Origin of the sequence: Gottfriedia acidiceleris, from assembly GCF_050457485.1 — a bacterium.
Lineage (GTDB): Bacteria > Bacillota > Bacilli > Bacillales > Bacillaceae_G > Gottfriedia > Gottfriedia acidiceleris_D.
The window spans coordinates 1-57,085 of record NZ_JBCMJM010000020.1 but is presented as its reverse complement, the minus strand read 5'-3'; the positions used below and the strand labels follow the sequence as shown (position 1 = coordinate 57,085).

62 protein-coding genes and 1 pseudogene (1 of these 63 cut by a window edge) are annotated in these 57,085 nt (G+C 32.4%); 51 read left to right on the top strand and 12 right to left on the bottom strand.

Features of this window, described 5'->3' with window-relative positions; all coding sequences use genetic code 11:
* The 3 genes in view from ABEY15_RS20760 to ABEY15_RS20750 are tightly spaced (at most 41 nt apart) and all read left to right on the top strand, a layout consistent with a single transcriptional unit that may run on beyond the window.
* On the top strand, positions 1–159 hold the end of the coding sequence (locus ABEY15_RS20760; protein WP_429891969.1) for a hypothetical protein. 237 nt of this gene lie to the left of the window's left edge; the window shows 159 of its 396 coding nt (coding positions 238–396); the start codon falls outside the window, past its left edge; its stop codon occupies positions 157–159.
* Positions 160–200: 41 nt separating this feature from the next.
* Positions 201–668 carry a flavodoxin gene (locus tag ABEY15_RS20755; RefSeq protein WP_429891968.1) on the top strand — a complete coding sequence of 156 codons (468 nt, stop codon included), beginning with the start codon at positions 201–203 and terminating at the stop codon, positions 666–668.
* On the top strand, positions 665–1,558 hold the full coding sequence (locus ABEY15_RS20750; RefSeq protein ID WP_429891967.1) for a WD40/YVTN/BNR-like repeat-containing protein: 894 nt from the start codon (positions 665–667) through the stop codon (positions 1,556–1,558). Before ABEY15_RS20755 ends, ABEY15_RS20750 begins: the two co-directional genes overlap by 4 nt.
* 208 nt (positions 1,559–1,766) lie before the next feature.
* Here the strand turns inward: ABEY15_RS20750 and ABEY15_RS20745 are convergent, their stop codons facing one another.
* The gene (locus ABEY15_RS20745) at positions 1,767–2,528 is read right to left on the bottom strand and encodes a DeoR/GlpR family DNA-binding transcription regulator (protein WP_429891966.1); all 762 of its coding nucleotides are present in this window, start codon (positions 2,526–2,528) and stop codon (positions 1,767–1,769) included.
* A 219-nt stretch (positions 2,529–2,747) separates the two neighbouring features.
* Here ABEY15_RS20745 and ABEY15_RS20740 point away from each other — a divergent pair, with 219 nt between their 5' ends.
* From ABEY15_RS20740 to pbfA (ABEY15_RS20710), 7 genes are all read left to right on the top strand, one after another.
* Positions 2,748–3,500, top strand: a complete 753-nt coding sequence (locus ABEY15_RS20740; RefSeq protein WP_429891965.1) for an ABC transporter ATP-binding protein — start codon at positions 2,748–2,750, stop codon at positions 3,498–3,500.
* A complete protein-coding gene (locus ABEY15_RS20735) occupies positions 3,493–5,118 on the top strand; it encodes an ABC transporter permease subunit (protein ID WP_429891964.1) in 1,626 nt (541 codons plus the stop codon). The genes ABEY15_RS20740 and ABEY15_RS20735 overlap by 8 nt, the downstream gene beginning before the upstream one ends.
* A gap of 42 nt (positions 5,119–5,160) precedes the next feature.
* The gene (locus ABEY15_RS20730; protein WP_429891963.1) at positions 5,161–6,153 is read left to right on the top strand and encodes an extracellular solute-binding protein; all 993 of its coding nucleotides are present in this window, start codon (positions 5,161–5,163) and stop codon (positions 6,151–6,153) included.
* Positions 6,154–6,174: 21 nt separating this feature from the next.
* Positions 6,175–7,269, top strand: coding sequence for a 2-aminoethylphosphonate--pyruvate transaminase (gene phnW / locus ABEY15_RS20725; protein ID WP_429891962.1), 1,095 nt, complete (start codon positions 6,175–6,177; stop codon positions 7,267–7,269).
* Positions 7,266–8,078 carry a phosphonoacetaldehyde hydrolase gene (gene phnX / locus ABEY15_RS20720; protein ID WP_429891960.1) on the top strand — a complete coding sequence of 271 codons (813 nt, stop codon included), beginning with the start codon at positions 7,266–7,268 and terminating at the stop codon, positions 8,076–8,078. The genes phnW and phnX overlap by 4 nt, the downstream gene beginning before the upstream one ends.
* The gene (pbfA, locus tag ABEY15_RS20715; RefSeq protein WP_429891959.1) at positions 8,072–9,424 is read left to right on the top strand and encodes a (R)-1-hydroxy-2-aminoethylphosphonate ammonia-lyase; all 1,353 of its coding nucleotides are present in this window, start codon (positions 8,072–8,074) and stop codon (positions 9,422–9,424) included. The genes phnX and pbfA (ABEY15_RS20715) overlap by 7 nt, the downstream gene beginning before the upstream one ends.
* Before the next feature lie 69 nt (positions 9,425–9,493).
* Positions 9,494–10,867 (top strand): (R)-1-hydroxy-2-aminoethylphosphonate ammonia-lyase, encoded by a 1,374-nt coding sequence (gene pbfA / locus ABEY15_RS20710; RefSeq protein WP_429891958.1) that lies wholly within the window; start codon positions 9,494–9,496, stop codon positions 10,865–10,867.
* 445 nt (positions 10,868–11,312) lie between these two features.
* Here the strand turns inward: pbfA (ABEY15_RS20710) and ABEY15_RS20705 are convergent, their stop codons facing one another.
* Positions 11,313–11,747, bottom strand: coding sequence for an SRPBCC domain-containing protein (locus ABEY15_RS20705; RefSeq protein WP_429891957.1), 435 nt, complete (start codon positions 11,745–11,747; stop codon positions 11,313–11,315).
* Between the two features lie 221 nt (positions 11,748–11,968).
* Positions 11,969–13,522: pseudogene (locus ABEY15_RS20700) on the bottom strand (catalase); the annotation flags it as partial.
* A 206-nt stretch (positions 13,523–13,728) separates the two neighbouring features.
* On the opposite strand from ABEY15_RS20700, the gene ABEY15_RS20695 reads away from it, so the two are divergent.
* Positions 13,729–14,256, top strand: coding sequence for an SH3 domain-containing protein (locus tag ABEY15_RS20695; protein ID WP_429891956.1), 528 nt, complete (start codon positions 13,729–13,731; stop codon positions 14,254–14,256).
* A 567-nt stretch (positions 14,257–14,823) separates the two neighbouring features.
* On the opposite strand, the gene ABEY15_RS20690 is transcribed toward ABEY15_RS20695, so the two are convergent.
* Positions 14,824–15,345, bottom strand: a complete 522-nt coding sequence (locus tag ABEY15_RS20690; protein WP_429891954.1) for a cupin domain-containing protein — start codon at positions 15,343–15,345, stop codon at positions 14,824–14,826.
* Between the two features lie 218 nt (positions 15,346–15,563).
* Between ABEY15_RS20690 and ABEY15_RS20685 the strand changes: the two genes are divergently transcribed.
* The 6 genes from ABEY15_RS20685 to ABEY15_RS20660 all read left to right on the top strand — a co-directional run bounded on the left by ABEY15_RS20685 (position 15,564) and on the right by ABEY15_RS20660 (position 19,247).
* A complete protein-coding gene (locus tag ABEY15_RS20685; protein ID WP_429891952.1) occupies positions 15,564–16,016 on the top strand; it encodes a hypothetical protein in 453 nt (150 codons plus the stop codon).
* Between the two features lie 178 nt (positions 16,017–16,194).
* Positions 16,195–16,914 (top strand): YebC/PmpR family DNA-binding transcriptional regulator, encoded by a 720-nt coding sequence (locus ABEY15_RS20680; protein ID WP_429891951.1) that lies wholly within the window; start codon positions 16,195–16,197, stop codon positions 16,912–16,914.
* Between the two features lie 164 nt (positions 16,915–17,078).
* Positions 17,079–17,285, top strand: a complete 207-nt coding sequence (locus ABEY15_RS20675; protein ID WP_429891950.1) for a hypothetical protein — start codon at positions 17,079–17,081, stop codon at positions 17,283–17,285.
* Between the two features lie 38 nt (positions 17,286–17,323).
* A complete protein-coding gene (locus tag ABEY15_RS20670) occupies positions 17,324–17,875 on the top strand; it encodes a hypothetical protein (RefSeq protein WP_429891949.1) in 552 nt (183 codons plus the stop codon).
* Between the two features lie 562 nt (positions 17,876–18,437).
* A complete protein-coding gene (locus ABEY15_RS20665; protein ID WP_429891947.1) occupies positions 18,438–18,725 on the top strand; it encodes a hypothetical protein in 288 nt (95 codons plus the stop codon).
* A 60-nt stretch (positions 18,726–18,785) separates the two neighbouring features.
* Positions 18,786–19,247 (top strand): hypothetical protein, encoded by a 462-nt coding sequence (locus ABEY15_RS20660; RefSeq protein WP_429891946.1) that lies wholly within the window; start codon positions 18,786–18,788, stop codon positions 19,245–19,247.
* A gap of 238 nt (positions 19,248–19,485) precedes the next feature.
* Here ABEY15_RS20660 and ABEY15_RS20655 read toward each other — a convergent pair whose 3' ends face one another.
* Positions 19,486–19,983, bottom strand: a complete 498-nt coding sequence (locus ABEY15_RS20655; RefSeq protein WP_429891945.1) for a hypothetical protein — start codon at positions 19,981–19,983, stop codon at positions 19,486–19,488.
* Between the two features lie 452 nt (positions 19,984–20,435).
* Between ABEY15_RS20655 and ABEY15_RS20650 the strand changes: the two genes are divergently transcribed.
* From ABEY15_RS20650 to ABEY15_RS20635, 4 genes are all read left to right on the top strand, one after another.
* Positions 20,436–21,686, top strand: a complete 1,251-nt coding sequence (locus ABEY15_RS20650) for a helix-turn-helix domain-containing protein (protein ID WP_429891944.1) — start codon at positions 20,436–20,438, stop codon at positions 21,684–21,686.
* A 1-nt stretch (position 21,687) separates the two neighbouring features.
* Positions 21,688–21,951 carry a hypothetical protein gene (locus ABEY15_RS20645; RefSeq protein WP_429891943.1) on the top strand — a complete coding sequence of 88 codons (264 nt, stop codon included), beginning with the start codon at positions 21,688–21,690 and terminating at the stop codon, positions 21,949–21,951.
* A 61-nt stretch (positions 21,952–22,012) separates the two neighbouring features.
* Positions 22,013–22,582, top strand: a complete 570-nt coding sequence (locus ABEY15_RS20640; RefSeq protein WP_429891942.1) for a nucleotidyltransferase domain-containing protein — start codon at positions 22,013–22,015, stop codon at positions 22,580–22,582.
* 23 nt (positions 22,583–22,605) lie between these two features.
* Complete coding sequence (locus ABEY15_RS20635) at positions 22,606–23,109, top strand: GNAT family N-acetyltransferase (protein ID WP_429891941.1); 504 nt, start codon at positions 22,606–22,608, stop codon at positions 23,107–23,109.
* A 176-nt stretch (positions 23,110–23,285) separates the two neighbouring features.
* On the opposite strand, the gene ABEY15_RS20630 is transcribed toward ABEY15_RS20635, so the two are convergent.
* Positions 23,286–24,728: a flavin monoamine oxidase family protein gene (locus ABEY15_RS20630; protein ID WP_429891940.1), complete on the bottom strand. Its 1,443-nt coding sequence runs from the start codon at positions 24,726–24,728 to the stop codon at positions 23,286–23,288.
* A gap of 289 nt (positions 24,729–25,017) precedes the next feature.
* Between ABEY15_RS20630 and ABEY15_RS20625 the strand changes: the two genes are divergently transcribed.
* Positions 25,018–25,737 carry a toast rack family protein gene (locus tag ABEY15_RS20625; RefSeq protein ID WP_429891939.1) on the top strand — a complete coding sequence of 240 codons (720 nt, stop codon included), beginning with the start codon at positions 25,018–25,020 and terminating at the stop codon, positions 25,735–25,737.
* 70 nt (positions 25,738–25,807) lie between these two features.
* The gene (locus ABEY15_RS20620) at positions 25,808–26,653 is read left to right on the top strand and encodes a class I SAM-dependent methyltransferase (protein ID WP_429891938.1); all 846 of its coding nucleotides are present in this window, start codon (positions 25,808–25,810) and stop codon (positions 26,651–26,653) included.
* 53 nt (positions 26,654–26,706) lie between these two features.
* Here ABEY15_RS20620 and ABEY15_RS20615 read toward each other — a convergent pair whose 3' ends face one another.
* Positions 26,707–27,039, bottom strand: a complete 333-nt coding sequence (locus ABEY15_RS20615) for a hypothetical protein (RefSeq protein WP_429891937.1) — start codon at positions 27,037–27,039, stop codon at positions 26,707–26,709.
* Positions 27,040–27,701: 662 nt separating this feature from the next.
* Here ABEY15_RS20615 and ABEY15_RS20610 point away from each other — a divergent pair.
* The 6 genes from ABEY15_RS20610 to ABEY15_RS20585 all read left to right on the top strand — a co-directional run bounded on the left by ABEY15_RS20610 (position 27,702) and on the right by ABEY15_RS20585 (position 33,639).
* Positions 27,702–28,391 (top strand): response regulator transcription factor, encoded by a 690-nt coding sequence (locus tag ABEY15_RS20610; RefSeq protein WP_098861482.1) that lies wholly within the window; start codon positions 27,702–27,704, stop codon positions 28,389–28,391.
* On the top strand, positions 28,388–29,845 hold the full coding sequence (locus ABEY15_RS20605; protein ID WP_429891936.1) for an ATP-binding protein: 1,458 nt from the start codon (positions 28,388–28,390) through the stop codon (positions 29,843–29,845). The genes ABEY15_RS20610 and ABEY15_RS20605 overlap by 4 nt, the downstream gene beginning before the upstream one ends.
* Before the next feature lie 88 nt (positions 29,846–29,933).
* The gene (locus tag ABEY15_RS20600) at positions 29,934–30,971 is read left to right on the top strand and encodes a hypothetical protein (protein ID WP_429891935.1); all 1,038 of its coding nucleotides are present in this window, start codon (positions 29,934–29,936) and stop codon (positions 30,969–30,971) included.
* A 337-nt stretch (positions 30,972–31,308) separates the two neighbouring features.
* Positions 31,309–32,502: a CapA family protein gene (locus ABEY15_RS20595; protein ID WP_429891934.1), complete on the top strand. Its 1,194-nt coding sequence runs from the start codon at positions 31,309–31,311 to the stop codon at positions 32,500–32,502.
* Positions 32,503–32,747: 245 nt separating this feature from the next.
* Positions 32,748–33,038: a hypothetical protein gene (locus ABEY15_RS20590; protein WP_429891933.1), complete on the top strand. Its 291-nt coding sequence runs from the start codon at positions 32,748–32,750 to the stop codon at positions 33,036–33,038.
* 127 nt (positions 33,039–33,165) lie between these two features.
* Positions 33,166–33,639 carry a GNAT family N-acetyltransferase gene (locus tag ABEY15_RS20585; protein ID WP_429891932.1) on the top strand — a complete coding sequence of 158 codons (474 nt, stop codon included), beginning with the start codon at positions 33,166–33,168 and terminating at the stop codon, positions 33,637–33,639.
* 40 nt (positions 33,640–33,679) lie between these two features.
* Here ABEY15_RS20585 and ABEY15_RS20580 read toward each other — a convergent pair whose 3' ends face one another.
* A complete protein-coding gene (locus ABEY15_RS20580) occupies positions 33,680–35,779 on the bottom strand; it encodes a TerD family protein (RefSeq protein WP_429891931.1) in 2,100 nt (699 codons plus the stop codon).
* Between the two features lie 414 nt (positions 35,780–36,193).
* On the opposite strand from ABEY15_RS20580, the gene ABEY15_RS20575 reads away from it, so the two are divergent.
* The 5 genes from ABEY15_RS20575 to ABEY15_RS20555 all read left to right on the top strand — a co-directional run bounded on the left by ABEY15_RS20575 (position 36,194) and on the right by ABEY15_RS20555 (position 38,972).
* Positions 36,194–36,619, top strand: a complete 426-nt coding sequence (locus ABEY15_RS20575) for an SRPBCC family protein (protein WP_429891930.1) — start codon at positions 36,194–36,196, stop codon at positions 36,617–36,619.
* A complete protein-coding gene (locus ABEY15_RS20570) occupies positions 36,619–36,990 on the top strand; it encodes an ArsR/SmtB family transcription factor (protein WP_429891929.1) in 372 nt (123 codons plus the stop codon). Before ABEY15_RS20575 ends, ABEY15_RS20570 begins: the two co-directional genes overlap by 1 nt.
* A 126-nt stretch (positions 36,991–37,116) precedes the next feature.
* Positions 37,117–38,280 carry an MFS transporter gene (locus ABEY15_RS20565; protein WP_429891928.1) on the top strand — a complete coding sequence of 388 codons (1,164 nt, stop codon included), beginning with the start codon at positions 37,117–37,119 and terminating at the stop codon, positions 38,278–38,280.
* Between the two features lie 117 nt (positions 38,281–38,397).
* On the top strand, positions 38,398–38,535 hold the full coding sequence (locus tag ABEY15_RS20560; protein ID WP_429891927.1) for a hypothetical protein: 138 nt from the start codon (positions 38,398–38,400) through the stop codon (positions 38,533–38,535).
* 110 nt (positions 38,536–38,645) lie between these two features.
* A complete protein-coding gene (locus ABEY15_RS20555; RefSeq protein ID WP_429891926.1) occupies positions 38,646–38,972 on the top strand; it encodes an antibiotic biosynthesis monooxygenase family protein in 327 nt (108 codons plus the stop codon).
* 148 nt (positions 38,973–39,120) lie between these two features.
* Here the strand turns inward: ABEY15_RS20555 and ABEY15_RS20550 are convergent, their stop codons facing one another.
* A complete protein-coding gene (locus ABEY15_RS20550; RefSeq protein WP_088012223.1) occupies positions 39,121–39,276 on the bottom strand; it encodes a DUF1540 domain-containing protein in 156 nt (51 codons plus the stop codon).
* A gap of 651 nt (positions 39,277–39,927) precedes the next feature.
* On the opposite strand from ABEY15_RS20550, the gene ABEY15_RS20545 reads away from it, so the two are divergent.
* Positions 39,928–41,109 (top strand): hypothetical protein, encoded by a 1,182-nt coding sequence (locus tag ABEY15_RS20545; protein ID WP_429891925.1) that lies wholly within the window; start codon positions 39,928–39,930, stop codon positions 41,107–41,109.
* 88 nt (positions 41,110–41,197) lie between these two features.
* On the opposite strand, the gene ABEY15_RS20540 is transcribed toward ABEY15_RS20545, so the two are convergent.
* Complete coding sequence (locus ABEY15_RS20540; protein ID WP_069033298.1) at positions 41,198–41,533, bottom strand: hypothetical protein; 336 nt, start codon at positions 41,531–41,533, stop codon at positions 41,198–41,200.
* 280 nt (positions 41,534–41,813) lie between these two features.
* Between ABEY15_RS20540 and ABEY15_RS20535 the strand changes: the two genes are divergently transcribed.
* The 7 genes from ABEY15_RS20535 to ABEY15_RS20505 all read left to right on the top strand — a co-directional run bounded on the left by ABEY15_RS20535 (position 41,814) and on the right by ABEY15_RS20505 (position 48,479).
* Complete coding sequence (locus ABEY15_RS20535; RefSeq protein ID WP_429891924.1) at positions 41,814–42,146, top strand: 2Fe-2S iron-sulfur cluster-binding protein; 333 nt, start codon at positions 41,814–41,816, stop codon at positions 42,144–42,146.
* Between the two features lie 112 nt (positions 42,147–42,258).
* Complete coding sequence (locus ABEY15_RS20530) at positions 42,259–43,029, top strand: creatininase family protein (RefSeq protein ID WP_429891923.1); 771 nt, start codon at positions 42,259–42,261, stop codon at positions 43,027–43,029.
* A 27-nt stretch (positions 43,030–43,056) separates the two neighbouring features.
* The gene (locus ABEY15_RS20525; protein ID WP_429891922.1) at positions 43,057–44,511 is read left to right on the top strand and encodes a hypothetical protein; all 1,455 of its coding nucleotides are present in this window, start codon (positions 43,057–43,059) and stop codon (positions 44,509–44,511) included.
* A 220-nt stretch (positions 44,512–44,731) separates the two neighbouring features.
* On the top strand, positions 44,732–45,460 hold the full coding sequence (locus ABEY15_RS20520; RefSeq protein WP_056471818.1) for a TenA family transcriptional regulator: 729 nt from the start codon (positions 44,732–44,734) through the stop codon (positions 45,458–45,460).
* 58 nt (positions 45,461–45,518) lie between these two features.
* Positions 45,519–46,991: an aldehyde dehydrogenase family protein gene (locus tag ABEY15_RS20515; RefSeq protein ID WP_429891921.1), complete on the top strand. Its 1,473-nt coding sequence runs from the start codon at positions 45,519–45,521 to the stop codon at positions 46,989–46,991.
* A gap of 12 nt (positions 46,992–47,003) precedes the next feature.
* Entirely contained in the window at positions 47,004–47,483 is a 480-nt protein-coding gene (locus tag ABEY15_RS20510; protein WP_429891920.1) for a GlcG/HbpS family heme-binding protein, read from the top strand.
* Between the two features lie 327 nt (positions 47,484–47,810).
* Positions 47,811–48,479 carry a GntR family transcriptional regulator gene (locus ABEY15_RS20505; RefSeq protein WP_429891919.1) on the top strand — a complete coding sequence of 223 codons (669 nt, stop codon included), beginning with the start codon at positions 47,811–47,813 and terminating at the stop codon, positions 48,477–48,479.
* Positions 48,480–48,633: 154 nt separating this feature from the next.
* Here the strand turns inward: ABEY15_RS20505 and ABEY15_RS20500 are convergent, their stop codons facing one another.
* Complete coding sequence (locus ABEY15_RS20500) at positions 48,634–49,440, bottom strand: aspartate dehydrogenase (RefSeq protein ID WP_429891918.1); 807 nt, start codon at positions 49,438–49,440, stop codon at positions 48,634–48,636.
* Between the two features lie 185 nt (positions 49,441–49,625).
* Between ABEY15_RS20500 and ABEY15_RS20495 the strand changes: the two genes are divergently transcribed.
* From ABEY15_RS20495 to ABEY15_RS20485, 3 genes are all read left to right on the top strand, one after another.
* Positions 49,626–49,970, top strand: coding sequence for a 2Fe-2S iron-sulfur cluster-binding protein (locus ABEY15_RS20495; protein WP_056471833.1), 345 nt, complete (start codon positions 49,626–49,628; stop codon positions 49,968–49,970).
* Between the two features lie 263 nt (positions 49,971–50,233).
* Positions 50,234–50,803, top strand: coding sequence for a chromate transporter (locus ABEY15_RS20490; RefSeq protein ID WP_429891917.1), 570 nt, complete (start codon positions 50,234–50,236; stop codon positions 50,801–50,803).
* A complete protein-coding gene (locus tag ABEY15_RS20485; protein WP_069033288.1) occupies positions 50,803–51,327 on the top strand; it encodes a chromate transporter in 525 nt (174 codons plus the stop codon). Before ABEY15_RS20490 ends, ABEY15_RS20485 begins: the two co-directional genes overlap by 1 nt.
* Before the next feature lie 212 nt (positions 51,328–51,539).
* On the opposite strand, the gene ABEY15_RS20480 is transcribed toward ABEY15_RS20485, so the two are convergent.
* Positions 51,540–51,782, bottom strand: coding sequence for a YkuS family protein (locus ABEY15_RS20480; RefSeq protein WP_069033287.1), 243 nt, complete (start codon positions 51,780–51,782; stop codon positions 51,540–51,542).
* Positions 51,783–51,885: 103 nt separating this feature from the next.
* Here ABEY15_RS20480 and ABEY15_RS20475 point away from each other — a divergent pair, with 103 nt between their 5' ends.
* From ABEY15_RS20475 to ABEY15_RS20450, 6 genes are all read left to right on the top strand, one after another.
* The gene (locus ABEY15_RS20475; RefSeq protein WP_082459488.1) at positions 51,886–52,020 is read left to right on the top strand and encodes a YuzL family protein; all 135 of its coding nucleotides are present in this window, start codon (positions 51,886–51,888) and stop codon (positions 52,018–52,020) included.
* Between the two features lie 240 nt (positions 52,021–52,260).
* Positions 52,261–53,196, top strand: a complete 936-nt coding sequence (locus ABEY15_RS20470; protein ID WP_429891915.1) for a DUF1835 domain-containing protein — start codon at positions 52,261–52,263, stop codon at positions 53,194–53,196.
* A gap of 332 nt (positions 53,197–53,528) precedes the next feature.
* Complete coding sequence (locus ABEY15_RS20465; protein WP_429891914.1) at positions 53,529–54,503, top strand: DMT family transporter; 975 nt, start codon at positions 53,529–53,531, stop codon at positions 54,501–54,503.
* 75 nt (positions 54,504–54,578) lie between these two features.
* The gene (locus tag ABEY15_RS20460) at positions 54,579–55,517 is read left to right on the top strand and encodes a DNA-3-methyladenine glycosylase family protein (RefSeq protein WP_429891913.1); all 939 of its coding nucleotides are present in this window, start codon (positions 54,579–54,581) and stop codon (positions 55,515–55,517) included.
* Between the two features lie 115 nt (positions 55,518–55,632).
* Positions 55,633–56,274, top strand: coding sequence for a thermonuclease family protein (locus tag ABEY15_RS20455; protein WP_429891912.1), 642 nt, complete (start codon positions 55,633–55,635; stop codon positions 56,272–56,274).
* Between the two features lie 227 nt (positions 56,275–56,501).
* Positions 56,502–56,915, top strand: a complete 414-nt coding sequence (locus ABEY15_RS20450; RefSeq protein WP_429891911.1) for a hypothetical protein — start codon at positions 56,502–56,504, stop codon at positions 56,913–56,915.
* Positions 56,916–57,085: the final 170 nt, after the last annotated feature.

Sequence of the window (57,085 nt, the reverse complement as noted above, 5' to 3'; positions counted from 1 at the left end):
TCCTTCTGGGATATAGATCTTAAAATAAATCATTTAAATTTTAAAATTAACGAAGCACTTGATGTGAATGATCGAGAATCATTTCTTACAATTGCAAATGAATTACGTAGTTTAAAAGAATTAAAAAACAAATTCTTCACAAATAAAGATGCTGTTTAAATAATGTCATAAAGAAAAACATTGAACGAGGAGAGAGAAGAATGGCTAAAATTTTAATCGCTTTTGCAAGTATGTCAGGTAACACAGAGGAAATAGCTGAGTTAATTAAATCTAGTATAGATACTATGGGCCATGATATAGAGATGAAAGAAATTGAAAATATCAATACCCAGAAATTATTAGAATTTGATGGAATCATACTAGGGGCTTATACATGGGGGGACGGAGAGCTTCCATATGAAGTAGAAGATTTTTACGATGACATTGAAAACTTAAATTTAACTGGTAAAAAAGCTGCTGTATTTGGATCGGGTGATCATGCTTATCCTAAGTTTTGCGCCGCAGTAGATCTATTAGAAGAGAGATTAAAAGATTGTGGTGCTGAAATAATAGAGGAAGGATTAAAAGTAGAATTAGCACCGGAAACGGAAGAAGACATTGAGCGTTGTGTTACATTTGCAATTAACTATATTAGCCAATTTGAAGATCAATTTGAGGGAACTGTATGAATAACATGATCAGTTCTACGGCAGTAACAAGAACTGAAAATGGTAGTACGATTATAGCTACCGTAAATAATGGAATTATCATTGATTATGATGGAAAAAGGACTTTCAACTTTCCATCAATAAAAAATCAAATTCGTGATTTGAAGTGTATAGGAAGAATTGTATATGGTGTTGGAGATAACGGGCTATTTATTAAGAGTCTAAATGAAGGTAAAGACTGGACCATCAAGCAGTTTCCTACGAAAGCAAGTGTATGGAGTGTATGCTGTAATTCAAACGGACTTGTCGTAGCACATGGAGATAAAGTAATTTACATATCAACAAACTTTGGTGAAACTTGGAAAATCATTTCTCCATTTAAATCAAGTAAACCACCTTCTATACGCTCTTTATACTTACATGGAAGTATGTTATTTATTGGTACAAAAATTCATCCGACTGATGGTGGAATTTGGATGTTAGATTTACGCACATATAAATTGATAAGAGTGAAAGCGAAGTCTGATCAAATGATTTCATCGATGTTAGTAAATAATGGACTATTCGTTACGGTCAGTGGTTCATGTAGAGGAAGAGATGGGGTTGTAGAATATTTACCAATCAAAAGTCTTAACCAAGAAAATTGTCGTTGGAATCAATGCTATAGTTCAATAAGCAATGGAAGTTATTTAGATATCAGTGCACATAATGGGTTCGTGTTTACAACTTCCAGTCAAAATGATTCAGGCTATAGCACAGTTTCAAGGGTATACCTAGAAAATCAATTAATTGTTCCGTGCGATTACGTAAAAGGTCATGGCTGGAGAATCTGCAATGAAAATGAAAATTACATCGTAGCTGGACAATATGAAACTAGGTTTTTTGAAAAAGATTCTAAGAGAGTCTGTTGATAAGGGGAGAAAAAACATAAAATATGGGGGTTCCATCAGTCACAGAGGCTGACATATGGAAGCCCTTTTTATTTGAAGAGTTTAAGATCTGAACGTTGTTAATATATGTTCCCGTGAAGTATCTTAGCAAATTATCGCTCACTTTATTCAACACTACACATCTCTAAAATGAAGGAGGGTCCCACTAAATGGACCCTCCTGCTTTTATTTATTCTGCAATTACCAGATTTGTATTTGTCTTATTAAATTTAGAAATAAAACTTTTATTAATATGAGAATCCGTAATGATGTAATCAATTTTTTCAAGCGGTGCTATGTGAACAGTGACGTTCTTACCGAATTTTGTGCTGTCAGCCGCTACATAATTAAGGTTGGATAACTCAATTATTTTTTTCCTTGTAATTGCCTCTTCTAAATTATAATCGGAAATTCCTTTTTCAATTGTAATTCCACTTGCGCATATAAACGTCTTTAGAATATTTAATTCGTTAAAATTAAATAAGTAATCGTACGTAACGACCGATTGTTCATTTCTTCTAATTTTACCGCCGATTATGATCAATTCAATCGAACTATTCATTAACTCATTGATGATTGGGATCGAATTCGTAACGACTGTTAAATTCTTTTTATCTTTAATATATTTCGCTATTTGTAGTGTAGTAGAGCCACTATCTAAATAAATACAATCTCCATCTTCAATGTGTTCAGCGCATTTGACAGCAATCTTTTCTTTTTCCTCTAAGTGACTCACCATTCTTTCTTCCATTGATGATTCAAAAAACTTCGATTCAGCTATTTTTGCTCCGCCATATATTTTCTCTATTTTGCCTTGCTTTTCAAGTAAATTTAAATCTCTTCTTAAAGTATCAGTAGATATATTTAGAGCTTCAGTTAGCTCAGTTATTTTTAAAACATTATTTAATTTTAATAAATCGATAATTTTTTGTTGTCTTTCAAGTGGAAACATAACCTCACCCATTCAGTAATTTAATGATATTTGCTTACAGTTTAATTGAAATGAATGCACATTTTCAATAGTAGAAATGCAAATTTTTGATTAAATAAGTGTAAATATGTGCAAAAGTTATGCAAAACTTACGTACAATTTACATATTATTTACTTAAAAAGCTATTTGGATTTACATATGAATTTTATACTAAGGTTGTACCTAAGGAGGTGAACAGTTTGCTGAAACTACAAAACGTTAGCAAACAGTTTGATAAAAAAGTCGTATTAACAGATATAAATCTTGAAATTAAAACCGGAGAAATCGTCTCATTACTAGGTCCAAGTGGAAGTGGAAAAACAACATTACTAAATCTAATCCTAGGTCTAACACAAATGGATCAAGGTCAAATAATATTCAATGATGTAGATATTACAAAAACACCAATGAAAAATAGAGGATTCAATATTGTTTTCCAAGATTATGCACTTTTTCCTAACTTAAATTCTTATGAAAACATTGTTTACGGATTAAGGAATAAGAAAGGTCTTGTTTCGGAAAAAGAATTACAGGAATATATTGATTTCTTAGAATTAAAGCCTCATTTAAATAAGAAAATAGGAGAGCTATCTGGAGGTCAGAAACAAAGAGTTGCCCTTGCTAGAACATTAGTAACGAAGCCAAAAATTTTATTATTAGATGAACCTTTAAGTGCACTAGATGGAGTCATAAAAGAATCAATTAAAGAACGAATTAAATCGATTGCAAGAGAATTTAAACTAACAACTATCATCGTAACTCACGATCCAGAAGAAGCATTAACTTTATCAGATAAAATTTTAATTATTAATGAAGGTAAAATTTCGCAATTTGGTACGCCAAGTGAAATCATAAACGAACCAAATAATCGATTTGTTGAAGAGTTTATACTAAAGCAGCTTCAAATTAAGAGACATAATATTTACAACTTGTTTGGTGAGAAATATGCATAAAGTTAAACCGGAAATGCGAATTATTTATTTAGCAATATTCATATTATTTGTCTCATTTCTATTAGTACCATTAATCACATTATTTTATCGCTCATTTGAAACCGATCATGGTTTTGGAATTAATAATTATATAACTATATTGTCAGATAAAACCCTAATACAAGCAATTGGAAATAGTATAAAGGTATCTACAATTACTGCTTGTATCAGTACAGTCTTAGCTTTTATTCTGGCATATTCAATTAACTGTACGAAATTGATTCAACCCTTAAAAGGATTTATGAAAATCGTTATTCTCATACCAATGTTGCTTCCAACGATCACTTATGGATTTGCGATTATTTATTCCTTTGGTCAACAAGGTTTAATAACAAAACTATTAGGAAAAAACTTATTTGAAATTTATGGGTTTAATGGATTGCTAATTGGATATGTAATTTATACATTACCAGCTGCATTCCTATTAATTAATAATTCTTTTAAATATATTGATAAAAAATTTATGGTTGTTTCTGAACTGATGGGTGATGGTCCATTTAGAAGCTTCAAAAATACAATTATTCGCCCATTACTTGGTACTCTTGGTGGAGCTTTTGTTCTTTCCTTTATTTTAAGCTTTACTGATTACGGTATTCCGGCTTCGGTGGGTGGTACATATTACGTTGTAGCTACCCAGTTATATCAAGTTATGCTTGGATCAATTCCTAATTTTAATAATGGTGCAGTCATTGCAGTTTTAATGCTAGTTCCAGCTGTATTTGGCGTTTTATTACTAAACTATCTCGAAAAATTCAATTTTCATTATGACAAGTTTACAAACGTTGAAATGATTTCCAATAAAGTACGAGATATTTGTTTCGGGATCATCTCTACGATCATTTTAGTTGGAATCCTGTCAGTATTTGCAGTAATGTTCATCATACCATTTTTTATTAGTTATCCATTTAAATTAACTTTTTCGCTACAACATTTCGTAGATGCTTTTCAATCTACAGATTTAATAGGAGTTTATAAAAACTCGTTATATGTTTCAGTTGTAACAGCACTTCTAGGAACTCTTGTTGCATATAGCTCTGCTCTATTAAATGTGAGAACAGCTATAAAAAGTAAATCTAAGCTAGTCATTGATTTAATTTCGATGCTAACAAACACCGTTCCAGGGATGGTTTTAGGCTTATCGTATTTACTATTTTTCAATAATAGTAGTTTAAAAGGAACATTTGCAATTATCATTCTTTGCAACATCGTTCATTTCTTTACTACACCATATTTATTAGCGAAAAACTCATTATCTAAAATGAATCCTGGTTGGGAGACTACTGGAGAATTAATGGGGGATTCATGGTTTAAAACAATTTACAGAGTTGTCTTACCGAACTCTAAGTCAACAGTTTTTGAAATGATTAGTTACTATTTTATCAATTCAATGGTAACGGTAAGTGGGATCATTTTCTTAATAACAGCTGAAACTTCATTGGTTGCAAGCAAAATTAAAGAACTTCAGCACTTCCAAAAATATGATGAAATATTTGTATTATCGCTATTAATCTTTTTTACGAACTTAATCGTTAAATTCATTTGCGACTATTTTCAACGGAAAAGTGTTATTCAGGGATAATCAATAATTTATAAAAAATTAAAATAAGAGAGGTTATTTCAAATGTTTAAGAAATTCAAAGGGATTGTGTTGTCATTATTCGCATTATGTTTAGTTTTTTCATTAACTGCATGTAATAGTTCTAAAACAAATGCCTCAGGAAAAGTTGTTATTTATACGAATGGTGATGAAGAAGCCATTACATCAATGGAAAGTGCATTGAAAAAAGCAGGTTATGAAGGAAAATACGTATTCCAAACATTTGGTACTTCTGAATTAGGTGGAAAACTTATGGCTGAAGGCGATAAAATTGAAGCAAATTTAGTAACAATGAGTTCATACTTTTTAGACAGTGCTCAAGAAAAACACAATATGTTTGAAGACTTAACATTTAAAACAAATTCTTTAGAGAAATATCCTTCATTTTATACACCAATTTTAGCTAACACAGGATCAATTTTTGTAAATACAAAAGTAATGAAAGAAAAAGGCTTACCAATGCCAACTTCAATCAAAGATTTAGCAAAACCAGAATTTAAAGGTTTAGTGTCAATTCCAAATATCATGGATTCTTCAACTGGCTGGTTATTAATTCAAGCGATTATTACTCAGTATGGTGAAGTAGAAGGTAAAACAATTTTACATGATTTAATCGCAAACTGTGGTCCACATTTAGAGAGCTCAGGTTCAGGTCCAATTAAGAAAGTAGAAGCTGGTGAAGTTGCAGCAGGTATCGGATTACGTCACCAAGCAGTATTAGATAAAAATTCAGGTTTACCAATTAACTATGTAGATCCAACAGAAGGAAACTTCTCACTAACTGAATCAGTTGCAGTTGTTAAAAAAGATAAGAAATCAAATGAATTAGCAATGAAAATGGCGGAAGTAATTATTAAAGATGCTCGTAAAGATTTAATCAAAAATTACCCAGTTGCTTTATATAAAGGAGAAACTGTTAGCGACGAGCATAAACCAGCTCATTCTATGAAATTTAGTCAACCTTTAACAGTTAAATTATTAGAAGAGCACCAACAGTTCTTTAATGCAGCAAAATAATTACTAAGGGGATGAAGGTTCATGAAAAACTATAAATTACTAACACCAGGTCCATTAACAACTACAAGTACGGTCAAAGAAGAAATGCTCTTTGACCGATGTACTTGGGATAACGATTATAAAGAAATAACACAAAAAATTAGAACACAACTTCTAGAGTTGGCAAATGCTTCAGAAGAAGATTATACAGTTGTTTTAATGCAAGGTAGTGGTACATTTTCAGTTGAATCAGTTATAAGTTCATCAATCTCAAAAAATGACAAAGTATTGATTGTAACGAATGGAGCTTATGGTGAACGTATTGTAAAAATGGCTAAGTATATTGGGCTTAATTTCGTTCAATATAGCATTGCATATGATGAGCTGCCTAAAGAAGAAGAGTTAAGAGATATTATTGAAAAAGATTCAGCTATTACTCACATCGTAATGGTTCATTGCGAAACAACGACTGGAATTTTAAACCCAATTGAAATGGTGGCCGAACTTTCAAAAGAATATAATAAAACGCTAATTATCGATGCAATGAGTAGCTTTGGTGGAATTGAAATTGATGTTCAAAAACTGGGGATTGATTATTTAATTAGTAGTGCTAATAAATGTATTCAAGGAGTACCAGGATTTGGGTTTGTTATAGCAAAACTAAATAAGCTCGTTCAGTGTGAGGGAATTGCTCGAAGTGTATCTTTAGATTTATTCGATCAATGGAAGGAAATGGACAAGGATGGAAAATGGAGATTTACTTCTCCAACGCATGTTGTTGCGGCATTTTCAAAAGCGATTGATGAATTAATTGAAGAAGGTGGCATTTCAGCTAGGTTTGCTCGCTACAAGAATAATAACCGCGTTTTAAGAATGAGACTGAAAAAAGTGGGAATTCACGCTTATATTGCTGAGGAAAACCAATCGCCAATTATTACAACTTTTTTATTCCCAAGTAAACACTTTAGCTTTGAAAACTTCTATTATTTCATAAAAGAAAAAGGATTTGTAATCTATCCTGGTAAGCTAACAGATGCTGATACATTCCGTGTAGGAAATATTGGAGAAATTTATGAAGAAGACATCCAAAGTTTATGTAATATTATTGAAGAATATATGGGAGTGGTGACCAAATGAACAAAGTTGAAGGAATTATTTTAGATTGGGCTGGTACATCAGTTGACTTCGGATGTTTTGCGCCAGTAAATGTGTTTATCGATATTTTTAAAAATGCTGGAATTGAAGTAACAATGGAAGAAGCTCGAGCACCAATGGGGATGTTAAAAATCGATCATATTCGTGAAATGCTTTCAATGCCTAGAATTTCTAAGCTTTGGATCGAAAAATATGAGAGACCGTTCAATGAACAAGATGTGAATATACTTTACGCAAACTTTGAGCCAGCTCTAATGGCTTCACTATCTGACTATGCAGATCCGATTCCTGGAGTCATCGAAGTAGTGCGGGAATTAAGGAATAAAGGTCTTAAAATAGGATCAACAACAGGATACACAAATAAAATGATGGATGTAGTCGTTCCAAATGCTGAGATGAAAGGCTATTATCCAGACTTCTATATTACTCCTGACGAAACAAATTCATTTGGTAGACCGTATCCATATATGATTTACCGAAACATGGAAGCATTAAAGTTAACAGCTCCATGGAAAGTCGTGAAAGTTGGCGATACAATTTCAGATATTAAAGAAGGAATTAATGCAGGTGTTTGGTCTGTCGGCGTCATTATTGGAAGTTCAGAAATGGGACTTAGTTTAGAAGAGTTTAGTAGCTTAACTGATAGTGAGAAAGAAGCAATCATTTCAAAAACTGAGCAATCATTTAGAAAAAATGGTGCAGACTTCACGATTAAAACGATGAGTGAATTACCTATGTTAATTGAAAAAATTAATGATTTAATTGTAGAAGGTAAGAAAGTAACATGTTAAATACTCATTTGAAAAGAGAGGGCGACATTAACTCAAGCCCTCTTCGCACGGAATGGATGGATCAATTAAATCAAATTAGTAGAGAAGTCATTCAAGAGGATGCAAGGGTTTTTGTAAGACAATCAATGTCTACGCCTTGTCTTAATGGAATAGTCGATGCTAATGGAAGTTATCTAATTGATGTGAATGGAGACAAATATTTAGATTTTCATGGAAATAGCTCACATCAAGTTGGATATAAAAATCCATATGTAGTTGAAGCAATCAAAAGACAAGTTGATGAACTCCCATTTATTCCAAGAAGGTTTACATCTGAGATTGTCATTAAGGCAGCTAATGCATTAGTAAATAAAACAACTTCAAAAGATTACAAGGTTCTATTTACTCCTTCTGGAAGTGCAGCTGTAGGTTTAGCTCTTAAAATTGCGCGAAAGGTGACTGGGCGTCATAAAGTCATTTCGATGTGGGAATCATTCCATGGTGCTGGATTAGATGCGATTTCAGTTGGAGGGGAATATGTCTTTAAAAAGGATATGGGCCCACTTATGCCGGGGACTTTAAAAGCAATTCCTTTTAATGGATATCGTAATCTATTAAAAAGTGACTCACATGAAGAAATAGCAAATTTTTGCTTGGACCATATTGAATATATGATTGAGCATGAAGGAGAAATTGGAGCAATTCTATTAGAACCAATTCGGGCAACTGACACACATATCCCACCAAAGTCTTATTTTAAGAGACTAAGAGAGATATGTGATCGACATGGCATTCTATTAATATTTGATGAAGTTCCGACAGCTTTAATGAGAAGTGGTACATTTTATGTTCATCAAAACTTTGAGATTGAGCCAGATATTCTAGTTCTAGGAAAAGGGCTAGGTGGAGCGGTCATACCTCAAGCGGCTGTACTAACACGTACAAAATACGATGTTGCCGAAGAAATTTCGCTTGGACATTATACACATGAGAAACCGGCATTAGGTTGTGCAGCGATTTGTTCAACAATTGAGTATATTGATGATTACAACTTAGAAGAGAATTGCCGAGTACAATCCGAATACGTAAAAACAAAGCTAGCTGAACTGTATGCACAGTATGAGAAGATTGGCGATATTCGAGTTGCCGGATTATTGATTTCTATTGAGTTAGTCAAGTCTCGAGATACAAAGGAAAAGTATGATGAATTAGCCGAAAAAATTCTATATTTTTGTTTAAATAATGGACTTTCATTTAAGCTTTCGGGAGGCAATTGCATAACATGGCATCCACCTTTAATTGTAACTAAAAGAGAGTTAGAGTTTGCTGTGGGCCTTCTTGAAGAAGGGTTGAAAAGGTTTAGTTAATTTCTTATAAGTGTAGCTAAAGTTTAGCTACACTTTTTTTATGAAAAATATAGAATGGGAGAGTTCACAATGAGCAGTAAGTTAGTAAGTAGAGAACAAGGTGACATTAATTCTTCAACTAATAGAGATACATATTGGAAACGAAATTTAAGTGAAAAGGCGAAAGTGCTATTTGAAGAGGATCAACAATACTTTTTACATCAAAGTTTAAGTACGCCTGTTTTAAATGTATTAAGTAAGTGTGATGGGGCTTATTTGTATGATATGGATGGAAAAAAATATTTAGATTTGCATGGAAATGGAGTACATAATGCGGGATTTAATAATGATTACGTGATAGCAAGAGTAATAGGTGCCCTAAAAGAAAGGAAGACATTCACTCCACGAAGGTACACGAATGAACAAGCGATTAATCTTGCAAAAAAGCTAGTTGAAATAACACCAAAAGGCTTAGATCGAGTACTATTTGCACCTGGAGGATCAGAAGCAATCGAAATGGCAGTAATGCTAGCAAAACAAGTAACTGGCAAATGGAAAACAATTTCATTTTGGGATTCGTACCACGGAACAGGATTTCAAGCAGCAAGCATTGGTGGTGAAGAACTTTTTAAAGCTGGAAATGGCCCAATGGTACCAGGTGCATTACACGTTGAATTTCCTAATTATTTGCGAAATCCTTGGAATTTTACAAATCAGGAAGATGTTGATAATGAAATACTTCGCCAAATGACATTACTATTTGAAAAAGAAGGCGAAATAGCTTGTGTCATTGGGGAACCTATAAGTGCTACACCAGTAATGCCGAGTAAAAATTTCTGGATGAAAGTGAAAGAATTGTGCAATAAGTACGGTGCATTACTTATTTTTGACGAAATAATAGAAGGATTTGGAAGAACAGGGAAGATGTTTGCTTTTGAACATTATGTGACACCAGATATTTTAGTATTAGGAAAAACGTTAGGTGGTGGCCTATTTCCATTTGCAGAAATTATGACGAAGGAAGAATATAATATTTTAGCAAACCGATCAATTGGCCATTATACTCATGAAAAAAATGGGATATGTGCAACTGCAGGCCTAGCAACTATTGAATATATTGAACAAGAAAAATTAGTAGAAAATACAAACCGTTTAGGTCAATATCTAATCAAGGAACTCAAGAAAATGGTTGCTCGATACGATATCGTTGGCGGAGTAGACGGGATTGGATTTCATTTAGGGATTGATATCGTAAAAAACAAGGATACTATGCAAAGAGGAATTGATGAAGCGGAATCGATTATGTATATGTGTATGGAAAATGGTTTAGCATTTAAGCTAATCGAAGGTAATATTATTACAATGCGTCCATCACTTATTTTAACAAAAGAAGAAGTTGATTTTATTTTAACTACTATTGAAGAAGCAATTAAACGAGTGGTTAGTGGAGAACTTTATAAATAAGATTTCATAGTGAAAACGCGAGGGTCTCCAAGTAGTTTAACTTTTTTATGGGAGCTCTCGTTTTTAGATTGGGATATTTGCTAGTAAAAAGAGTAATGTTGGATTAAGTTCAAGCGGCAAATGATTCTTATCGATTAGCAAGAGAATCGCGGTTAAGGTATTATAAGCTGGAAATTGTACAACTGTAGCACCTTTCTAATGGTAAACTAGTAAAACTGCTATTTTTCTAACTAAGTCGAATAAAAATCAGCTAATGATCTATGAAAAAGATCAATTAGTTCAACTACAAATGATATGCACCATAGAGATACCCCCTCTAAGTTATTTATGGCTATATAATTCCGAACTAATGTTGTAATCTATTTATAATTAAAAAGGGGGCACCCAAGAGGTAGTTAAAGTAACTTATGAGACAGCCGCATTAACTAATCGTATTATTTTAAAATTATTTCACTAATCCGCCTCTTAACTTAGTTACATCAAATTCTAAATAACATTTTAAACAGCTAAGCATAAATACCCAGCCTTCTTTATTATCGATTAAATGATGAACATATTCTGGGTTGCTTTCATTAAAGCCTTCTTCCACGACTTCAATAATTGTGTTATTTTGATCTTGTTCATTTAAGGTAATCGTTACGATATTACCTTCTTCTGTAGGTCCCCAAGCAAACACAATCTTCTTATTTGACTCAACTTCGATGATTTTAATTTTACCTTCTGCATTGTAAAGATCGTATTTTAGAGTAATGACTTTTCCTTCTTCCCATCGTTCAGAGCTAGAAGAAAACCAAAAGTTACCTATTTTATTTGGATCAACAAATGCTTCAAATATGTCTTTTGCTGGTTTGAAAATATTAAACTTAGTCACATTATTCATTTAAGTATCAGCCCACTCTCAATTAATTTCATATGTATCATCATTATCCTTACAAACTTATTTTAAACTGTTATCTTTTAATTGTGAATATTAAGTCGTAATATTCAGATAATATTCTTTTAATTTAAATTAATGGAAAATAAAATTTAGTAGGATATTAATAAAAATAATAAACTATTACGCTAAAAAGGATAGGCGTCTGCCTATCCCAATTGATACTTTTAATATCGATCCGATTCATGGCCCATATTTTTCGCTTTATCAGATGCGACATCAGCTGCTTCAGTGCTAGTGTGTTCAGTTCGATTACTATTCGTTTTTTCTAAACCTTCGCGCACTCTGCGTCCGTATTCTTCATCAGCTTTTGTAAAATAACCAACCATCGTTTCTTGAATGTGAGGCTTACATACTTTTAGTGTATCTACTAAATTAGAAATTAGTTCACTTTTTTCAGTTTCGTCGAAAGCACGGTAAGTATTTCCAGCTTGGATAAAGTCATTAGGTCGGTCAATTTTTTGTCGTACTAACTTATTATTGTACGCAGGTTCATGATCTTTTCCATTCTTTGGCGCTTCTTTTAATCCACCTAGTGATGAAGGTTCATAGTTCACATGCGGGTTTTGACCTGGAGCCGAGTCAACTTTATATTCCATTTGTCCATCACGTTGATTTGTTGCTACATGATTTTTTGGTGAATTAACTGGTAGTTGTAAGTAATTTGTTCCAACCCGATATCGTTGTGTATCTGAGTACGAAAAAGTACGACCTTGAAGTAATTTATCATCTGAAAAATCCAGTCCATCAACTAGAACACCTGTCCCAAATGCAATTTGTTCAACTTCTGCAAAATAGTTTTCTGGATTTTTGTTTAATACCATTTTTCCAACTGGTAAAAAAGGAAATTTCTCTGGATCCCATAGTTTTGTAGGATCAAGTGGATCAAAATCAAGCTCTGGATGCTCATCATCACTCATGATTTGTACACATAATTCCCATTCTGGATAATCGCCTTTTTCAATAGCCTCGTAAAGGTCTTGAGTTGCATGATTATAATTTGTAGATTGGATTTCATCTGCTTCACGTTGTGATAAATTTTTTATTCCCTGTTTTAGTGGTTCCCAGTGGTATTTAATTAGTACTGCCTCGCCATCTTTGTTTACCCACTTATATGTATTAACACCGGACCCTTGCATTTGTCGATAGTTAGCTGGAATTCCCCATGGTGAAAATAGAAATGTAACCATATGAGTGGATTCTGGTGTTAGGTGAAGAAAGTCAAACATTCTTTCAGGATCAGGAAGATTTGTTACTGGATCTGGTTTAAATGAGTGAACCATATCTGGAAATTTTAAAGGATCACGAATAAAAAAGATTTTTAAATTATTACCGACTAAATCCCAATTTCCATCCTCAGTATAAAATTTTGTAGCGAAACCACGTGGATCACGTAAAGTTTCAGGAGAATGTCCTCCACCTACAACTGTGGAAAATCGAACATACACAGGTGTTTTTTTTCCCTTCTCTTGAAATAATTTTGCTCTAGTATATTTAGAAATTGCGTGATCGCCTACTTTTCCATAGGCTTCGAAATATCCTTGTGCGCCGGCTCCACGTGCATGCACAACGCGTTCTGGAATTCGTTCACGATCAAAATGTGAGATTTTTTCAAGAAAGTCATAGTTTTCTAAAGTTGTTGGTCCCCGATTACCAACGGTTCTTACGTTTTGATTATCTGTTACTGGATGGCCTTGCCGATTCGTCAATATTTCTTCATTGTTCGCTTGATTATCCATAATTTGCCTCCATTCATACAAATACAAAATTTAGAATGTCCATAAATTTGGAAGGGTATGCAAATTTTTCCTGTCGGATGTTTCAGATCAGTACAATTGAAAAGTTTACAATTTGGATACATTTCATGACCAATTTTGAAACATTGATTCAATATTATTGAGATGTAAAGTGAGAGGAGGAATTTAAAATGAAGAAAAAATTATTAAAAGCTTTTGTATCGACTATGGCCTTATCTGGCGCATTATTAGTTTCAAATGGTGTATCAGCCGGGCCGACACATGTTAGTGCAGCGGTTTTAAATGCTCCGATTAGTGTATATGAGGTAACAGCAAGTGTATTAAACGTACGAAGTGCTCCAAATACAAGTTCAAAAGTAGTAGACACTTTAAGAAAGAAAGATCAAATTGAGATTGTAAAATTCTATAATGCTAGCTGGGCACAAATTAAAACAACAACTACCAAAAATGGTATAGCTTATGTAAGTACTAAATATTTACAAAAAGTACCAACTACTGTTACAACAAAAGCTAATTTAAATTTACGTACTGGTCCAAGTACAAAATATAAAGTTCTAACAGTGATACCAAAAGGTGCAAAAGTCAGCTTCCTTGGCTATCAAACTGAAGGAAAAACTCAAATCGATTATAATTGGGCAATTGTTTCTTACAATGGTAAAAAAGGATTTGTGAGTACTAGTTATTTAAATATGAAGTAATCTAGTGAAATACCATCAATAAAGATACCTTAACTCTGAGTTAGTTGTTTCATTAATCTATTCCCCCAAAAAAAGAAAGTGAGCTATAAGCTCACTTTCTTTCACGCTGTTGAAAAACAACCTTGTCAATTAAATTACCAAATTCTCGTAAAAGGAGTAGAGTGATGNNCGGGGTCTCAGCCTTCCCGCTTATCCCATAGGAGTCGAGCACCCCTCCGTTCCAATCAACTTATTCATTGAAAAAAGTCTGCAATAAACCCTAATCAAATAGCCTTTACTTAGAGTAACTTAACTGTTGTATTTTAATCAGCTTGTATGTCAATTAATTTCGAACTTTAATTAAACTAATCAATTGAATTTGTTTTTCTAAAAATTAGCTCATAATATTTTTAACTTCTGAAAAAATCATTACTAGTGATTATTGGAATCATGAAATTGCTGAAAATATTAATATTTAAATTCATTAATAAATCATCCAAAAAATGATCATTTCATCATAAATAGGTTCATTTAATGTCCGCTTTTCCAATTGAACATTTTATATTTCAACACTTTCTTTATTTAAGCCTAATTAGGAAGTTCCTTATAAGCTAACTTATTAATAATCTCTTTATGCTCAGGGTAATTATTATGTAATTGCTCTTGGGTAAATAATTCAAAGTCTTTAAAATCAAATCCAGGTGAAACCATACAGCCTACTAATGAAAAAGTATTTTCTTCCATAACTGATGAACCGAAAATTGAATTTTTCGGTACTAAATATTGAGGAACTTCTCCATTCTCTAAATTAAGTCCTAATTTTATTTCTTCGTATTGACCATTCTCATGTATAACATGAACAGTTAATGAACTTCCTGCATGAAAATACCATAATTCGTCAGACTTTAATCTGTGAAAATGAGAAATATCATGTGATTGTAGCAAAAAATAGATACTAGTATAAAGCAATCTTTGATCATCATAATTTACCGTTAATTCACGATCAGATATTTGCTCCTTTGATTGATAGGTAGATTTATAATATCCCCCTTCTGGATGGGCTTCTAGTCCAAGTTTAGAGATCCAATATTCTGGATTATTGTTAAACATTTTATCAATCCTTTCTATTACTTCTCCCACAATATTATCTTAATTTTTGTTATTTCTATGAAAAATATGTTGAAATTATTTTATTTTAATAAGGTGAATAGATAAATTAGTTGATAGAACAATTTTTTAATAAAAGTACAGAATTTTCCCAATATACAATTTAATAGAAATAGATTACATTAAACTTATTAAATGAAAAAATATGGAGCGGAAGTTCGATGTTTAAAAAAGGGATCTTATATTTAGTGGCAATTTTTACGATTTCGATCATTATTAACCAAACTATTTTATCTAAAGATGAAAAACCGGAAGTTAAATTTGAGCTAGCTGATAAAACAATTCCCTATAAAATAGCAAATTATTCTTGGGGAAAATTATTAGATAAAGATAAATCAACAAATGTTACTTATAAAACTATTAAAGAAGAAGTAGCTATTCCAGCTTTCGAAGGAGAGCTTTTAAGGATTTATTTTTCGGAGCAACCCGAAAATGTTGAAATATTAGAGCATAGTGGGACTAAAAAATCTTATATTTATGACCAAAATTTAGATAATTATGGAAGTTACTCATTCCAACTTGGATCTAAAAAAGGGGAAAGAATCTATGAAGTAAAAGGTATTTGGAAGGGGAATAACTATTTTACTTATTTGATAAAAGTAAAGGTTATATGAAAATAAAAGCATTACTTCAAAACAAGAAGTAATGTTTTTTATTTCCACTAATTTTTAGTAACGATTAATTTCGAAAAAAAGTATAAATGAGGTATAATATTAAATGGTAAATGTTTGGCGAAAGTCAAATACATAGTAAATTAATCGTAGATTTAAAGTTGAAAGAGAGTGGAACAAGATGGGTCGTAAATGGAATAATATTAAAGAGAAGAAAGCTTCAAAAGATGCGAATACTAGTCGTATTTATGCTAAGTTTGGACGTGAAATATATGTAGCAGCGAAGCAAGGTGAGCCGGATCCAGAATCAAACCAAGCTTTAAAAGTTGTACTAGAGCGTGCAAAAACTTATAGTGTACCGAAACATATTGTTGATCGTGCGATTGAAAAAGCAAAAGGTGGTTCTGAAGAAAGCTTTGATGAGCTTCGTTACGAAGGTTTCGGACCAAATGGATCAATGGTAATTGTTGACGCGCTTACTAATAACGTAAACCGTACAGCTGCAGAGGTTCGTGCTGCATTTAGTAAAAACGGTGGTAACCTTGGGGTAACAGGTTCAGTATCATATATGTTCGATGCAACGGCTGTAATTGGACTTGAAGGTAAAACTTCTGATGAAGTTCTTGAAATCTTAATGGAAGCAGATGTTGATGTCCGTGATATTTTAGAAGAAGAAGACGCTGTTATTGTTTACGCTGATCAAGACCAATTCTATGCAATACAAGAAGCGTTTAAAAACGTAGGTATTACGGAGTTTACAGTAGCTGAATTAACAATGTTAGCGCAAAATGATATAACTCTTCCAGAAGATGGACTTGCAAAGTTCGAAAAAATGTTAGACGTTCTTGAAGATATAGAAGATGTTCAACGTGTTTACCACAATGTGGACTTAGAAGGTTAAGCTATCAAAACATTTATTTATCAACGTTTCTGATGACTTAACTAATCAAAAGTTGAGCAAAAACCTGTTTAATTAAGATGTTCGTGACAACTTAAACCATAGTCAGTTAAGATAAACGCTTTTTTGTGATTGAATTGAAATTCAATTGCAGAGGAGCGTTTTTTATGTTGCTTTCGGAACTGCTTAAGGAATTTATGTTTCATGCTCAGATTAAAGGTCACACACCAAGAACTTTAAAAACAAGAAAAACCAATTTAACGGCATTTAATAAGTTCATGGAAAATGACCCAGCCAGTCACGTTCGATTAATTTTATTCGTGGCTGGCAATTTTTTGTTTATCTTTACAGGAAATTTGCTTCCATTAAATTAATTATAATAATAATAATTATTTTAAAGGAGCAAATTGAAGTGAGTAAATATTTGAAAATTGGTTTATTGATTGTAAGTTTGATAGCTGTTTCATTTGTATCTTGGAAAATTGTTAAAATTGTTACTTTAAAAAAGGAGTACCATGTAGCAAATATAAAATATGAAAATGAAAAAATTCCTCCAGTTACAAAAGAAGGAGCAGACATTGCAAGGACACACGATATATTAAATAATTTAACCGGCTGGCTAAACTATCAACAATTTCAAAATCCAGATTCTCCAGTTTGGGAAGATAAAAAATCTGAATTGGGATTCGTGCCTACATATCTTGAAAAATTGTTAAGCAAAACAGATAAAAATAGCGATTTGTACGATGATTTAGATTTAGCAAATAAGCTAATCAAATTAGCGATTGATAAAAAAGATGTTAAAGCGTTGTTGTATACTCATCGAATAATGCACGATTTAGACAATAAAATTAATTATTCGCAAGGTAAAATCGTTGTATTCAACAGTGCAAAAGCTGGTAATGGCAATGCTGAAAGAGTTGATAATTATATTGATTATTTAAATAAACATCAAGAGAAGTAGCATTTTTGCTACTCTTTTTTTTATGAGAATACACAGATTTAAGATAAATTCTGCATATCAAATCCTCCAACAAGTCTCATTCAAATACATATTTTCTATCTCATTTCTACATCTTAAATATACATTCATACGATGGAAAGTATATACAATCTGTATATTTAATTAAGATAATCACAAATTTAATATTGATTTATGTCAGCGCTCAGCTTATGATAAATGTAGCAATTTAATCATAAAAAATGTGCTTACAGACGCTGGTATATCAACGTTTGTCACGAAATAACAGAAGATGTTCAACGTGTCTATCACAATGTAGATTTAGGTGAATAGGAACTTAGCAACAATAAACAAAATTAATTAAGATAAACGCGTCATATAGATGAATTAATTTTCATCTATATGAACGCGTTTTTTGTTTTTTGAATTATGCATTTGCTCATAGAATTTCTATGATCCAAAAGTGGAAGACAGGAAAATAAGAATAGTACAGAGAATAGTATTGTTAGACAAGATTTGCTAAAGAATTTCGAATATTATATTCAATTTAAGGAGATCTATACATATGGATAAAGTATTAAAAAACGGGTACAAAGCATTAAAGTACGCGGCTCTTAGAATTGGTGTATTTTTGTTAGTTTTAGCAACTCCAGTAGGTATTTTAGTGAGCTTTAATGCTAATGCTGACGAGCGACAAGACCAAGAAATAAATTATTATGAACAATCCGTTGGTGAAAAAGGATTGAAGTTAGAAGAGCAACGAAGAGATGCAGTTATTCAAATTAAAAATAGCTCAACAGGCTTTGAAACCAAAGTTAGCTGTGACGCTGACTCAAACTCGGTATGTGAATAAAATTATACTTAGATTTGAGGTAATACATATTTTTGATTTTATTATATGGAGGAGTAAATAATGGAAGAGACGATTAAACAAAATAGCTTCACACATAGGGAGCTTGCTGCTTCATGTTTTAATAAAGTGTGGGATCTACTTGAATTAGAAAATAGATCTCAAAGTGAAACAGAAGAAATGGTCCATTTATGTCATAGCTCTTTTTGGCATTGGACAAAAGTAGAGAGCCATACACCAAGAAATATTTCGATTGGATATTGGCAATTATCACGGGTCTATGCTGTTGTAGGGCAAGGAGAAACGGCTTTAGATTACGCAAAAAAATGTGTTAAGATTAGTTTAGAAGCAGAGGTAGAGCCGTTTTACATAGCATATGCATATGAGGCTTTATCAAGAGCGTATGCAAAACTAAATCAGTCTACTGAAAGCTTAGCTGCTAAAACTAAAGCGTATGAATATGTAAAAGAAGTAAAGTTTGAAGAAAGTAAAGATATGTTGCTGAAAGATTTAGATACAATTTAATCAGTTTTGTTTTAGTAATTAGGCAAATTGATTTGGGGAAAGAAACTACAGATGACTTAAAAAGGAGATCTCAAAGTCAGAGTACTTTTGAGACCTCCTTTTTTGTATAAATTTTTTGAAGAAAATGCATAGATTAAGGCAGGAAAAAAAGATTAAATACATAAAAAAACTACAAGGAAAATTTTCACCTAGTGGGCTTTCTTCATTTATCAAGGTCTTTATTGAGAACGTATCTTTATTAAATAACTCTTAAATCATAAATACTTGAAATGACCCATTTATTTTTTATTTTAACAAGATCCATTGTTACATTACATAAATTTCTACCGTTTTTATATTTTCCTTCAGGCTTTATCCCGTCAACAAATGTTATTTCGTATTTTATATGTACGGTAGTTTTATGATCTTTCTTATTTAAATGAATGACAGATAAATTATCACCGATGAATTTTGCATCAATTACGTTAGACATTATCTTAGTAAAGTAGTAAGAGTGATTGCTGATTTTTAATGAATCTACTACAACAGAGTTATAAATCTCAACATCTTTCCACTTTAAAGCTGTAATGTAGTTTCTTACAGAATTTTGAACATTTTGTTCAATTATGAATTCTGTAGACGCTTCATCGTCCAATCTCTTCTGTTTTTCTTTTTCAATAGATAGTTTTAATGTTAATATAATAATGATGGATATTCCAATAATTACCAAATATAAAGTGAGTGGTTTTTTTGTCATATAGGACCTCTACGAGTATAAATTAATTTGGAAGATTACTAGCTTGAATTTATTAAATTACTTGGTGGCTTGAAAACTAGAAACTATATTTAAATTATTTATAAAAATAAAAATGGTTTTAATCAAAAAAATCGCAAGATGTAATGATTACATCTTGCTTTAAAACTGGTTATTAAATGGGGGTGCATTTAAAAAATACTAATGAAGTTATTAGTCGTTAGTATCGTTTAATTGCTTGTACTAAAATCATACCATTCTGTTTGACTTTTTTGTATTGGGAAAATTTTTTGAATATAATTTGTCTGAAAAAAATCGAAAAAGTATATTAATGTGTCGGAAAATCTAATAAAATTTAATTATTAAGAGAAAATTAAAAATATTAATATAAGAAATTAATAGTTTCTAGTCAAATAAATATCTATTTTAAATAAAGGTGAACAGGAGATTTTATTATGGATTATGCTATGATGATCTTTCATCATCGAAAAAAATTAGGATGGACCCAGGAGAAATTATGTGAAGGAATATGCTCTGTTTCGCATTTAAGTAAAATTGAAAATGGTACAAAAGAGGCTGGTATAGAAACGATTGAATTGCTTTTAAAAAAGATGCGAGTTGAAATAGATGAAAATGATAGTATAGATGAAGTGACTGGTCAACTTAAACGATTATGGAATTCAATCGAACGAGCTGACTATGATTCTAGTAAAATACTGTTTGAAGAATTGATTGGTAAAGAGGAAAGTATAAATTATACTAATATATCAAATGATTTTTGTATTACAATTTGGAGATATTATATTTTTGTTGAAGATCTTAAAATGGCAAAGAAAAAATGGAGACAACTTGAGGCAAAAAAGAAGAAATTTTCCCAATATGAAACGATAAAATATTTGTTTACACTATCAATATATTACATAAAAGAAAAAAGATATAATGACTCTCTTCTAGTAATGGATGAAGTACAAGAAATTACGCCAAACCTCGAGATAGATTTCCAGGAATATTGCTTCTATAGAGCATTAGTATATAGCTTTATTAATCAGACTTCCTTATCGATGTATTTTTGTAATAAAGCAATTCCTATTTTTCTACAAAATAATAATATTAAACGGATCCTTGATGCAAAAATGTTACTTTCACTTCAATTAATTAAGAGCAAGTTGTTAGATCGAGCCGAGCAATTTCTAATTGAAATACTAGATTCTTCTGTCATATTAAGTGATAAAACAATACATATGAGTGCTTTACATAATTTAGGCTATTTATACTATCATTCTAATCAACATAAGAAAGCAATTAAATATTATCAAGAATATTTATCTAATATTCAAGAGGACACAGAAGAGTATTTTTTGGTCATTTCAAACATCGCGAATAATATGATGATCATAAATGATTACGAGACGGCTACTAAGTTGTTATGTAAGAATCTCTCTAAAATAAAGGATAAAAGTAGTGCATCCTATATTCGAATGAAGGTTTTATTACTAGAAGCAAAAAAGGACGAAGCAAATTTAGTTACATATTTACGTGAAGTTGGCTTGCCATTATGGGCTCAAACCAATGATCATGAAAAATTAATCAAATACTATGATGCTGTTACAGAATACTATGAAAAACATGAATCGTTAGAAAAACAAAACATGTTATACAAAGAATACAATAGCACTCTATTAAAAATTATCGAAAGCAGGAAATAACATGATGAAAAGACTATTCAACATTATAACAATATTGTGTTTGTTCACTGTACTATCTATTAATTACGGTCCTAATTTAGTTTCTGATGGTTCGGAGACCTCAATTGTTTCAGATGATTCAGGAACACAACTTTATTCGGATGAAATTGATCAAAGTGAGTCTACAGGTGATGAGTTTCGACCATATGATCGATCAAATCGTTCATATGCAGATGAACCAATTCATCCTAAGGTAGAAAAACTATTATTTATTAGAACTAAATAAATCCATATAAAAGTATCATACATTTTGTGTGGTACTTTTTTAATTAGGAGGCAGGAAAGCGATGTCTTTTGAACAATGTAATAAAGTTTATAAACGAATGAAGGATTTTAATAAAGGATGGTATATAGCTGGTGGATGGGCAATTGACCTTTTCTTAAAAAAACAAACGCGAAATCACCATGATATTGAAATAGCCATTGGGCGTAAGGATCAACTATATCTTAAAGAATATTTACATGACTGGACGTTTAATAAAGTTATTAAAGGGGAGTTATCAACTTGGGAGAATGAATATTTAGAACTACCTATTCATGAATTACATTGCAAAAATGATAAGACAAAAGAAGAATTAGAAGTTTTATTAAATGAAATCGAGTTAAATGATTGGAAGTTTAGAAGAGATAAATCGATTACTTGTAAGCTTGACACATTGTATCGTGTTACAAATGAAGGGATTCCTTACTTGAATCCAGAAATAGTGCTTTTATATAAGGTTAGAAATACAAGAGAAAAGGATCATCAGGATTTTAAAAACGTGAAAGATTATTTGACCTTTCACAAAAAAGCATGGTTACGTGAAGCAATTTTGATACATCATCCTAATCATGAATGGCTTGAAGATTTAAAATAAAAAAGTTGTAGGAGTGAGCATAGATGGAAGTATTGATTAGACCAGTTGAAATAAATGATGCTAAGGCACTTCATCGTATATGTACCCAAGAAAATGTTTTTCCATATATGATATTTCTACCTAGTATGCGTATAGACATGATGGAAAATAGAATTAGAAACTTACAAGCAAACGAATTTGAATTTGTCGCAGAATGTAATGGAGATGTAGTAGGGTTAGTTGGTTTAGTGCAAAGAACAGGTCGCAGGTCTCATGTAGGAGATTTATTTATCGCAACTGATGGAAATCATCATAATAAAGGAATTGGAAAAGCTTTGCTTACGAAAGTATTAGATTTGGCAGATCATTGGTTAATGCTAGAAAGAGTAGAGCTTGGAGTATTGGAGACAAATCCTAAGGCACAAACGTTATATGAAAAGTTTGGGTTTAAAGTTGAAGGTGTTAAAAGAGGGAATATAAAAGCTAATGGCCGATTTGTTGATGAAATTATGATGTCCCGATTTAGGCCAGGTGGTATTATTCAATAATAAAAGCTAGTAATTGTTGAAGTCAGGTTTCATTTGGGCAAGTTTGAACAGACCTTAAACAAAACGTTCGGTATAATCCAATTCATTCGATGAGTGAAAAGTAAAAATGAAAAATATTTGTTAGAATAAAATCGGACCGGGCAGTGATTACCCGGTCTCTCTTACTTTTAAGTAGTTTAGTAAATGCTATTCACTTCATTGGCAGCCCGTATACCAGATTCAATAGCACCTTGAATCCAAGCATGGGACCGGGAAGTATGTTCACCTGCAAAGTGTAATCTACCTTCAGGAGAAGAAATATAAGAATTCAGTTCTTCCTCTTGCCCCGGTTCAAAAAATGTAAAGGCACCAACAGAAAATGGATTTTGACTCCAGCTAAAGGACGTTCCATTTACAAATTCAGAATAAACTTGGTTTCCCCAAATCTTAGACAAGTCCCGTAAAGCATAATGAATGCGCTCTTCTTCAGTTAAGGCGCTCAATGTTAGCGCCTCATCTGCCCACGTATAGCTTGCCTTTACAACAGCTGGACCTGAGGTGCCAATTCCAGTACTAGGATAGAGTGAAAGTCTGGTAGGCAAATCGGTTGTAGACATACCACCGAATTGACCATATTTCTCCCAAAATCTACTTTTAAATTCAATTCCAATTTTTGTTGCTGACATGTAGTTTATTTCGCGAATTGCTTTTCGCTTGTAATAAGAAATCGAATAGAATGGTTCAATTTCCACAAATCTTAAGAGTGAAAATGGTATAGCAATGATGGCAAGATCTGCGTTCATAATGTATTGGTTTGCAGTTTTATTGTCAGTTGTTTGGATTGTTATGGAATTACCATTTTGAATAATTTTAGTCAGTTTTTGATTTAATAGTATATTATCCTTTAATTGAGGAATAAACGCTTTTGGTAATAGGTCCATTCCTCCTGTTATTTCATAAAATTTCGTTGCAGATTTAAAAGTGACCTGTTCCCTTAATACTTCTAAAAAGGACATTCCCATAAATGCTTCAAAATCAAGGAGCACCCCAATCATATCAACTGCACCAATTGAAAAGTACGAATTTAAAAAAGAACCAAAAGAAATATTACCATACCTCTTTTCGACTATTTCCCAATTAGTTAATGGATTTTGAGTAATAAAATTGATAAATGGCTGCAATGCTTGATCCAATAATACATCTGAAGTTTTTCCTTTTTCGTTTGGTGCTACAGGATAATTTAAAATGTCGGGATTGCTTTTATAGTTAGCTTGATTCGTTTTTATTCCATTTGCATAAATAATATCGTTTGGCGTTTCATTAATAAATTCATTTACTGGCAATTTGAATTTTCTAATATACTCTAAAGTTAAATGATGGACATTTGGGATTCGTAATGGACCAGCATTTAAATATAACCCATCACTAAACGGGGGACGCAAAGTATAAGCACGACCTCCAATTCGATCATTTGCCTCAATAATTGTGATGTGGTGTCCTGCATCCTTTAATAATGAAGCTGCAGTCAAACCGGCCATGCCAGCGCCTACAATAATTACTTTTTTTGAGGATTCAGTTTTTCTAAGGCCGTTTTGTATGATTGAAATCATTTGATCAGTTGTTAGTGGAGAACTTGTCATATATTCTCCTCCTTTACAATTCCTTCATTACATTTTATTCGCATTCAAGAAAACGTATGTAATTGATTTGAATTTGAAGGAATGATTAATTTTAGCTGGTATTATTAATCTTTTTATTAACAATTAAAGGAGAATGCTGTGAAAAAATCTAATAATTATTAATGGATAACTCGTACTTTATTTACTTTCATACTTTGGTCGTAGACGGATTGATACTGCAGGATGTTATCTAGATTTTTTAATTTCCATAAAATGTGATTATTAGAAGTTTTTAATTGGAGGTTAAAAAATGAAAAAATTTATTATTTCTGCTTTATTAATGATTACCTCGGTATTCGTTCTGGCAAGTTGCTCAATTTTTAACAATGAAAAGGTAAAAGAAGAAACTGTTTCTATTCATAAAGATCAAGCTAAAAAGTTAGATGTTAGTTTAGATTTAGGTGCCGGAGTCATGAACGTTTCAAAAGGTACAAAAAATTGGATAGACGGAACGATCGAATATAACAATAAATATTTTAATCCAGATGTATCATATAAGCTTAAAGATTCCACAGGAGAAGTAAGAATTGACCAATCTAAAAAGCATTTTCCAAAAGTGAAAATTGGTAAATTAAAGAATGAATGGAATTTGAAAATTTCGAATAAACTTCCGATTGATTTAGATGTTAATACAGGCGCATCAAAAACAAATCTTGATTTACGTGGACTGAATTTAAATGATTTAGAAATCGAGGCTGGAGTCGGGGAACTTAATGTTAATTTAGGTGGAAGCTGGAATAAAAGCTTCGAAGCAAATATTGAAACAGGGGTTGGAAAAACGACCATCGTGTTACCTTCTGATGTGGGTGTAAAGATCAATTTAAGTAAGGGGATTGGCAAGGCAAATGTAGTCGATTTAATTTCGAAAGGAAATGGTGTTTATGTTAATGAAGCGTACGAAAACGCTGATGTTAAATTAACAATAAATGTGGATTTAGGTGTAGGAGAGGTAAACTTTAAATTAGATTAATAAAAAAAATCAATTTGAAAGTAGTAGAAAAATAGTTTCATAAAAACTTTTATCGCTAAGGAGGAATTCAATGCTAAAAAATGCAGTTGAATCAGTTATTGATTGTATGGCATCAGGTAAGGGGATGTCTGATATACAAAGAATTCAAACAGAACATCGTTTTAAATTAGTTGAGTTTTGGAATATAGAAAAGGGTAGTAAAGTATTAGAAATAGGCTGTGGTCAAGGAGATACGACTGCCGTTTTAGCATATATTGTCGGTGAAAATGGATTTGTTCATGGAATCGATATTGGCCCAAGAACATACGGAAGTCCAATTTCATTAGGAGATTCAGCAGACTTTCTATTACAATCGAATTTAGGTAAACAATTAAAGATGGATTTTGAAGTTGACATATTATCACCAACTGTTGATTTTTATGAAAATGAGTTTGATTATATTGTGATGTCTCACTGTTCCTGGTATTTAAAATCACATGAAGAATTTATTGCTGTCTTAAAAAAGATTAAAAAATGGGGTAAAAAATTATGCTTTGCCGAATGGGATACAAGAATTAGCTCAATTGAGCAATACCCACATTTATTATCTATTTTAATTCAAGCTCAATATGAGTCATTAAAACAAAATAGTGAATCAAACATTCGCACCCTTTTTACTCCGAATGATATAAAAAATATTTGTGAAGTTTCAGGATGGAATATAATGAATGAAACATCTATATTCTCTCCAAAATTACAGGATGGTAGATGGGAAGTTAATAAGGCGTTAGACGATTTCGAAAGTGAACTTAATAATATTGAGAATATGCCTAGTAAATTAAATGGATTGATTCGATCAGAAGTAAAAATGCTAGAAGAGTCTATTACTTCTAATGAAATCAAACCCTTATCGATATATGCAATTTTAGCAGAATAAAACTTCAAATCTAACATGAAAAAGCATCTATTATACTAGATGCTTTTTTTTATTTATTGAGGATGATAATTTCTTTGATAAATATATGGATAGCTTGGGTAGTAATATGGAAATAAGTATATTGATACAACGGAAGAAAGTGGGACAGTGACCTTTTTATACATTCGGTATCTAGGACTAAAAGTTTCGCCACCACTTTGACTTACTTCAAAAAAACGTGACTCTGGTGCAGCAAGGTCTTCTAGAACAAGTAAGTTCGCACTATTCGAGTCGTTATCTAATAGAATCCCTTCTAATAAAGCTCTTTCAGAAGTTTGAAATACTACATGGCAGTATTTATATTTTTTACATTTATCTTGTATATTTCGAATATGGTAACTTTCCATGGAATCCCGTTGCCATTAATCTATAATATCTATAAATTCATGTTTGCTTCCCTGTTCTACGTGTCCAATTTTGCCGAAGCTACTCTCGTTTGGTTTAACACTCCAAGGGCGTAAATTCGGATACAACGAATCCTACATAGTGGAGTGATCGTTTACGTGATCATTCTCAACTTTTTTATTCATTGACTTGGTTTTCGTCTGTTATTATGCCTACTCACTATCATGGTTCTACCCAATGCCGATGCCACTTTCGCGAGCATCCTAGATTCACAGTAGGTAAAATAATTATATCATGAATTTATGGTTTGGTAGCAAACAATTAGACAACGTTACCTCCTTTCTAGTTATAAAATTTTAGTAGTTTTTTAAGGAATTTAGTTATTTGCTTTAGTTCCTACCTCCCTCCCATTTGTACTCATTACTAAATGTATGATGTCAGATAAAGGACTAGAATATTGTCCAAACTAATTAATGATAAGAACAAAGAATAAATAAAAGAACAAGATGTTTCCAAGATGTAAATTTTTTGCATTTATAGATAAAACGTTTAGTAATTCAGTACCGAGCCATCTATAATTTTTCTAAGGAAAATATTAATAATCCAAAAATATAGTTTAAGTAAATAAAAATAAAAATATAAATTATGAATTTAGGTGAGGTAATTGCAAGGAAAAGTATTAATTGTTGATGATGAAAAAAGTATTGTCGATCCATTAACTTACGCATTTCGTAGAGAAGGATTTATCGTAGAAAACGCATTTAATGGAAAAGAAGCATTAGATAAGATTCCAGATTTTAATCCAGATATTTTAATATCGGATATTATGATGCCTGTAATGAACGGCTTAGACTTATGTAAACAAATAGGAAATAAAGAAGGACTTGGTATTATTTTACTTACAGCTAAGGATGATATTATTGATCGGGTTTTAGGGTTAGAGTTTGGGGCCGATGATTATATAACAAAACCGTTTGATATTAGGGAATTACTTGCTAGAACTAGATCTTTACTTCGAAGATTAAAAAAACAATCAACACCCGATGAAAAAAAGAGTATTTCAATTAACAAGCTACAAGTAATCCCTGCTCAGAGAAAAGTGACAGTTGATGGTACAAATATAGAATTAACCCCTAAAGAATTCGACCTTCTTGTTTTATTAATTTCAAATATGGATCGAATTTTTAGCAGAGATGAATTATTAGATTTAGTGTGGGGAATGGAGTATATCGGTGGAACGAGAACTGTCGATATTCATATCCAACGTTTACGCAAAAAGCTCGGCAATTCTTATCAACATTTGATTCAAACTGTTTTTGGAGTCGGATATAAGATATCTAGTGAAAATAAATGAAACTGAGTATTAAAGTTAAGTCGAGCTTATTTTTAGCGATGTTATTAATCGGAACTGTCATTGTATTAAGTATATTAGTCTTACAAGGTATCAAACAAGACCAGCAAAAACAAACTGAAGAAACACTTGCTAGGCAAAGTAAATTAGCAAATGTATATGTAAAGCAAGTTTATTTAAGCCAAACATCAGAGAATCCTCAAGATTTTTTCAAACGATATGGTCGGGAAATTGCTAGACAGATCGGGATTATTAGTAGTCTTCATGTCACAATTTTTAATATGTCTGGAAAAGTTGTAGGAGATTCTCTTCCTTTAGAATCTACAAGAGATGTAGGAGATACCTTAAGTTATGCGCTAAAAGGTAAAATTGCATACCAGGAGAGCGGTGAAACATTATCTTATTTTGCTCCAATTTATAATGCTAATAATCAAATTGGGGTTGTCCAGTTCGATTATTTATTAATTAATAATCAGAAATTTTATGATAATACAATTAACCTGTTTATTAAAATAGGTTTAGTAACTACAATTCTTAGTTTTATCATAGGTTATTTCTTTTTTAATTCTCTTGTTATGAGTATTTTAAAACTTAGAAAAGTAACGGAGGAAATTCAATTAGGAAACTATCCAGACCGTTCTACTTTAAGTCGAAAAGATGAGTTGGGTTATTTAAGCCAAGCAATTTTCTACATGAGTAATGAAATTCAAAATAATATAAAAGGCATTCAACAAGAAAAAGAAAATCTGCAATTAGCTGTTGAAAAGCTTAAAGTTTTAGAAAAACAACAAAAGCAGTTTATTGGATCGATTACACATGAGTTTAAAACGCCACTGACTGTAATTAGGGCTTATATTGATTTATTAGACATGTATTCGGATGATCCAAAATTATTAGAAGAAGCAATAAGTAATATAGGAAAAGAATCACTTCGTCTTTACGATATGGTTGAAAAAATATTAAAGCTTGCAGAACTTGAGAAATATGACTTTGAAATTGTAAAAGAAAAAGTCGATGTTTATTCCCTTTTAGAAGATATCTGTTTAAGAATGAAAGGGAAAATGACTAAGTTTGGTTTATCGATCCGTACAAATTTTGAATATGCAACGATTCTTATTGATAAAGAAAGTTTTACATTAATCATTATGAATTTATTAGATAACGCTATTAAATATAATAAAACAAATGGTGAGATATACGTTTCGAATAGGATTGAAAATAACAGTTTAGTTATTAATATATCAGATACGGGTATTGGTATTTCGTCGGAATTAGTGGAAAAAATATTTGAACCATTTTTTACCGTAAATAAAGACCGTTCTCGTCAATCTGGAGGATCGGGTTTAGGGCTTGCTTTAACTAAGGATTTAATTGAAAAGCAAAATGGTACGATTCATGTTGAATCGAGAGAAGGTAGCGGATCAAATTTTATCATTACATTTCCCTTAGCGAAGTAAAAGTTTACAAATTGGAAACATGATATGGTAAAAATAGAAACATTCTAAACGTATCATAAAATTTGTACGAATGTAGGAAGGTGATGTGATGTTTAAAAAGTACATGATCAAAGTATTTTTTCTAGTTAGTACAATACTATTAATATCTGGATGTCAAAGTCAAAATGAAGATATAGTAATTGAAAAAAAACATAAAAAAATTACTGTATTAACAGAGAATGAAGAGGTTGTAACAAACGAGTTAGCTCTTGAGAAAATAGATCGTTATGAGGGTATTCGTGGGACGGATTGGTTGGATGATCATACAATTTTAACTGAGCAAAAAAATACGAAATTACCAAAATCAGTAATGACAGATAATGGTGATTATACTTATCACATTAATTTATTCTCATATAATCTAAACACAAACAAATCAAAAGTATTAGCAAGTGAGGAGCATGATCAAGTAGGTGCCGTTATTTCACCTGATAAAAAGCATATTTTCTATAAGCAAACAGAGGATGGAAATTCTGGTACAGGTTTTATTATAAATTCTGACGGAACTGGAAAGGTTAAAGTGTCAGAGCCTGATACCATTTATGCATTTGCGACAGAAGGACGATGGATCGACAATCAGACAATCATTTATTCAACAATATTTCAGCAAATGTATTCGGCTGGTTTAAATGGACAAGTAAAAAAGATTGATGCTAACTCTGATAAAGTTAATTTAATAAGAAAAAAATACAACGAGCAAAAAATTGAATGGGTTATTCCATCTCCAGATCAAAAGCAATTCGCTATTGTTAGAAAAATTGCAGCAACGAAAAGAGAGTTATTTATTACCGATGAAAATGGAAGGAAAACCGTATCTTTAGCTACTGGAACTCAAATTTTCGGTGCAGGTTGGTCGCCAAACTCCAAAACATTGGCTTTTTCCGTAATTTCGGAAGATAAGGGAGAAAGAGGATTATTCGTGATCGATGTCAAATCTAGAAAGATAACACAATTATCGACTGATTTAGACGAGATTGCTGGGCCAATTACTTGGAGTCCATCCGGTAAAAAAATATTGGTTTCTAAAGTGATGTTAAAAGAAAATCAAAATGAATTTGTGGCATATGTATTAACGTTGAAAAATTAAGAAACAAAATAGTTTCTTCTATAGAAAGTGAGGGGAAAGCTCACTTTCTCTTTTTTCACTTTAAGTAAGTATAAATTGGAAGCGAGGAGTCATACTCCACGTGGTAACCAATTTTAGGAAAAAAGTATAAGTGCAACTACGCCTTTTGCCTTCGCTTAGGCTCGTCAGTTGACGAGCTTTCGTTATGAATATTTTGAGCGATTTTATGTAAAATCTTTGTCTAAATGTAGTAGGGGAGGATCAGGCATCCGTACTAAAAAGAAATACAATTTTTTTATTTAACTAATAATCGAAAATATATTTCTAGCAAAGATATAAAAAGGAGAAATAAAAACATATGAGGAGTCGGAAGGATAAAAATACTGAAAAAAGAAATAGTAAAAAATTATTTATTTGGATTATGATATTTGTTCTATTTGGCTGTATATCAGGATTTAGTTATTTTGTTTATAAGAAAGTTTATGAAGAAAGCAATTTAGTAAAAAACGAGACTAAAAATAAAGTAGTAGATAAACCAAAATCGATTAAAAAGCCAGCTATAAAGCCACCAGTTCAAAAACCAGAAAATAATAATACGGCAAAACCAGAAAACATAGAAACGACTATAAAAATTAGTGCAGCTGGCGATTTTACACTTGGATCAGATGAAGATTTTCAATATATTAATTCTTTTCCAGCAGAAGCAAATAAAAATGGATTAGCTTATTTTACTAAAGGGCTAAATAATATCTTTAAACAAGATGATCTATCAACTGTTAATTTAGAAACGACGTTAACGAATGCAAAAATAAGAGCATCTAAAACATTTCGCTTTAAAGGTAATCCTTCTTATGCCAAAATATTAACTTTAAGTGGTATTGAAGCGGTCAATTTAGCTAATAACCATAGTCATGATTATTTGCATAAAGGATTTGAAGATACGATTAACAATTTGAAAAAAGAAAAGATAGGTTATTTTGGCTATAACGACCAATATGTACCAACGATTAAAGGTGTTAAAGTTGCTGCACTAGGTTATGAAGGTTGGAATGATTCACCTGAATTAAGGATTAAAATTAATAATGATATACAAAATTTAAGAAAAAGTGGTGTGAAAATTATTTTAATCCATTTCCATTGGGGGATCGAACGAGACTATGTACCGAATAGTACTCAAAAGAATTTAGCCCATTATGCAATCGACCATGGAGCGGATTTAATAGTCGGCCATCACCCACATGTTGTACAAGGAATTGAAGAGTATAAAGGTAAATTTATTGTATATAGTTTAGGGAATTTTATGTTCGGAGGAAATAAAAATCCAAAAGATAAAGATACATTTGTTTTCCAACAAACTTTTCATCTAAATAATGGAGTACTCACAAATCAAAAAGAAATAAGAGTTGTTCCATTTTCAATTTCTTCAGTATCGAGCCGAAACAATTACCAACCATTATTTTTAAAAGGCTCTGAAGAACAAAGAGTTAAGAAGAAAATAATTGATGTTTCAAATAAGATTCATGGATCTAGTTGGACTCAATATGAAAAATAAATAAAAAAAGAAAGCAATCTTTGTGAAAAGATTGCTTTTTTATTGAGTGATGAGGATTTTGATATTTTATTGAACAAGTTCCATTTTATTTAAGTTCAATAGATTTTAGACCAAAAGTTATAGGTACAAGTCCTTATTTAAAATGATAATGCTATTTTTTGGAAGGAATTTATTCTTTTATAACGAATCAAAAGAATAACCTAATAGTAAGTTGATTGCCAAATAAAATTTAGGAGGAATAAGAAATGAATCTACAGTTTATTGAATTCCTTAGTATTATTTTCGTATCCTTGATTTTATCTGTTTGGGTAGAGGTTAAAATGCAAAATAAAACACACAATGTATTAGCTACAATGTCGATTGCATTTAATATTAATCTATTTATCTTAGGCATTGCGAGTATTTGGTGGATCCTTAATGCTAGTGATAACGCAAGTGTAATTTCAGGTATTCAGTTATTATTAGCAGCATTTTTAGGAATTTTATTAATTAATATCGGAGTATTCTTCTTTGTTAGAAATAGGGTAGTTTCGTAAATTTATTAAGCTCGATTAGGTTATTAAGTTTAGATTGACCTTAATTTAAATCTAGCATTACTCTATTTTAAATGAGTAATGCTTTTTATTTTTGCAGTTTTAACAAGTAGAAAAATGAGGAGAAATCATGGAATTATACATTAGTAATATGACAGAGTCTTACGCTAAAGAAATTCTTAAATGGAGCTATGCTCCCCCTTACGATTTTTATAATAATGAATTAAGTCAAGAAGGACTAGATGAACTAGTAAATAGTCAGTATTCAGTAGTTATTGACCAAAATGAGAACTTAATAGGCTTTTATTGTATCGGTCTATCAGCTCAAGTACCAAAAGGGAACGAGTTTGGTGTTTATGAAAAAAGGATGGTTGATATCGGTTTAGGGCTTAGACCAGATTTAACGGGGAAAGGATTTGGGAGTGAATTTTTCAAGTTTATTCTTGAAAGAATTCATGAAACGACTAATCTTTTTACATTCAGATTATCAGTTGCTAAGTTTAATAAAAGAGCGATTCGGCTTTATGAAAATTTTGGATTTAAAGAGGAAAATAAGTTTTGTACTGAGCATGCTGAATTTATAACAATGATTAGTGGAGACTAAATATTCCCCAGACTTTATTAAATTGTCTGGGGGATAAAACTTAGCTCATAAACTCACTTACTATTAAATCATAACGGTATGGTGTAACTTCTTCATTGAATGAAAACACTGTATCTGCTTCATCTTTATTTGTTACAAGCTCACCACGGGCAACAGCATGTAACTCTAATAGTTCATAAAGACAAATACTATTCTTTTCAGTCATAGCTTCAGTTAATATTGCTAAACTATTCGAATTACTTTTTGCGTTGTTATAGTACTCAATATTGTCTTGTAAACCTAAATCACACCAAATAACTTTCTGTTCGAAAGTATCAAAAATTAGTGGAATACTTATTTTTTGATCATTTGCTAGATCGAAGCGATCCATTACAGTACTTGGCTCAAAGACCTTACCTGACTTGAAATCGTCTCTTAGCATCCATCCAGCAAAACAACTAGGTAAATTACAAAATGAATGATCTGAAAAACTATTTACACTTAATACAACATAACGAATCCCATTATTTTTAAGTGTAGGAATATGGCAGTCTATGAACTCACTAGCCCCTTTAGGAGCACTTGTGAAATCACCACTGTGATAACATTTAAGCTGTTTACTTTTTAGCTCATAGTAAGAGATATCACTTATATAATTAAAATTATCATCGTAAAATACTGCACTTAAATCAATATCGACATTTCCTGTATGTACTCCATTTACATCTCCTTCTTTCCAATAAAGAAAGAATCTAATTATCTCACCTTCACCAATCGGAATATGTGAACCTCGAGGTATTGTTTTAAGTGATTTACTTGCCGAGCGCAATCCATTAGGTAATGTAAAGTTACGATAGGATTCATCGATCCATACTTTACCAAGAGGTTCTTTAACAGAAAAACGTACAGACAAAGTTTTTTTAACAACATTTAAAACAGTGTCGATAATAACTTCACTAAGTTTTGTTATATTATTTTCAATTGCATAGAGTTTAGCAATATTTCCTTTTGGAAAAAAGGTGCGAATTCTTCTCTCATCATTACGTTTATTAAAATGATTCCATAGACTCAATAGAACCGGAGTTGCAACATCCTTACAAACGATTGAAAACTGTGAAACAATATATTGTTGATCATTTTCTTTACTAAATGAACGTAAAACAAAATCTAGTTTTCTAGCAAACTCTCCAGGACGTTTTATTAATTCACTTGTTAATTTAGTGAGATTCTTTTCAATTAAGTATTTAGTGATTTTACTTTGGTATGTACTTACTTGTTTTTCGTTTCTAAGGATATTAAATAATTTTTCAGCATGAGGAAAACGCTTCGAATATTCACCAGGATGTAGTTTTTCTCCAATTCTTATCCATACGTTTCGTCTTTTAACCATTTCTTCAATTGCATGAGGGATTTCATTTAATAATGAAAGTACGAATTTACGCTCTTTTCTACTAAATGATTTAAATTTAGTATTCATGCTTAACGAAGGATCACCATCACTTAATACAACACAAAAGCGTAATATATCTGTTGCCGTTTTTAAATAATTTGCGATTTCATTATCGCTTATTTTTTTTGATTGATACAATAGTTTTAGGACTATAACCATTTTTTCTTTTGATAAAAATAGTTCCGGTAATAAATTTAGTGGTTTATTTTGAGCTAAGAGTACAAATTGAATATCCTCAATGTCTTGGGGTTTAAAAGTACCAGTACTATCAATTAATCTTTTAATAATTTGAATTAGATCATCTTGTTTTGCAAGATTAATTATTTTTAGATTTTTTTTATGTCTAAGTGGTGGGCGTTTTTGAATTAGAGTAAGAGGTTGAACATCAAATATATAATACAGCAAACTATTGATATAAATTTTAGCTTCATCAATTTTCATTACGTCATTAGGAAAGTTTTTGTAAAAAGGAATATGGTCAACATTATAGCCTAATTCATTAGAAATAGTTTCTTTGAAATCTATAAACCAAGCTATAAATTCTTGATCGTTCCATGTTTGTAAAATTTCAATAAGCTCAAGTGAAAAAGTATAACCGAACGCTTCAAGTTGCTTCAAGGCTGTTGCAAGTAATGGTTTTGGGAGGTTGTTTTCTTGTTTTTCGATATAGAGGGAATTTTTTCTTCGGAAAAGGATGTTTGTTTGATTCATGTATAGCCTCCAAATTTTATAATAAAAAAAACGAGGAAATTATTGAATCTAGAAAAAGTACTTAGAGTACAAACCTAATAGAAGGAAGATTCAATATAGCCTCGTAACCTTATCAATTCTGATAAGGAATACAGGAAAGAGACCCGCTAGATAAATTCTAAATTTGAGTGTAGAAGGAAGCTGAGTCATAGCCTGTTATATTAGTTTAGTATGTATGAAAGCGTTTTGCAACTAATAACATATTCTTGTTATTTAAGGAAAATTCATAATGTAAGGCAGTTTTTCGATTTATAATAATTTAATAACTTAAGGAAAAAATAAGTACGTAAAATTCGATTGACATGAAACCAAATGGTTGTATATAATTTCAAATATAACCAAAAGGTTTTATATTAACTAGAAAGAAGGATTGAAATGGGCGTACAAAACCAAGTTGAAGATATTAAACAAACTCTAATATATAATGCACCTATTCAAAAAGTCTGGGAGGTCGTCTCAACATCGGAAGGTATATCTGCATGGTTCATGCCAAATGATTTTAAACCAGTCGTAGGTCACGAGTTTCATTTGCAAGGTCCATTCGGTCCATCACCTTGTAAAGTTTTAGAAATTGATGAACCAAATCGAGTAGCGTTTTCTTGGGATGTTGATGGGTGGGTAGTATCATTTAATTTAAAAGATTTAGGGGATCAAACTGAATTTACGTTAATCCATAGTGGATGGAAAACTGCTAATGAAATTCTTCCAAAACCAAACCAAAAAAGTGGTATAGTACGCGACAATATGAATGGTGGTTGGGCTGGTATTATTCAGAAGCTTAAAAAGGTTGTTGAAAACTAGTGTCCAGTTCTGCACAAAAATATGACGTATTTCAAGCGATAGCCGATCCTACTAGAAGAGAAGTACTTAAATTATTAGCTAATAATGAATTGCCGATTTCAGAGATATCCAGTAATTTTCCAATGAGTCGAACAGCAATTGCAAAACATCTCCATATCCTTTCAGAAGCTGAATTAATTAGTGGAAGAAAAGTTGGCAGAGAAAGAAGATATAAACTACAACCAGAAGCATTTTTAGAGATTAAACAATGGTTATCATATTACGAGCAATTTTGGGCAAATAAATTATCCATCTTACAACATCTAGTTGAAAATAAAGAAGATCAAAGTATAAAACTAATTAAATCAAATAAAGACAATAACGAAGAGTAAGTTCAAAACGAATCTAAAGTAGGTTCGTTTTTTTTTGCATAGACATTTTTAGTTATATCTATATAATAAATTAATGTGACAAAAAAATATTATGAATGAATTGGATCATACTTGAGGAGTTAAGCAATGCATAAAAGTATATATATTTTAGCTATTGCAACATTTGTTGCAGGAACCGTTGAGTTTATTATTACAGGTTTACTGTCTATGATTGCAGGGGATTTACATGTTTCAGTTGGTGCGGTTGGTCAACTAGTTTCAATTTTTTCAGTAGTATTTGCTTTTGGAGCTCCTATTTTTATAGCGATCACTTCAAAAATAGAACGTAAAAAATTACTATTACTCGCATTAGCAGTATTTTTCTTTGGAAATATTCTTTCCATCATAAGTCCGAATTTCGCTGTTTTATTAATCGCACGTATTATACTTGCAGCAAGTTGCTCGGTTGTAATTGTTGTTTCAATAACGACTGCAACAAACATCGTTTCGCCTGAAATTAGAGGTAGAGCAATTGGAGTTATTTTTATGGGAATCAGTTCATCTCTAGTTTTTGGTGTCCCATTGGGTACAGTGATCGGTGAAAACTTCGGTTGGAGAATGACATTTGTTTTAGTCGGTTTATTAAGCTTATTGGCTATGCTGGGGATTTATAAATTCTTACCGAAAGTTAAAGGTCAACCTACAATCCCATTGGTTAAGCAAGTAGCAACACTAAAAAATAAACGTATTTTATCGATTCAACTAATTTCTTTTTTACAATTAACAGGACATTTTACAATTTATACTTACTTTACACCTTATTTAATGAAAACGATGGGATTATCTACTAACATGATCAGTATTGTTTTACTTGTATTTGGTATGGCAGGGATTTTAGGTGGATGGATAGGTGGTTGGTCTACTGATAAATTTGGTGGAAGTAAAACATTAGTATTTAATTTAGGGTTATTAGCTATTTCTATTTTAATTTTAACATTCGCTCCTAGTTCAATTATTAGTTTATTTATTATAGTTGTTATTTGGGGAACTGTATCTTGGTCAATTAGTCCAGCAGTTCAAGATAGTCTAGCGAGGGTGGCAAAAGATTCGGCTGATATTCAAGTTGGATTAAATAACTCTTTTTCTCATACGGGAATTGCTTTAGGTTCAAGTTTAGGTGGGATCCTAATTACTCAATATGCAGTAACAATGAATGCTTTAGTAGGAGGAATTATTGTTATTTTTGCATTAATTTCTGCTATTTATTCTTTTGTTTTAACAAATAAAGTGAATGAGACTAAATTAATATAAAAAAATGAAACGATGCGTTTTTTATTGCATCGTTTTTATAATTTATTTTTCAGATTTGGATATTCTAATAATGAAGTTTTACGGCATAAAACTAATATTAATTAGAAGGTGATTTTAATGGAAAATAAACCAGCACATTATGATGGTAGTGGAATTAATAATGAAGTATTAGAACAAAACTCTCAACAAGAGGATATTCAAGTAACAGACGAAATGAGAAATAACATAAGCGGAAATCCTTATATTTTTGAGTAATATTTGAAAGCGATACCTTGAGTATCGCTTTTTTATTTACATTTTTTGAATTTGACTATGTTATTTAATTCTTTCATCAAATATGATTAATAGAAGAAGGTGGGATAAAAATGAGTTCATTTGCAAAAACGCCAAAACCTCCATATTATGCTGTAATTTTTTGTTCTAAAAGAACGGATGGAGATAATGGGTATAATAAAATGTCTGAGAAAATGGTTGAACTTGCATCTAGTCAACAAGGATTCCTAGGAGTTGAAAGCGCTCGTGATCATGAAATGGGGATAACGGTTTCATATTGGGAGTCATTAGATGCTATTAAGACATGGAAAGAACACGCAGCTCACAAAGTTGCTCAAGAACGTGGAAAAAAAGACTGGTATGAATCCTTCGCATTAAGAGTGTGTAAAGTTGAAAGGGATAATTTTTTTGATATGTAGCATTAAATAATGATTAAATTGAAACAGATCCAAGATCGAGATGTAAATAATATAAAATAATTGGAATAAATTTGAATGAAAATGATAGTTATTATCAATACTATAAATAAGAAAGGGCAACCTTCTAAGTAGGTTACCCTTAAGACAATTACATTCCAGCTTCAAATGTTTTACAATCTGTTTCAGCATTGTTTTTAGCTTGTTTCCCTTTATGGCTTACAACATAAATGGAATCCGCACTACATTTGTTTCCAGAAGCCCAATATTTACAGTTATCAACTTCGCATAGTACATCTTTTGCCATTATAAGACACCTCCCTTAATTTTATCTTTTACATTAATAAGGGGATTGATACATTTATTATCTCTTTTTTTTATGTAAATTAATTCAAGTGAGAAAATCTAAAAGGCAAGTAAAAAACCTTATCGAAATGCGGTAAGGTTTTTTAAAATTGTACACTACTTGAACTTGGTTAAACACATTGGAATTTGAATATAATAACATTAAAACTAGATCAAGATTGTGCTTTTTTAAGGAATTATATAATTTTATAAAGTTTAAAGTAATTTAAAAAAAAATAACCTTATTAAAGTCAAAGCTTAACATGTATTTACCTATAACTTATATCAATCTTTTCAGTGAAAAACAGAAAAAGATAAAATTGTATACCAAAACTAGGTATTTATGGTATAATTTCTTGTAAAATATACTGATTAATATCTTTTGGTATACCAAGATTGAAGAGAGGATGGTGATACAATGTTGAAGTATGTGTTTGGATTAGTAATTTTTTTATATTTATTTTCTTCTTTGTTCCATTGGGATTTACAATTTTTTATTTCTTCTATTTGTGCCTTTATTGTTCTTTATACAATGTTTACAGTTAAATCGCTCGTTAGAACAATAGGGAGTATTTTTTTACTTATAGGATGTATTCTTCTTTGGAGAAGCAATATGAGTATAAAAGAATATATCCTTTCATTCGGTCCAATGCTGGATTTGCTTACTATGTTTGCAGTAATTCCAATATTAGGTTTTCCGGTTAAACTGGGAGGATATGCAAAGGGCATTCAAGCGATCATACAGAAGAAAGTAAACACATCTGGCCAGTTGTACATAATGACATCAGGAATATCTTACTTTTTAAGTATGTTTATGAACTTGGCAACTCTACCAATGACTTACTATTCTATTCAACCATCCTTAAGTCTTTTTTCTATAAAAAAAGAAGATCGTTTTATGAGTCGAGCTATTACACATGGATTTGCGATGCCTCTACTATGGGCTCCAATTACACCAATCGTAGGTATCGTAATTGGCGTAACTGGGGTAAGATGGATATCTATATTGCCATATGTATTACCGTTAAGTATATTGGGGATTGTGTTAGATTGGGTATTGGCGTCAAGGAATTCACGGAAAAGTGTTACGAAAGGACATAGAAATGATTTAGTAAAAGATGAAACTGCTGCTTCACTAGAAAGTGTAGCTCCTCAAAGAAGAGTTTTTCATATTTTCATAGCTATTATTCTATTCAATCTCATCATTTCATTTGCAGAACATCTTTTTTCTTATTCTTTTGTGATTATCGTATCAATTCTAGTAATTCCATTTGCTCTTGGTTGGTCTGTTCTCATTAAGCAACAAAAAGCATTTTTACATAGTTTAAAAGAATATTTTCATTCCTATTCCTTTAAAATGAAAGACCAATTTTTTATCTTTTTGTCAGCGGGTTTTTTTATTTCCGTTGTAAAAGGAACGAATATAAATGAAACAGTAAACATAGCAGTCACTCATTTTAAAGATATTGTAGGACCAGAGGTATTTTTAATTCTATTACCATTAATTCCGTTATCATTTGCGTTTACAGGGCTACATCCTGCAGTAACCTTGACGTTAATGGCTGAAGCGCTTGATCCACAAAGCTTAGGTATTTCACCGTATATTTTAACTGTGTCATTACTTGCCGGAGCCATTTCTGCGTTTTTAGTAGGGCCATACAATGCGACGATTGGATTAATGTCGAGCATTGTTAAAGAGAGCTCCTTTAAAGTATCGAATTGGAATATACCATATACAATTAGTTATTTACTCATTGTAATGTTTTATTTGTTTGGTTTAGAGTGGCTTATTTAGAGGGATCCAAAGGACAACATTAGGATAGTTGTCTTTTTTTATTGTAAAATTAAGAAATAGCACTGGATCAGTGCTATTTCAATGTAATCTATACAGTTAGTACGTCCGACTTCACTAATTTGGAATGCTGAGAGTCCTCGCTGTTTCCTTGAGCTTTTACTATTTCGTATAACTCTTCTAGTGCTGCTTCAATCGTTTCAAATGTCTCAAAGAACTTTACACGAATATCATTCACGTATTCTTTTCCTTCATACTTTTCGTAAAGTTTAATTTTAATATTGTCGTCTAACACTTCGGCAATTGTATATTTAGCCTTTAGTTCGTTAAAAAAGTAGAAGTGGTATGTTTCGATTGCCTTTAATCCCTCGTTATCTACAATAGTTTGAAACGTGTCTTTATTCGTCAAAACAATATACTTACCCATCTTTGCACACTCCTCATCTAATTATGTAGTATTGAGCATAAGGTATTTTGTATACCAAATTTCTATTCATAGTGTAATACAGAAAAAAATATTAATCAATAATAATTTTCTGAATTTTTAATAAAAACAATGAACGGTTACTATAAAAGTTTTTTGAATAGACAAAACACTTAATGTTAAAGATTTCCAAATAAATAATAGTATTTACTTTCTAAAAAATTCGAATTATAATCAGATTAAATTTTTGAAATTTTAAGAAAATTACATTGGAGGGATACATATGCCAAAAGTACGCTTGCATGTAGAAGGAGAAATTATTGAGCAAGAAGTGCGTGATCACACTAATTTAGTAGTGTTGGCAGGCATCCGTCAATTCCCGAAACTGAAATACGGGTGCGGGATGGGTAAATGTACAAAATGTGCATGTAGAGTGCTAGAAGGAGCAGAACAGCTTGATCCGCCAAACTGGAAAGAGCAGAAAATGCTAGGTGAAAAGGTTGAAGAAGGCATTCGATTATGCTGTCAGTTAACGATCAAAGATGATATTGTCATTTCACAAGAAAATATAAACGCCCCAATACCGAAAGTTGCAAAGCCAGTAAATGCACAGTAATTTTTTTGCATCATCTAGGTATACAAAATACCTCTTTAATTTAAAGGTTGAATTCATAGGACGAAAGTTGAAGTTTTTGTAAGCGAATACAACTATGAAAGGGGGTGAAAATATGAAATCATATTTGTTAACTGAGATGACTTGGGAAGAAGTAAAGGATGCACTACATACTGTAAAACTAGCAATAATTCCAATTGGTGCACACGAACAGCATGGCCCTCACATGGTTGAAAGCTGTGATGCTGTACTAGCTGAGAAAATGGCTGAAAAATTAGCTGAAAAAATGTATCCTCATGTAATTGTAACGCCTACTGTCAATATGGGAGTCTCGCACCATCATTTAAACTTTCCAGGTACCATTTCATTGCAACCGACTACTCTTATAGCAATTTTAAAAGATATGATCATATCGCTTAAACATCATGGTATTCAAAAATTTTTATTATTAAACTCTCACGGCGGCAATCAGTCAACGTTAAATGTTGCTTGCACCATGTTGTCAGAAGAGCTAGGTTCAGAAATCTATTATGCTAAAACGACTGCATCTGCCAAACTTTCAATCTCAGAATCTATTCACTCGCCATTGTTCGGTCACAGCTGTGAACGAGAAGTGTCAGAAGCACTTTACTTGGCTCCTCACTTAATTAGACCAAATAAAATTACTAAAGGAAGCATCCAAAACGAAGGTAGATGGAAGCAGCTACGACCTGGTAAAGCTATTCAAGGGTTTTATCGATACGAAGAGATGACGACTAATGGTTGCATTGGGGATGCAACGAAAGCAAGTTTCGAAATAGGGGAAAAGATTGTAGGTGAAGCACTCGAAAACCTTTCAAACGAACTCCAAATGCTATTACATCTAGAAGAAGAATGTAAGTTGTAAGTACCTATAAATGAGAGGGTGGGGTTTATGGATTTAACTGTTGCTCACTGGCTTTATGGTATCATGACACTTGTTGTAATTGTGACTATGCTGTTTCGAAAAGGGGTTGTATTGCCTACCATCATTGGAACCTTTATTGTTTCTATTGCTTATAAAGGATCCGTTGTTGGTGGATTTCAAGCGTTATTCAACGCAAATCTTGTAGCAGCAAAGGAGCTATTTACGATCTTTTTAATCATCACTTTTATGGTGGCATTATTGCATTCCTTAAAAGATACTGGTGCAGATGAAAGAATGATTGCCCCTATGCAGAAGGTAATGAAAAACGGACATATTGCTTTTGCTGTTCTATTAGTCGTCACATACGTCATTTCTTTATTCTTCTGGCCAACTCCTGCCGTTCCGCTTATTTGTACGTTATTAGTACCTGCGGCTATTCGTGCTGGTTTATCGCCAATTGCTTGTGCCATGGTTGTTTCTATTGCAGGACAAGGTATGGCATTATCATCCGATTATATTATGCAGATCGCTCCAATGCTTACTGCAAAATCAGCAGGTATTCAAACATCAGCTGTGTCAGGTAAGGTCATGATTCTCTCGTTAATTACAGGGGGAGTGGCAATCGCGATTACGTACTTTACTGAACGCAAATCAATCGTTAAATCAGAAAGTGAAGCTTCATTGCAACATTTACAGTCACTTGTAAACAAAAACTCTTCTGCAAATGAAATAGCTGCTGCAACAGAAGCAACTATGGATGATAGAGAGCGTGAAAAATGGGGGAAAATTTTTGCTGTATTAGTCCCACTATCACTACTAGCAGTAATCATATTTATGTTTTCAACAAAAATAGGTAATGGTAAAATGAGTGGTTTTGAAGGAGGGGACGGTGCAGCATTTATCGGTGGTGTTGCGACTATGTTGTTAGTAGTAACATGTGTAGCGTTCCGTCGTTTACAAGCTCTTGATAAAATTAGTGAGCATATTACAGAAGGATTCGTATTTGCATTTCGTGCAATGGGACCAGTTATTCCGATTGCAGCATTCTTCTTTTTAGGCAGTTCGGACTTTAGCGGTACCATTTTTTCCTTAGGAGAAAATGTAGCAAAGCCAGCATTCTTAGTTGATTTAGTTCAGGCTGGTCAATCGATCATTCCACATAATTCGGTTTTAACGGCGTTTGGTCTATTAATTACTGGAGCGATTACTGGGTTAGAAGGTTCAGGTTTTTCTGGATTACCGCTAGTGGGAGCTTTATCAGGAGCATTGGCACCTGGGGTTGGTATGGAGCCTGGAACGCTAGGAGCAATCGGTCAAATGGGATCTGTGTGGACAGGTGGTGGAACGTTAATCGCGTGGTCTTCATTGGTAGCGGTTGCTAGTTTTTGTGGAGTGAATGTTTTAGAGTTAGCTAGGAAAAACTTACTTCCTGTTGCTACAGGCTTAATAGTCTCTACCATTGTCGCTCTCGTTATATGGTAGAGCATCTCTTTAAAAGTTAGAAAAGTTAGAAAATTTAATGAAAATGTATTTACAAATAAAAAACTATGGGTTACTATAAGGTTAGTTGGTATACCAAATACAAAATACAAATAAATTACACATATTTAGTAGTTTTTATAGGTGTTTTAAGTGATTTGGTATACTTCGATTGTTTAACTAAACTATTAAACTACATAAACATATTGGAGGAGGAGTTTGGATGACTAGATTATTATCTAAAGATGAGTTTCGTAAGGAGTTAGAAGAAGCGATTAAAGGGAACCACAGCCAAAAAGCACCTTTTACTGTAGCATGGGCTGAAGGAAAATTAGAGCGTAGTCACTTCGCTCGCTGGGCTGAAAATCATTACCATTATGTTGGACCTTTTGCAGATTACTTAGCTTATATCTACCATAACACTCCAAACTTACCAAAATATGAAGATGCTAAAGATTTCACATTACAAAACATGTACGAAGAAGAAATCGCTGGCGACCGCCATACAGATTTATTAATTCGATTTGCTGAAGCTTGTGGAACAACTCGTGAGCGCGTATTAGATCCTAACAATATGGCTCCTACAACGCTAGGTTTACAAAGCTGGTGTTTTGCAGTAGCCGCACGTGAAAACTTCGTAGTCGCAACTGCAGCATTAGTTGTAGGACTTGAATCTCAAGTTCCAGACATTTATCGTAAGCAAACTCCAGCATTACGTGAGAAGTACAACTTTACAGATGAGGAAATTGAATTCTTTGACTTACACATTGTATCAGATGAAATTCACGGAGAGCGTGGATACAAAATTGTACTTGATCATGCTGATACTCCAGAGTTACAACAACGTTGCTTAGAAGTAGTTCGTACTGGTGCAAAAATGCGTCGCATGTATATGGATGGCTTATGGAGAGAATATCTTGAAAAAGATTTAGGTGCTCTAGTACAAGCATAATAATTAGAAAATAAAATGGCAGTTTCCGTCTAGGGAACTGCCATCTTGTTCAGAAAGGATGATAAATTTGCTAACTACTAAACTAGAAACTTATAAAAATTACATATCTGGAAGTTGGGTCGAGTCAGTAAATAATAAAACGTTCCAAAGCGTAAACCCTTCTAATAAGGAAGATATTGTCGGTACATTTCAGGCATCGACAGAACAAGACGTGATTCAAGCGATTGATGCAGCAAGCGAGGCTTTTCCTGCCTGGGCACAAACTCCACCTTCTAAACGTGCAGCTATTTTAAATAAGGCGGCAGCAATACTTGAACAGAGAGTGGAACAACTAGCAGAAGAATTAACACGAGAAGAAGGAAAAGTAATAAGCGCGGCCAAACAGGAGGTGCTTCGCTCAGCGGAAACGCTTCGCTATTATGCAATCGAAGGACAAAGCTTTACGGGGGAAACATTCCCGAACGATGATCCAAATATGAGCGTCACAACAGAAAGGGAGCCTCTTGGTGTTATTTCTGTCATTACACCATGGAATTTCCCAATCTCCATACCATCAAGAAAGATTGCTCCGGCATTAATTACTGGAAATACAGTTGTTTTCAAGCCTTCATCTGATACACCTTTAATTGCATTTCGACTTGTTGAGGCGCTTCATGAAGCTGGTATACCAAAAGGAGTCATCAATTTTGTAACAGGAAGTTCGTCCGATATCGGGGATATCTTAGTTAAACATCCTGCTATACGAGGAGTTACATTCACTGGGTCTACTAGTGCCGGGGAACATATTCATAAAAACACATCCTTTACTACAAGAACACAAATGGAGCTTGGTGGAAAAAATCCTCTAATTGTAATGGATGACGCAGATATTGATTTGGCAGTTAACCTAACCGTGAGTGGAGGCTTTCATCTTACTGGTCAAGCATGTACAGGCACTAGTCGTGTAATTGTTATGAAGGAAGTAAAGGAACAATTTGTGCAGAAATTAGTAGAAAAAACAAGTGCTTTAAAAATTGGCGACGGCTTTGACGATAATGTCATTATTGGACCTCTAGCAAATGAAAAGCAGTTAAAAAACGTGCTGAAGTATATAGGAATTGGTAAAGAAGAAGGGGCTACTCTTGAATATGGAGGCCAACAGCTTGCATATGGAAAATACGAAAACGGCTACTATATTGAACCGGCGATCTTTACGAATGTAAACCCTGATATGCGTATTGCTAAAGAAGAGATTTTCGGCCCAGTAGTTGCTGTAATTGAAGTAGAAAGCTATGAAGAAGCCGTATTAATTGCTAACAATGTTGAATATGGATTATCTGCATCGATTGTTACCAATAATTTGAAACTTGCTCATCAATTTACTAAAGATGTTCAAGCAGGGACAGTTAAAGTAAATCGTACAACGACAGGTAATTTGATGAATGCACCATTTGGTGGAGTAAAACGCTCTAGTACTTCTACATTCCGTGAGTCAGGTAGAGTTGGACTTGAATTCTTTACACAAATAAAAACAGTCTATATCGGTTACTGAGGAGGATTTTAAATGAAACAAATATTAAAATTAGAACTAGATGAAGCAAAAGTAATGATTGAAGCTGCTAAGAAAAAATCAGAAGATATCAACGTTCCAGAGACGATTGCAATTGTAGATGACGGAGGATATGTCATTGCACTTGAACGAATGAATGGTGCTCGTATTACGGGTCCTGAAATTGCTATTGCTAAAGCATATACGGCAGCTGGGCATAAACGCTCGACTCATTTATTTAATACAGAACCAAATGGACCAGCCCTACCTGGAAATGAAGCATTTGGAATACAACATATGCTAAATGGAAAATTTGCAATTTTTGTTGGCGGTTTTCCAATTGTAGTAAATGGGGAAGTCATTGGTGGCGTGGGGATCAGCGGTGGAAATGGAGAGCAGGATACAGCGGTAGGAACAGCTGCTTTACAAGCATTGCACGAGTTCCTTTCAAATGACGGTTATGAAGTTGTTACTGATGCAGACATTAAAAAATAATACTTTGGAGGCGGTTAGGTGTTGTTCCTACATCGCCTTTTTTGGTGTACAAACATTCACATAGAAAATAACTGGGATTAAAGTTCGTATTTGTAGGCAATAAAAGTAGTTAACTCTAGCTATAAGAAGATTTACTTATCAAAATGGTTTGAGAGATAAAACAATTAAATAGCAAACGTGCTTGTATGAGCATGAATGGTATAAATTTCCATCTATGTGCTCGATTACTCATTTAAAAGATACTATAATAGAAATATCGATGTACTTTTAACAAAATGATGATACACTATTTTAAAATAGGCAAGAAATGGGAGGCAGGTGGATGGAATGGAGATGGAAACTAATTTTCTTTCAATCCGGGAACATGCGTATAGATATTTAAAAGAATTGATTTTAGAGGGGCATTATAAGCCAGGTGATCGCTTAATTGAACGGGAGCTTGCTGTTAAGCTAAACATTAGTCGTACACCTATTAGAGAAGCTTTATTCCGCTTAGAATCACAAGGGTTTGTAAAAACGGTTCCGCGTAAAGGGGTCATCGTTTCAAATATTTCTGATGAAGACATTATGGAAGTGTTTACAATTTTATCTTCACTAGAAGTGTTAGCAGCAAAATTGGCTGCTAAAAAAATGACGGACGAAATTCAAAAAGAGTTTGATCAGAAAATCGAGGAGCTTCTTTATATTGAGGAACACTCAGACGAAACCTTTGAGAACGAGCATATCGAAATGAATCTCCTACTGTATAAGGCAGCGAAAAGTCCGAAGCTATTTGAAATTTTATCTGGTTTAACAGATTATATCCATATGTCCGCTAATATGGGGTACGAAACGCCTGGAAGACGTAAGGAATCATTGAGGGAACATATTGAAATTATGAAAGCAGTACGAAATAAAGAAATAGAAATGTCGGAGTATTTAACGAAAATTCATATCGAAAATTCTAGACGTGCGTATATGAACTACATAGAAAAAAGAAAAGAAAAAACGACATAAAAATAGTTTGTGGATGTTTTCGTCCCTTTTCTTGTATGGAAAAAACAATTTTCTAAAAAGACTAAAAGCCCCTATTAGATAGACTGTTAGATCGTCTAGACTAAGGGGACTTTTTATTTTAGTTTCGTATTTCACATATAGTAAAGAGAAAATTCTAGATTCCAATAACGAGCGAGGACGTTCTATTTTTTAAAGTATTACAAATACTCATTGCTACAATATACCCCGTCTTTGGATTAGTAGAGGAAGGAATATTTTGCACCTTTACTTCCATTTCACCAAAAAATCCCTTTACGAAAATTTGATGTGTATTACTTGCTATGCTTGGATCTACATAAACTTGAACTTTTGTTTTATCAAATCCAATTCCAGCAAGACTCAAGGTTGCTGAAACATTTGTGCTTTCCGGAAAAAGCTTAGAAGACTCTCTAGCAACACCTTTATAAATGCAAATTGGCTCTTTAACGGTGTCTAAATCTACTTTCTCCTCTGCAATTGTTCCTCGCCAAGCACTCGGTGGTTTTCTCGTTACAAGCTTTACTTCATCAACCCCCTGAAGCATAGAAGCAGCTACACGATCTAATCCAGCAATCGCAGCAGAAGGGATGATGATCTTGCTGTTAGTAAGCTTTGCAGCAGTTTCAAGTTCTTCTAATAATTCATCATCTGATAGTGCACCTACAGAAGAGATGATAAAGTCACTACTAGAAGATAGCGTCCTTTTCCCATACTTATAAACAGCATCATGACCTGCAGCTTCAATAATAATATCCAATCCTAATCCGAAAAAATCCTCTTCATTGTCGTAAAATAAATCGCTTATATGCGATTCGTATTGATCCTTTCTCCGTACGAGAACCGCCTTTAATAATACATCCCCAGCCTTGCCTTCGTTTATATATTTGACGATATCTTGTCCGATCGCTCCAAATCCAATTAATCCAATAGAAAGCACATTCATCACCTCGTTTTTTTGAATATTATGATATTTTTGGTATACAAAATATTATATCAGACCGGTATAGAAAAACAAATAGAGTAATATAAATTAAGAAAAATAGCTTAATATATGTAATTTTTATATTGTCTGAAAATTATAAATATGGTATATTGTATACCAAAGAGATAAAGAGGAGGATTTGAATTATGCCGAAACTGAATTTTGCTACTAGTGGAAAAGTGTTAGAAGTACCGGAAAACTCCAATATTTTACGTATGTCTCTTCGATTTGATGGAGAACTACCAAATCGATGTGGTGGAGGCGTTTGTGGATCCTGCGTTTGTAAAATTGAAGAGGGTACTGTTGATCATATAAAAGTACAGGAGCGTCGAAAGCTTGGTGAAGAATGGTTAAGCAAAGGCTTCCGTTTAGGTTGTCAAGCATTCATCACTGACGAAGATGTAACGATTTCTTGGAACGAAGAAGTAACAGATGAAGTAAAAAAACGAAAATTAGATCATCCGAAAAAGAAAGTGACATCTACACCATAAAATCCAATTTTAAGAGCGGGAGTGAATGATATGTTGTTAGTATGCGACAAACATATGAAAGAAGCCTTAAAGTTAGTAGAAATGCCTCAAATTCAAAAAGCTCAAACTGGTCAGACATGCTCGTTTTGTAATGTGGAGACCTCGCTTTTAATGAACATGGTCAATCAACCTAATCCAGTTAAGAAAAAACCATGTGGCAAATGTGTGAAGTGCTCTTGTCTTATTGCAAACTAAAAGAAAGATAATCTAAAGGGATGGATTTTATGAAACAGTTAAATATCTTTATCGCCTTTTTTAGGAGCAGTATGCTTGGATACGGAGGTGGACCATCGACCATTCCATTAGTACATAAGGAAGTGGTTGAACGCTTTAAATGGATGACTGATGAAGAATTCGGAGATGTGCTCGCTATTGGAAACACACTTCCGGGGCCGATTAATACAAAAATGGCTGGATACATTGGGTTCAAAGTAGGCGGTAAAATTGGGATGATCAATGCAATAGTTGCAACGATCCTGCCGACGATTATTTTAATGGTTGTTTTATTGACCACTTTAGTGACATTTAAAGATCTAAAATGGGTGCAAGGAATGACTAAAGCAATTGTTCCAGTAGTTGGAGTCATGCTTGGTGTGCTAACTTGGCAATTTGTAGAAGCTTCTGTTAAGGGGTTAAAATGGCCCTTTACAATCGGGCATATTTTAGTAGGGATTGTTTTAATGCAATATTTTCATATACATCCAGGATTTATTATTGGTGGGCTACTGTTATTTGCAGTCGTTAAGCCAACCAAATCAGTTGAAGGTAAAAAATCAAAAGGACTGTCTGCATAATGGTATATTGGAACATTTTCTGGGCGTTTTTTGTTGCTAATATTTTAGGGTATGGAGGAGGCCCTGCGACCATTCCTCTTATTCAAAAAGAAGTGGTCACAAGAGGTTGGCTTACACATCAAGAATTTAATGAGGCTCTTGCTATGGGAAACTCCCTACCTGGACCGATTGCTACGAAAATGGCAGGGTATATCGGATTCCATGAAGGTGGTATTCTAGGTTCATTTTTAGCTGTATTTGCCACAGTTGCACCATCATTAATCCTCATGCTGACTTTAATGGGAATTTTGTATAAATATCGACATTCGATTCAAGTTAAGCGAATGACTCTTTACGTCAAGCCAACAATCGCAGTTTTACTTGGCGTTATGGCTTATAATTCATTTCATGATTCATATTTTCAAATTGGTATTGGACAGTTTTTATTTTTAGGAGTAATTAGTTACATATTAATGGAGAAAGTAAAGCTACATCCGGCTTTTATAGTAATGGGAGCTTTGCTATATGGTGGATTAAATTTATAATTTGAAAAAAGGGTAAGCAAATTTCATTGAATTTTGCTTACCCTTTTTTGCACATTAGAAAGTATAAATTTTCTAGCGACGAAGGGGAATCGACGTAGTTGCATATTTTAGGAATAAGGTAAAAGTGCAACTGCGCATCTGTCTTCGCTTTAAAATTCGCCAATTGGCGCGTTTTCTTTAGAATGTTTAATATAACTTTAGTTTGTAATTTGTTATTGTAATTTACTTTCAACTTGTTGACAAACTTGATCAGCTGTTAAGCCACTTGCCTCGATAACTGATCCTTGTGTAGCTACATTTTGCATTCCCATTACATTTGAATCAAGTCCTGTTACTACGCAGCAATCGCAACCATTTGCATCTGATTCTTGTTTTAATTCAACAACATCGTGTCCCGCTGAACGTAATGCTTCTTGAACATTAGTTAAAGATTGTTCTACTCCGATTCTAGCCATAAAAAACACCTCCTCAGAAATATAAGATTTGCAATTTACAGGAAAAATATTCTTTGAATAAAGAAGTTTAAGTTTAGAAAAAGTAAAGATGGAGGTGTTTAAAATGGGAAAAACGAAAAAAGATCCATCTAGAGTCGGCTTAGGATCACCAAATGTACAAGGTCAAGGGACTACAACATCTGAAACTGGTGTTGAGATGTCTTCTAGTAGAAAAAAACAAAAAAGAGAGATTAAATAAAGACTATTAGTCAGTATTCAAGTAACATTCAAATTAATCTGATTAAAGCCCTATTTATCTCGCCACCTATTATATAGGTGGTTATTATTTTGATAAAAAATATAATATATGTAAGAGGAATCTACGGTCATTAAGAAGAATTAAGAACTTAATTAAATAATCTAGTTAAAATACATTACATCAGTTTTGAAGTAATGTATTTTCTTTTTAATTAAACCAATGGAGAAAGTAGATGAATAGATGAATCATATTGTAAATGGTGATGTAGTTGGCGGAAAAATAAAATCTTTAAATGGTAATATTGTTGTATGGAGAGAAATGTATGATTTTGGGCCACTTAGTCGAGATTGGACTTTAGAAGAAACATATAAAAGAAGAGCAGAATTTTTTGAACAAAAGCTACAAATTCCTTTGAGTTTTTTTATTGAAAATTGCCGAAGCCAATATCAATTATTAAATGAACTATCTCGTTTTGAGGAAGTTGTTCTATGGTTCGAACATGATCGATACGATCAGGTGACGATACTCTATTTATTATCGGAATTATCAGCACTTGGATTTCAAAAAATTTCGATGGTTAGCATAAATGAATATGAAGGAATTGAAACATTTCACGGATTAGGTCAATTATCTTCAGAACAATTAATTGGATTACTTCCAACTAAACAAGAAGTTACAGAAGATCAAATAGAAGAAGCATGTGCTGGATGGGAAGCTTATTGTTCAAATAATGTAGATAAACTTGATAATTTTATTCAAAAATGTCATGCGCTTCCGTTTTTAAAACAAGCTTTATTAAGTCATATGACATATTTTCCTTCTCAACAGAATGGATTAAATGAAGTAGAATTTTTAGCATTATCAATGATCAATGAAGGTATTAACTCCTTTGCAGAACTATTTAATAAACTCGTCAGACAAAGAACAAATGATGGATTAAGTGATTTATATTTCGCAGCAATTTTAAATGAATTAATGGAAGATGATCACCCTTTAATAAGTAGTGACAGTGAATTACCAAGTTATAAACAACATAACCCAAAAGCAAAAATTGATTTAACTAAATGGGGATTAGACGTACTAACGGGAAAAGCAAATCGAATGAATTTAATTGGAATAGACTGGTGGGTTGGAGGGGTTCATTTAGTTGAAAAAGCCTCTAATAATAACATGTAAGGTCAGGTCTTAATAATTGATGCTGTAGTTAAATTAGAGAACAAAGTATTTAATTTAAGGGTAGCAGGTATTTGGATTGAAAATGGGCATGTCTTACTTCACAGACTAGCAAGTGACACAATTTTGTCCTTACCTGGTGGTAGATTACTAATTCAATGAATGAATCATTTTAAGGTAAGGAAGGAAATCGATTAATTTTTAAATGGGTTAGAATAGACAAGCTTGAAGAAACTGAATTATACCCTGAATTTTTACGGAAGAAATTAAAGGAAGTTTCAACCGAAAATCATTTTATCGTAAAAGATAATTGAAATTGTTATAGAGGTGGTAATATGCGCCCGATATTATTAGGAATATTAGCGGCATTTTTCTTTTCAATCACATTTATTTTAAACCGCTCGATGGAATTATCTGGTGGAAGTTGGATTTGGAGCGCATCTTTAAGATACTTTTTTATGGTACCTTTTTTATTGATCATCGTAATCTCTAGAAGAAATTTGTATGTTCTATTGAAAGAAATGAAAGGCAAATTAAAAGGTTGGGTTATATGGTCAACAATTGGATTCGGTTTATTTTATGCACCAATATGTCTAGCAGCAGTTTATTCACCAGGATGGCTCATAGCTAGTTCATGGCAGATAACAATTTTATCTGGATCGCTATTAGCACCATTTTTCATAATATCAATTCAAACATCAAATGGAATCCGAAAGGTACGTGGGAAAATTCCTTTTAAAGGATTAGGCATGTCTTTATTAATCATATTTGGTATTTTATTAATGCAGATTGAGTTAGCTACAAAAATAGCTATTTCAACAGTTTTAACAGGTATTCTACCAGTTATTATAGCCTCATTTGCATACCCACTTGGCAATCGGAAAATGATGGAATTATGTGATGGAAAGCTGGATGTATATCAACGCGTTTTAGGAATGACTTTAGCAAGCTTACCTTTTTGGATCATTCTATCAATCTATGGATTATATACCGAAGGACTTCCAAGTCAAAACCAAGTATCACAATCATTAATTGTAGCGATCTCATCAGGTGTAATTGCTACTGTATTATTTTTTCATGCTACTGATTTAGTAAGGGGAAATATGCAAAAATTAGGGGCAGTAGAAGCAACCCAATCTATGGAAGTATTATTCACAGTAATTGGAGAAATGCTCTTTTTATCATCGGCATCTCCATCAATTATTTCTTGGATTGGAATGATTATTATTATGATCGGCATGATCTTACATAGCTTTCTATCACAGAGGGTAAAGTCCGTACAGCAAGAAAAGGAAACTGTTAATTTATGAAAGGTTATTTTAGTGATATTCAAAAAGAATGGCAATACTTTTACTTTTTGAATATTAATCTTGTGTAAAGTGGTGATGAGTATTTATAAAGAATTCAATGAATCACTTGTATTAGATAAAAATAAGAATTCGATATCCATCGTAACACCAAAAGATTTTAGTTTTAAAGAATGTTTAGTATTTTTAGCACGATCTAAAAATGAGGTACTCCATCAAGTGAATGGGGAATATTTTTTAAAACTTATTAAAATAGAAAATAGAATAATTTTACTAAAAGTAAGTAGTGATTTTAACCAATTATTAATTGAATTTCCAGACCAAAATCCAAATGAAGAAATAAAAGTAGCTGCAGCAGCATTTATATGGGATTTATTTGATTTAGGCAGAGACCTAACCGAGTTCTATCAATTAAGTAAAAATAATCAAATGTTACAGTTGTTAATTGATCAGCATTTTGGACTTCGCGTAATTGGAATTCCGGATTTATTTGAAGCATTTACATGGGCAATTATGGGGCAACAAATCAATCTGTCATTTGCGTTTTCTTTAAAAAGAAGCTTGGTTGAAAAATATGGAGAAAGCTTTAGATGGAAGGATGAAATATTTTGGCTATTTCCAACTCCAGATGTAATATCCAAACTTGAAGTTTCCGATTTAACTAGTCTGAAATTTACTAAACGAAAAGCTGAATACGTGATTGGGATCGCAAAATTAATGACAGATGGACTCATTTCAAAAGAATCTCTAAATCGTTTAGATTCATACGAGAAAAAGTTAAATAAGCTTATAGAAATTCGAGGAGTTGGGAACTGGACTGCTGATTACGTTTTGATGAAATGTTTACGAGAGAAATCTGCGTTTCCAATTGCCGATGTTGGAATACATAATGCATTAAAAAATCAACTATCATTAGAGAAAAAACTTTCAATTGAAGAAATTAAGAATATGTCTATAAAATGGAAGGGCTGGGAAGCTTACGTAACGTTTTATTTATGGAGATCATTATATTCCTAAATAAGTAATACAAAGCAAAGTCCTTTAAAAGTGAAAAATCCCCCTATATTTCGATACATAATTGGTTTTTATTGTTAAAATAATGTGTAGTAACAAGAATAATTGGGGGAACAAAATGAAAAGACTTATTTTATTAACTGTAATGGCTATTCTTGGACTTAGTGGGTGTTCACAGCCAACGGTATCAGTTAATACTGAAACTGATTCAAAATTTACAGTTGAGCTTATTAAATGCATTGATGGAGATACTGCCAAATTTACAGAAGTTGGTACAACCAGATTCTTATATATCGACACGCCAGAAAGTACAAGGACGATTGAGCCATATGGAAAAGAAGCTTCAGCATATACATGTAATCTATTAAAAAATGCAAAAACAATTCAGCTTGAATATGATGGTCCCAAAAAGGATAAATATAATCGAACACTTGCATGGATTTGGATTGATGGCAGACTAATTCAAAAAGAAATTGTAAAAAAAGGCTATGTAGAAAAATTTTATGATTATGGTAATTATTCTTATGAATCAGAGTTAAGAAGCTTACAAGCAACTGCCCAGCAGCAGGGTGTTGGTTTATGGAGCAAGAATAAAACTAATCATACAAAAACGAATAATTCGTCTAACAATAATAAACAGTACTTTAAAAATTGCACGGACTTAAGAAAGGTTTATCCAAACGGAGTACCAAAAGGGAGTAAAGCCTACCAAGCACAAATGGATCGTGATCATGATAATTACGCATGTGAAATGGAGTAAAACACCTAATATTAGGTGTTTTTTATCTGATTAGGTCTTTTATTTTCGAATTCAATCTCTGACGCTTGGAATTATTAAATTTTGTTCTAAAAATTTTAAAAGAGAGGCAATTCTACAAAGGAATTTCGGTTTAATAATAGAATAGTATTAGTGCCTAAAAAATTATTTTTACAATCTTGTTTAATCATGACAAAATATAAATAAGAAAAATTGAAGAGGACGGGACTATGATTAAATTTTTTAAACGACTATTTAGTAAAGAAAAAACAAATCAAGTTACATTGCCATTAAAAGAAACTCGTTCCCTATCAAAAGTGGAAATCGAATATATTATTAGTGAGTTTACTGATAAACAGAGTAAATTAGTAGATGATATGAAAAAAAATTCAGTTAATCATGTCGATATTGAGTTTAATGAACTAATCACAAATAGAATCACGAATAATTTAAAGTACAGAATACCTTTTTTAGAAATTGAGTTAATTTATTTAAATAATGTATTAAGAGGAAAGAAAGTAAAATCAATAAAATATAAATTGTTTCATCAAGTCAGAGATACTGAAACGACAGAAATAACAGATATGGTTATTAATCAAGGATACTCTTTTGTTCCTTCTGTAGGTTATTTAAAAATTGGATGAAATCATGTTGAGAACCCACAAGTCTATGTACTTGTGGGTTTTCACGCTGTTAAAAAATAAACTTGTCAATTAATTATCAAATTTTCGTAAAAGGAGTAGAGTGATGTTGATTTCCATTACAGGATGCTCGCTTTCCATGGGGCGAGACCTGAGCCTCCTCGGCGAGCCTG

Excerpts from the sequence above, each read along its gene's own strand:
- ABEY15_RS20640 (WP_429891942.1), top strand. The coding sequence starts at position 22,013 with ATGTCTTTTGAACAATGTAATAAAGTTTATAAACGAATGAAGGATTTT.
- ABEY15_RS20530 (WP_429891923.1), top strand. The coding sequence starts at position 42,259 with ATGAAATCATATTTGTTAACTGAGATGACTTGGGAAGAAGTAAAGGAT.
- pbfA (WP_429891958.1), top strand. The coding sequence starts at position 9,494 with ATGAGCAGTAAGTTAGTAAGTAGAGAACAAGGTGACATTAATTCTTCA.
- ABEY15_RS20505 (WP_429891919.1), top strand. The coding sequence starts at position 47,811 with ATGGAGATGGAAACTAATTTTCTTTCAATCCGGGAACATGCGTATAGA.
- ABEY15_RS20690 (WP_429891954.1), bottom strand. The coding sequence starts at position 15,345 with ATGTTTAACAATAATCCAGAATATTGGATCTCTAAACTTGGACTAGAA.
- ABEY15_RS20630 (WP_429891940.1), bottom strand. The coding sequence starts at position 24,728 with ATGACAAGTTCTCCACTAACAACTGATCAAATGATTTCAATCATACAA.
- ABEY15_RS20680 (WP_429891951.1), top strand. The coding sequence starts at position 16,195 with ATGGGTCGTAAATGGAATAATATTAAAGAGAAGAAAGCTTCAAAAGAT.
- ABEY15_RS20490 (WP_429891917.1), top strand. The coding sequence starts at position 50,234 with ATGAAACAGTTAAATATCTTTATCGCCTTTTTTAGGAGCAGTATGCTT.
- phnW (WP_429891962.1), top strand. The coding sequence starts at position 6,175 with ATGAAAAACTATAAATTACTAACACCAGGTCCATTAACAACTACAAGT.
- ABEY15_RS20565 (WP_429891928.1), top strand. The coding sequence starts at position 37,117 with ATGCATAAAAGTATATATATTTTAGCTATTGCAACATTTGTTGCAGGA.
- ABEY15_RS20620 (WP_429891938.1), top strand. The coding sequence starts at position 25,808 with ATGCTAAAAAATGCAGTTGAATCAGTTATTGATTGTATGGCATCAGGT.
- ABEY15_RS20735 (WP_429891964.1), top strand. The coding sequence starts at position 3,493 with ATGCATAAAGTTAAACCGGAAATGCGAATTATTTATTTAGCAATATTC.
- ABEY15_RS20465 (WP_429891914.1), top strand. The coding sequence starts at position 53,529 with ATGCGCCCGATATTATTAGGAATATTAGCGGCATTTTTCTTTTCAATC.
- ABEY15_RS20650 (WP_429891944.1), top strand. The coding sequence starts at position 20,436 with ATGGATTATGCTATGATGATCTTTCATCATCGAAAAAAATTAGGATGG.
- ABEY15_RS20520 (WP_056471818.1), top strand. The coding sequence starts at position 44,732 with ATGACTAGATTATTATCTAAAGATGAGTTTCGTAAGGAGTTAGAAGAA.
- ABEY15_RS20615 (WP_429891937.1), bottom strand. The coding sequence starts at position 27,039 with ATGGAAAGTTACCATATTCGAAATATACAAGATAAATGTAAAAAATAT.
- pbfA (WP_429891959.1), top strand. The coding sequence starts at position 8,072 with ATGTTAAATACTCATTTGAAAAGAGAGGGCGACATTAACTCAAGCCCT.
- ABEY15_RS20495 (WP_056471833.1), top strand. The coding sequence starts at position 49,626 with ATGCCGAAACTGAATTTTGCTACTAGTGGAAAAGTGTTAGAAGTACCG.
- phnX (WP_429891960.1), top strand. The coding sequence starts at position 7,266 with ATGAACAAAGTTGAAGGAATTATTTTAGATTGGGCTGGTACATCAGTT.
- ABEY15_RS20705 (WP_429891957.1), bottom strand. The coding sequence starts at position 11,747 with ATGAATAATGTGACTAAGTTTAATATTTTCAAACCAGCAAAAGACATA.
- ABEY15_RS20590 (WP_429891933.1), top strand. The coding sequence starts at position 32,748 with ATGAATCTACAGTTTATTGAATTCCTTAGTATTATTTTCGTATCCTTG.
- ABEY15_RS20545 (WP_429891925.1), top strand. The coding sequence starts at position 39,928 with ATGAGTATAAAAGAATATATCCTTTCATTCGGTCCAATGCTGGATTTG.
- ABEY15_RS20585 (WP_429891932.1), top strand. The coding sequence starts at position 33,166 with ATGGAATTATACATTAGTAATATGACAGAGTCTTACGCTAAAGAAATT.
- ABEY15_RS20525 (WP_429891922.1), top strand. The coding sequence starts at position 43,057 with ATGGATTTAACTGTTGCTCACTGGCTTTATGGTATCATGACACTTGTT.
- ABEY15_RS20475 (WP_082459488.1), top strand. The coding sequence starts at position 51,886 with ATGGGAAAAACGAAAAAAGATCCATCTAGAGTCGGCTTAGGATCACCA.
- ABEY15_RS20685 (WP_429891952.1), top strand. The coding sequence starts at position 15,564 with ATGTTTAAAAAAGGGATCTTATATTTAGTGGCAATTTTTACGATTTCG.
- ABEY15_RS20730 (WP_429891963.1), top strand. The coding sequence starts at position 5,161 with ATGTTTAAGAAATTCAAAGGGATTGTGTTGTCATTATTCGCATTATGT.
- ABEY15_RS20455 (WP_429891912.1), top strand. The coding sequence starts at position 55,633 with ATGAAAAGACTTATTTTATTAACTGTAATGGCTATTCTTGGACTTAGT.
- ABEY15_RS20665 (WP_429891947.1), top strand. The coding sequence starts at position 18,438 with ATGGATAAAGTATTAAAAAACGGGTACAAAGCATTAAAGTACGCGGCT.
- ABEY15_RS20600 (WP_429891935.1), top strand. The coding sequence starts at position 29,934 with ATGTTTAAAAAGTACATGATCAAAGTATTTTTTCTAGTTAGTACAATA.
- ABEY15_RS20675 (WP_429891950.1), top strand. The coding sequence starts at position 17,079 with ATGTTGCTTTCGGAACTGCTTAAGGAATTTATGTTTCATGCTCAGATT.
- ABEY15_RS20635 (WP_429891941.1), top strand. The coding sequence starts at position 22,606 with ATGGAAGTATTGATTAGACCAGTTGAAATAAATGATGCTAAGGCACTT.
- ABEY15_RS20555 (WP_429891926.1), top strand. The coding sequence starts at position 38,646 with ATGAGTTCATTTGCAAAAACGCCAAAACCTCCATATTATGCTGTAATT.
- ABEY15_RS20510 (WP_429891920.1), top strand. The coding sequence starts at position 47,004 with ATGAAACAAATATTAAAATTAGAACTAGATGAAGCAAAAGTAATGATT.
- ABEY15_RS20625 (WP_429891939.1), top strand. The coding sequence starts at position 25,018 with ATGAAAAAATTTATTATTTCTGCTTTATTAATGATTACCTCGGTATTC.
- ABEY15_RS20540 (WP_069033298.1), bottom strand. The coding sequence starts at position 41,533 with ATGGGTAAGTATATTGTTTTGACGAATAAAGACACGTTTCAAACTATT.
- ABEY15_RS20470 (WP_429891915.1), top strand. The coding sequence starts at position 52,261 with ATGAATCATATTGTAAATGGTGATGTAGTTGGCGGAAAAATAAAATCT.
- ABEY15_RS20605 (WP_429891936.1), top strand. The coding sequence starts at position 28,388 with ATGAAACTGAGTATTAAAGTTAAGTCGAGCTTATTTTTAGCGATGTTA.
- ABEY15_RS20645 (WP_429891943.1), top strand. The coding sequence starts at position 21,688 with ATGATGAAAAGACTATTCAACATTATAACAATATTGTGTTTGTTCACT.
- ABEY15_RS20485 (WP_069033288.1), top strand. The coding sequence starts at position 50,803 with ATGGTATATTGGAACATTTTCTGGGCGTTTTTTGTTGCTAATATTTTA.
- ABEY15_RS20595 (WP_429891934.1), top strand. The coding sequence starts at position 31,309 with ATGAGGAGTCGGAAGGATAAAAATACTGAAAAAAGAAATAGTAAAAAA.
- ABEY15_RS20750 (WP_429891967.1), top strand. The coding sequence starts at position 665 with ATGAATAACATGATCAGTTCTACGGCAGTAACAAGAACTGAAAATGGT.
- ABEY15_RS20460 (WP_429891913.1), top strand. The coding sequence starts at position 54,579 with ATGAGTATTTATAAAGAATTCAATGAATCACTTGTATTAGATAAAAAT.
- ABEY15_RS20745 (WP_429891966.1), bottom strand. The coding sequence starts at position 2,528 with ATGTTTCCACTTGAAAGACAACAAAAAATTATCGATTTATTAAAATTA.
- ABEY15_RS20500 (WP_429891918.1), bottom strand. The coding sequence starts at position 49,440 with ATGAATGTGCTTTCTATTGGATTAATTGGATTTGGAGCGATCGGACAA.
- ABEY15_RS20515 (WP_429891921.1), top strand. The coding sequence starts at position 45,519 with ATGATAAATTTGCTAACTACTAAACTAGAAACTTATAAAAATTACATA.
- ABEY15_RS20450 (WP_429891911.1), top strand. The coding sequence starts at position 56,502 with ATGATTAAATTTTTTAAACGACTATTTAGTAAAGAAAAAACAAATCAA.
- ABEY15_RS20575 (WP_429891930.1), top strand. The coding sequence starts at position 36,194 with ATGGGCGTACAAAACCAAGTTGAAGATATTAAACAAACTCTAATATAT.
- ABEY15_RS20755 (WP_429891968.1), top strand. The coding sequence starts at position 201 with ATGGCTAAAATTTTAATCGCTTTTGCAAGTATGTCAGGTAACACAGAG.
- ABEY15_RS20560 (WP_429891927.1), top strand. The coding sequence starts at position 38,398 with ATGGAAAATAAACCAGCACATTATGATGGTAGTGGAATTAATAATGAA.
- ABEY15_RS20655 (WP_429891945.1), bottom strand. The coding sequence starts at position 19,983 with ATGACAAAAAAACCACTCACTTTATATTTGGTAATTATTGGAATATCC.
- ABEY15_RS20660 (WP_429891946.1), top strand. The coding sequence starts at position 18,786 with ATGGAAGAGACGATTAAACAAAATAGCTTCACACATAGGGAGCTTGCT.
- ABEY15_RS20695 (WP_429891956.1), top strand. The coding sequence starts at position 13,729 with ATGAAGAAAAAATTATTAAAAGCTTTTGTATCGACTATGGCCTTATCT.
- ABEY15_RS20480 (WP_069033287.1), bottom strand. The coding sequence starts at position 51,782 with ATGGCTAGAATCGGAGTAGAACAATCTTTAACTAATGTTCAAGAAGCA.
- ABEY15_RS20580 (WP_429891931.1), bottom strand. The coding sequence starts at position 35,779 with ATGAATCAAACAAACATCCTTTTCCGAAGAAAAAATTCCCTCTATATC.
- ABEY15_RS20535 (WP_429891924.1), top strand. The coding sequence starts at position 41,814 with ATGCCAAAAGTACGCTTGCATGTAGAAGGAGAAATTATTGAGCAAGAA.
- ABEY15_RS20550 (WP_088012223.1), bottom strand. The coding sequence starts at position 39,276 with ATGGCAAAAGATGTACTATGCGAAGTTGATAACTGTAAATATTGGGCT.